Origin of the sequence: Tateyamaria omphalii (genome assembly GCF_001969365.1) — a bacterium.
Classification (GTDB): domain Bacteria; phylum Pseudomonadota; class Alphaproteobacteria; order Rhodobacterales; family Rhodobacteraceae; genus Tateyamaria; species Tateyamaria omphalii_A.
This window is the reverse complement of record NZ_CP019312.1, coordinates 227,877-283,350: the sequence shown is the minus strand read 5'-3', so window position 1 is coordinate 283,350 and position 55,474 is coordinate 227,877. Positions and strand designations below refer to the sequence as shown.

Annotated in this window: 59 protein-coding genes (1 of these 59 running past the window's edge); 36 read left to right on the top strand and 23 right to left on the bottom strand. The window is 62.9% G+C overall.

Annotation, left to right across the window (positions count from 1 at the left end):
* From BWR18_RS01350 to mdoH, 5 genes are all read left to right on the top strand, one after another.
* Positions 1-1,021: the 3' portion of a CaiB/BaiF CoA transferase family protein gene (locus BWR18_RS01350; protein ID WP_083957600.1), read on the top strand. The gene continues 197 nt to the left of window position 1, outside the view; 1,021 of the gene's 1,218 nt are visible here — the last part of the coding sequence; the start codon falls outside the window, past its left edge; the stop codon is at positions 1,019-1,021.
* A gap of 173 nt (positions 1,022-1,194) precedes the next feature.
* Positions 1,195-2,541, top strand: coding sequence for a tetratricopeptide repeat protein (locus BWR18_RS01345; RefSeq protein ID WP_076626364.1), 1,347 nt, complete (start codon positions 1,195-1,197; stop codon positions 2,539-2,541).
* 45 nt (positions 2,542-2,586) lie between these two features.
* A complete protein-coding gene (locus tag BWR18_RS01340; RefSeq protein ID WP_076626363.1) occupies positions 2,587-3,858 on the top strand; it encodes an OpgC family protein in 1,272 nt (423 codons plus the stop codon).
* A complete protein-coding gene (locus BWR18_RS01335) occupies positions 3,858-5,384 on the top strand; it encodes a glucan biosynthesis protein (RefSeq protein ID WP_076630043.1) in 1,527 nt (508 codons plus the stop codon). Before BWR18_RS01340 ends, BWR18_RS01335 begins: the two co-directional genes overlap by 1 nt.
* On the top strand, positions 5,381-7,228 hold the full coding sequence (gene mdoH, locus BWR18_RS01330; RefSeq protein ID WP_076626362.1) for a glucans biosynthesis glucosyltransferase MdoH: 1,848 nt from the start codon (positions 5,381-5,383) through the stop codon (positions 7,226-7,228). The genes BWR18_RS01335 and mdoH overlap by 4 nt, the downstream gene beginning before the upstream one ends.
* A 239-nt stretch (positions 7,229-7,467) precedes the next feature.
* Here the strand turns inward: mdoH and BWR18_RS01325 are convergent, their stop codons facing one another.
* The 4 genes from BWR18_RS01325 to BWR18_RS01310 form a co-directional block, all read right to left on the bottom strand.
* Complete coding sequence (locus BWR18_RS01325) at positions 7,468-7,929, bottom strand: rhodanese-like domain-containing protein (protein ID WP_076630042.1); 462 nt, start codon at positions 7,927-7,929, stop codon at positions 7,468-7,470.
* Positions 7,930-7,978: 49 nt separating this feature from the next.
* Complete coding sequence (locus tag BWR18_RS01320) at positions 7,979-8,503, bottom strand: YHS domain-containing (seleno)protein (RefSeq protein WP_076630041.1); 525 nt, start codon at positions 8,501-8,503, stop codon at positions 7,979-7,981.
* A 145-nt stretch (positions 8,504-8,648) separates the two neighbouring features.
* Complete coding sequence (locus BWR18_RS01315; RefSeq protein ID WP_083957599.1) at positions 8,649-9,434, bottom strand: SseB family protein; 786 nt, start codon at positions 9,432-9,434, stop codon at positions 8,649-8,651.
* Entirely contained in the window at positions 9,434-10,015 is a 582-nt protein-coding gene (locus BWR18_RS01310) for a uracil-DNA glycosylase family protein (RefSeq protein ID WP_076626360.1), read from the bottom strand. The genes BWR18_RS01315 and BWR18_RS01310 overlap by 1 nt, the downstream gene beginning before the upstream one ends.
* Before the next feature lie 97 nt (positions 10,016-10,112).
* Between BWR18_RS01310 and BWR18_RS01305 the strand changes: the two genes are divergently transcribed.
* The 7 genes from BWR18_RS01305 to BWR18_RS01275 all read left to right on the top strand — a co-directional run bounded on the left by BWR18_RS01305 (position 10,113) and on the right by BWR18_RS01275 (position 17,758).
* Positions 10,113-10,451 (top strand): ArsR/SmtB family transcription factor, encoded by a 339-nt coding sequence (locus BWR18_RS01305; protein WP_076626359.1) that lies wholly within the window; start codon positions 10,113-10,115, stop codon positions 10,449-10,451.
* Positions 10,444-11,475, top strand: a complete 1,032-nt coding sequence (locus tag BWR18_RS01300; protein WP_076626358.1) for a permease — start codon at positions 10,444-10,446, stop codon at positions 11,473-11,475. The genes BWR18_RS01305 and BWR18_RS01300 overlap by 8 nt, the downstream gene beginning before the upstream one ends.
* A 115-nt stretch (positions 11,476-11,590) precedes the next feature.
* On the top strand, positions 11,591-12,889 hold the full coding sequence (locus BWR18_RS01295) for a Na+/H+ antiporter NhaA (RefSeq protein ID WP_076626357.1): 1,299 nt from the start codon (positions 11,591-11,593) through the stop codon (positions 12,887-12,889).
* Between the two features lie 211 nt (positions 12,890-13,100).
* Positions 13,101-13,760: an ABC transporter ATP-binding protein gene (locus BWR18_RS01290; RefSeq protein WP_076626356.1), complete on the top strand. Its 660-nt coding sequence runs from the start codon at positions 13,101-13,103 to the stop codon at positions 13,758-13,760.
* The gene (locus tag BWR18_RS01285) at positions 13,738-15,420 is read left to right on the top strand and encodes a capsule biosynthesis protein (RefSeq protein WP_076626355.1); all 1,683 of its coding nucleotides are present in this window, start codon (positions 13,738-13,740) and stop codon (positions 15,418-15,420) included. The genes BWR18_RS01290 and BWR18_RS01285 overlap by 23 nt, the downstream gene beginning before the upstream one ends.
* Position 15,421: 1 nt before the next feature.
* Positions 15,422-16,255, top strand: a complete 834-nt coding sequence (kdsA, locus tag BWR18_RS01280; RefSeq protein ID WP_076626354.1) for a 3-deoxy-8-phosphooctulonate synthase — start codon at positions 15,422-15,424, stop codon at positions 16,253-16,255.
* A gap of 6 nt (positions 16,256-16,261) precedes the next feature.
* Positions 16,262-17,758, top strand: a complete 1,497-nt coding sequence (locus BWR18_RS01275; RefSeq protein ID WP_076626353.1) for a phosphomannomutase/phosphoglucomutase — start codon at positions 16,262-16,264, stop codon at positions 17,756-17,758.
* 361 nt (positions 17,759-18,119) lie between these two features.
* On the opposite strand, the gene BWR18_RS01270 is transcribed toward BWR18_RS01275, so the two are convergent.
* Positions 18,120-20,090 (bottom strand): AsmA family protein, encoded by a 1,971-nt coding sequence (locus tag BWR18_RS01270; RefSeq protein ID WP_076626352.1) that lies wholly within the window; start codon positions 20,088-20,090, stop codon positions 18,120-18,122.
* A gap of 114 nt (positions 20,091-20,204) precedes the next feature.
* Here BWR18_RS01270 and rimO point away from each other — a divergent pair, with 114 nt between their 5' ends.
* The 5 genes from rimO (at position 20,205) to trhA (ending at position 23,481) form a co-directional block, all read left to right on the top strand.
* Positions 20,205-21,578 (top strand): 30S ribosomal protein S12 methylthiotransferase RimO, encoded by a 1,374-nt coding sequence (gene rimO / locus BWR18_RS01265; protein ID WP_076626351.1) that lies wholly within the window; start codon positions 20,205-20,207, stop codon positions 21,576-21,578.
* Between the two features lie 176 nt (positions 21,579-21,754).
* A complete protein-coding gene (locus BWR18_RS01260; protein ID WP_157598611.1) occupies positions 21,755-21,946 on the top strand; it encodes a hypothetical protein in 192 nt (63 codons plus the stop codon).
* A gap of 73 nt (positions 21,947-22,019) precedes the next feature.
* Positions 22,020-22,367 carry a hypothetical protein gene (locus BWR18_RS01255; RefSeq protein WP_254684912.1) on the top strand — a complete coding sequence of 116 codons (348 nt, stop codon included), beginning with the start codon at positions 22,020-22,022 and terminating at the stop codon, positions 22,365-22,367.
* 51 nt (positions 22,368-22,418) lie between these two features.
* A complete protein-coding gene (locus BWR18_RS01250) occupies positions 22,419-22,802 on the top strand; it encodes a thiol-disulfide oxidoreductase DCC family protein (RefSeq protein WP_076626349.1) in 384 nt (127 codons plus the stop codon).
* 46 nt (positions 22,803-22,848) lie between these two features.
* Positions 22,849-23,481, top strand: coding sequence for a PAQR family membrane homeostasis protein TrhA (gene trhA, locus BWR18_RS01245; RefSeq protein WP_076626348.1), 633 nt, complete (start codon positions 22,849-22,851; stop codon positions 23,479-23,481).
* Here the strand turns inward: trhA and BWR18_RS01240 are convergent.
* On the bottom strand, positions 23,473-23,733 hold the full coding sequence (locus BWR18_RS01240) for a DUF6455 family protein (protein ID WP_076626347.1): 261 nt from the start codon (positions 23,731-23,733) through the stop codon (positions 23,473-23,475). The two genes, trhA and BWR18_RS01240, sit on opposite strands and share 9 nt — an antisense overlap.
* Before the next feature lie 73 nt (positions 23,734-23,806).
* Complete coding sequence (locus BWR18_RS01235) at positions 23,807-24,193, bottom strand: YigZ family protein (RefSeq protein WP_172839340.1); 387 nt, start codon at positions 24,191-24,193, stop codon at positions 23,807-23,809.
* A 57-nt stretch (positions 24,194-24,250) separates the two neighbouring features.
* On the opposite strand from BWR18_RS01235, the gene BWR18_RS01230 reads away from it, so the two are divergent.
* On the top strand, positions 24,251-24,529 hold the full coding sequence (locus BWR18_RS01230; protein WP_076626346.1) for a CBU_0592 family membrane protein: 279 nt from the start codon (positions 24,251-24,253) through the stop codon (positions 24,527-24,529).
* Here BWR18_RS01230 and BWR18_RS01225 read toward each other — a convergent pair.
* Complete coding sequence (locus tag BWR18_RS01225; RefSeq protein WP_254684911.1) at positions 24,526-25,251, bottom strand: M48 family metallopeptidase; 726 nt, start codon at positions 25,249-25,251, stop codon at positions 24,526-24,528. The genes BWR18_RS01230 and BWR18_RS01225 overlap by 4 nt on opposite strands.
* A 119-nt stretch (positions 25,252-25,370) precedes the next feature.
* On the opposite strand from BWR18_RS01225, the gene BWR18_RS01220 reads away from it, so the two are divergent.
* The 4 genes from BWR18_RS01220 (at position 25,371) to BWR18_RS01205 (ending at position 27,643) form a co-directional block, all read left to right on the top strand.
* A complete protein-coding gene (locus tag BWR18_RS01220; RefSeq protein ID WP_076626344.1) occupies positions 25,371-25,610 on the top strand; it encodes a hypothetical protein in 240 nt (79 codons plus the stop codon).
* A gap of 60 nt (positions 25,611-25,670) precedes the next feature.
* Complete coding sequence (locus BWR18_RS01215; protein WP_076626343.1) at positions 25,671-26,534, top strand: branched-chain amino acid aminotransferase; 864 nt, start codon at positions 25,671-25,673, stop codon at positions 26,532-26,534.
* Entirely contained in the window at positions 26,527-27,123 is a 597-nt protein-coding gene (locus BWR18_RS01210; RefSeq protein WP_076626342.1) for a 2-hydroxychromene-2-carboxylate isomerase, read from the top strand. Before BWR18_RS01215 ends, BWR18_RS01210 begins: the two co-directional genes overlap by 8 nt.
* Positions 27,124-27,187: 64 nt before the next feature.
* Positions 27,188-27,643: a universal stress protein gene (locus BWR18_RS01205; protein WP_076626341.1), complete on the top strand. Its 456-nt coding sequence runs from the start codon at positions 27,188-27,190 to the stop codon at positions 27,641-27,643.
* Here the strand turns inward: BWR18_RS01205 and BWR18_RS21515 are convergent.
* The gene (locus BWR18_RS21515; RefSeq protein ID WP_076626340.1) at positions 27,640-29,226 is read right to left on the bottom strand and encodes a Hint domain-containing protein; all 1,587 of its coding nucleotides are present in this window, start codon (positions 29,224-29,226) and stop codon (positions 27,640-27,642) included. The two genes, BWR18_RS01205 and BWR18_RS21515, sit on opposite strands and share 4 nt — an antisense overlap.
* 177 nt (positions 29,227-29,403) lie before the next feature.
* Here BWR18_RS21515 and BWR18_RS01195 point away from each other — a divergent pair, with 177 nt between their 5' ends.
* The 10 genes from BWR18_RS01195 to BWR18_RS01150 all read left to right on the top strand — a co-directional run bounded on the left by BWR18_RS01195 (position 29,404) and on the right by BWR18_RS01150 (position 38,176).
* Positions 29,404-29,967: a NifU family protein gene (locus tag BWR18_RS01195; RefSeq protein WP_076626339.1), complete on the top strand. Its 564-nt coding sequence runs from the start codon at positions 29,404-29,406 to the stop codon at positions 29,965-29,967.
* Positions 29,957-30,379 carry a GFA family protein gene (locus BWR18_RS01190; RefSeq protein ID WP_083957595.1) on the top strand — a complete coding sequence of 141 codons (423 nt, stop codon included), beginning with the start codon at positions 29,957-29,959 and terminating at the stop codon, positions 30,377-30,379. The genes BWR18_RS01195 and BWR18_RS01190 overlap by 11 nt, the downstream gene beginning before the upstream one ends.
* Complete coding sequence (gene tsaB / locus BWR18_RS01185) at positions 30,376-30,948, top strand: tRNA (adenosine(37)-N6)-threonylcarbamoyltransferase complex dimerization subunit type 1 TsaB (protein ID WP_076626338.1); 573 nt, start codon at positions 30,376-30,378, stop codon at positions 30,946-30,948. The genes BWR18_RS01190 and tsaB overlap by 4 nt, the downstream gene beginning before the upstream one ends.
* On the top strand, positions 30,945-31,391 hold the full coding sequence (gene rimI / locus BWR18_RS01180; RefSeq protein ID WP_076626337.1) for a ribosomal protein S18-alanine N-acetyltransferase: 447 nt from the start codon (positions 30,945-30,947) through the stop codon (positions 31,389-31,391). Before tsaB ends, rimI begins: the two co-directional genes overlap by 4 nt.
* Before the next feature lie 200 nt (positions 31,392-31,591).
* Complete coding sequence (locus BWR18_RS01175; RefSeq protein ID WP_076626336.1) at positions 31,592-32,587, top strand: BMP family lipoprotein; 996 nt, start codon at positions 31,592-31,594, stop codon at positions 32,585-32,587.
* Between the two features lie 74 nt (positions 32,588-32,661).
* Positions 32,662-34,257 carry an ABC transporter ATP-binding protein gene (locus tag BWR18_RS01170; protein ID WP_076626335.1) on the top strand — a complete coding sequence of 532 codons (1,596 nt, stop codon included), beginning with the start codon at positions 32,662-32,664 and terminating at the stop codon, positions 34,255-34,257.
* Between the two features lie 3 nt (positions 34,258-34,260).
* Positions 34,261-35,379: an ABC transporter permease gene (locus BWR18_RS01165; RefSeq protein ID WP_076626334.1), complete on the top strand. Its 1,119-nt coding sequence runs from the start codon at positions 34,261-34,263 to the stop codon at positions 35,377-35,379.
* Positions 35,380-35,384: 5 nt separating this feature from the next.
* Positions 35,385-36,359 carry an ABC transporter permease gene (locus BWR18_RS01160; RefSeq protein ID WP_076626333.1) on the top strand — a complete coding sequence of 325 codons (975 nt, stop codon included), beginning with the start codon at positions 35,385-35,387 and terminating at the stop codon, positions 36,357-36,359.
* 147 nt (positions 36,360-36,506) lie between these two features.
* Positions 36,507-37,424, top strand: coding sequence for a sulfite exporter TauE/SafE family protein (locus tag BWR18_RS01155; RefSeq protein ID WP_076626332.1), 918 nt, complete (start codon positions 36,507-36,509; stop codon positions 37,422-37,424).
* Positions 37,424-38,176, top strand: a complete 753-nt coding sequence (locus BWR18_RS01150) for a TIGR02186 family protein (protein ID WP_076626331.1) — start codon at positions 37,424-37,426, stop codon at positions 38,174-38,176. Before BWR18_RS01155 ends, BWR18_RS01150 begins: the two co-directional genes overlap by 1 nt.
* Positions 38,177-38,208: 32 nt before the next feature.
* Here BWR18_RS01150 and BWR18_RS01145 read toward each other — a convergent pair whose 3' ends face one another.
* The 6 genes from BWR18_RS01145 to BWR18_RS01120 all read right to left on the bottom strand — a co-directional run bounded on the left by BWR18_RS01145 (position 38,209) and on the right by BWR18_RS01120 (position 44,398).
* Positions 38,209-39,738: an ATP-dependent DNA helicase gene (locus tag BWR18_RS01145; RefSeq protein WP_076626330.1), complete on the bottom strand. Its 1,530-nt coding sequence runs from the start codon at positions 39,736-39,738 to the stop codon at positions 38,209-38,211.
* Between the two features lie 41 nt (positions 39,739-39,779).
* Positions 39,780-40,415: an acyl-homoserine-lactone synthase gene (locus BWR18_RS01140; RefSeq protein ID WP_076626329.1), complete on the bottom strand. Its 636-nt coding sequence runs from the start codon at positions 40,413-40,415 to the stop codon at positions 39,780-39,782.
* Between the two features lie 114 nt (positions 40,416-40,529).
* Complete coding sequence (locus tag BWR18_RS01135) at positions 40,530-41,261, bottom strand: helix-turn-helix transcriptional regulator (RefSeq protein ID WP_076626328.1); 732 nt, start codon at positions 41,259-41,261, stop codon at positions 40,530-40,532.
* On the bottom strand, positions 41,197-41,403 hold the full coding sequence (locus BWR18_RS01130) for a hypothetical protein (RefSeq protein WP_076626327.1): 207 nt from the start codon (positions 41,401-41,403) through the stop codon (positions 41,197-41,199). Before BWR18_RS01130 ends, BWR18_RS01135 begins: the two co-directional genes overlap by 65 nt.
* A 215-nt stretch (positions 41,404-41,618) precedes the next feature.
* Entirely contained in the window at positions 41,619-42,899 is a 1,281-nt protein-coding gene (ccrA, locus tag BWR18_RS01125) for a crotonyl-CoA carboxylase/reductase (protein WP_076626326.1), read from the bottom strand.
* Positions 42,900-43,009: 110 nt separating this feature from the next.
* On the bottom strand, positions 43,010-44,398 hold the full coding sequence (locus BWR18_RS01120) for a 1-acyl-sn-glycerol-3-phosphate acyltransferase (protein ID WP_076626325.1): 1,389 nt from the start codon (positions 44,396-44,398) through the stop codon (positions 43,010-43,012).
* A gap of 82 nt (positions 44,399-44,480) precedes the next feature.
* Between BWR18_RS01120 and BWR18_RS01115 the strand changes: the two genes are divergently transcribed.
* From BWR18_RS01115 to deoD, 4 genes are all read left to right on the top strand, one after another.
* Positions 44,481-44,876: a hypothetical protein gene (locus BWR18_RS01115; RefSeq protein WP_076626324.1), complete on the top strand. Its 396-nt coding sequence runs from the start codon at positions 44,481-44,483 to the stop codon at positions 44,874-44,876.
* 73 nt (positions 44,877-44,949) lie between these two features.
* Complete coding sequence (locus BWR18_RS01110) at positions 44,950-46,920, top strand: protein meaA (protein WP_076626323.1); 1,971 nt, start codon at positions 44,950-44,952, stop codon at positions 46,918-46,920.
* Positions 46,921-47,242: 322 nt separating this feature from the next.
* The gene (locus BWR18_RS01105; RefSeq protein WP_368073631.1) at positions 47,243-47,545 is read left to right on the top strand and encodes an H-NS histone family protein; all 303 of its coding nucleotides are present in this window, start codon (positions 47,243-47,245) and stop codon (positions 47,543-47,545) included.
* Positions 47,546-47,871: 326 nt separating this feature from the next.
* The gene (deoD, locus tag BWR18_RS01100; RefSeq protein ID WP_076626321.1) at positions 47,872-48,576 is read left to right on the top strand and encodes a purine-nucleoside phosphorylase; all 705 of its coding nucleotides are present in this window, start codon (positions 47,872-47,874) and stop codon (positions 48,574-48,576) included.
* 264 nt (positions 48,577-48,840) lie between these two features.
* Here deoD and BWR18_RS01095 read toward each other — a convergent pair whose 3' ends face one another.
* The 8 genes from BWR18_RS01095 to sdhA are packed head-to-tail and all read right to left on the bottom strand — an operon-like array spanning position 48,841 to position 55,461.
* A complete protein-coding gene (locus BWR18_RS01095) occupies positions 48,841-49,686 on the bottom strand; it encodes an urea carboxylase-associated family protein (protein ID WP_076626320.1) in 846 nt (281 codons plus the stop codon).
* A 38-nt stretch (positions 49,687-49,724) separates the two neighbouring features.
* Complete coding sequence (locus BWR18_RS01090; RefSeq protein ID WP_076626319.1) at positions 49,725-50,873, bottom strand: WD40/YVTN/BNR-like repeat-containing protein; 1,149 nt, start codon at positions 50,871-50,873, stop codon at positions 49,725-49,727.
* 52 nt (positions 50,874-50,925) lie between these two features.
* Positions 50,926-51,642, bottom strand: coding sequence for a hypothetical protein (locus BWR18_RS01085; protein ID WP_076626318.1), 717 nt, complete (start codon positions 51,640-51,642; stop codon positions 50,926-50,928).
* A gap of 60 nt (positions 51,643-51,702) precedes the next feature.
* Positions 51,703-52,482: a succinate dehydrogenase iron-sulfur subunit gene (locus BWR18_RS01080; protein ID WP_076626317.1), complete on the bottom strand. Its 780-nt coding sequence runs from the start codon at positions 52,480-52,482 to the stop codon at positions 51,703-51,705.
* Positions 52,483-52,495: 13 nt separating this feature from the next.
* Positions 52,496-52,654, bottom strand: coding sequence for a hypothetical protein (locus BWR18_RS21990; RefSeq protein ID WP_254684910.1), 159 nt, complete (start codon positions 52,652-52,654; stop codon positions 52,496-52,498).
* Positions 52,651-52,824 carry a hypothetical protein gene (locus BWR18_RS21985; RefSeq protein WP_254684909.1) on the bottom strand — a complete coding sequence of 58 codons (174 nt, stop codon included), beginning with the start codon at positions 52,822-52,824 and terminating at the stop codon, positions 52,651-52,653. The genes BWR18_RS21990 and BWR18_RS21985 overlap by 4 nt, the downstream gene beginning before the upstream one ends.
* On the bottom strand, positions 52,821-53,648 hold the full coding sequence (locus BWR18_RS01070; protein WP_076626316.1) for a hypothetical protein: 828 nt from the start codon (positions 53,646-53,648) through the stop codon (positions 52,821-52,823). Before BWR18_RS01070 ends, BWR18_RS21985 begins: the two co-directional genes overlap by 4 nt.
* Positions 53,649-53,655: 7 nt before the next feature.
* Entirely contained in the window at positions 53,656-55,461 is a 1,806-nt protein-coding gene (gene sdhA / locus BWR18_RS01065) for a succinate dehydrogenase flavoprotein subunit (protein ID WP_076626315.1), read from the bottom strand.
* Positions 55,462-55,474: the final 13 nt, after the last annotated feature.

Here is a 55,474-nt window from a genome sequence, read left to right as displayed (position 1 = left end):
CGCGACGGATCTGTCGGCGTATTTCATGGCCGCAAACCGCAATAAGCATTCCGTCGCCGTCGATCTATCGACCGAGGACGGGCAGAACATCATCCGCAAACTCGCCGCCCGCGCCGATGTGGTGATCGAAAACTACAAACCGGGTGGGCTCGTCAAATACGGCCTCGACCACGACACCATGCGCAAGGCGCATCCGGGGCTGGTCTATTGCTCCATTTCAGGGTTTGGGCAGACGGGGCCAAACCGGGATAAGCCCGGCTACGACCTGATGGCACAGGGCTATGGCGGGATCATGTCGCTCACGGGCGACCCCGATGGCACACCGACCAAGGTGGGCGTGGGCATCGCGGACGTGATGTGCGGGATGTACGCCACCATCGGCATACTGGCCGCGCTCCGCCACCGCGACCGAACCGGCGAAGGGCAGCATATCGACCTGAGCCTTGTCGACGCGCAAATGGCGTGGCTGATCAATGAAGGCTGCAATTACCTGGTTTCGGGCGACGTGCCCGAACGGCGCGGCAATGCGCATCCGAACATTGTACCATACGACGCCTTCGCCACATCGGACGGGCACGTATTGGTGGCCGTCGGCAATGACAGCCAGTTCGTGCGCTTCTGCGACGCCATCGGCGCGCCGGAATTGGGGGCCGACCCGCGGTATGCGACCAACCTGAAGCGGATCGAAAACCGCGTCACGCTCACTCAGTCCCTCACGCCCATTCTGGCGCGCATGACCAAGGACGAACTGCTTGGCAAAATGCACTCTGTAAAGGTGCCCGGCGGCCCGATCCACGACGTGGCAGAGGCACTGAATTCGGACCAGGCGCAGGCCCGCGGCACCGTCGTGGCCGTGAACCGAGAAGGTGTGGCAGACGGATACGTCCGGCTCTTGGCGAATCCGCTCAAATTTTCGGCAACGCCGGTCACATATCGCCGCGCGCCCCCCCGCTTTGGGCAGGATACGGACGCGGTTCTTGCAACATTAGACCTTCAAAACACGCAAGAAAATCCTGACTGACCTGAGGTCTTTGGCCAGTTTTCGCCTGCTTTTGCCGAATGTGCTGACATTTTGCTCACGGAACCCCCTACGGCGTTTCACGGTTACGTGTGTCCACCCCTCATGACATGTCAAAGGGCCCCAGATGTTCTACACCAAAAACACGAACGCATACGGTATAAGGTAGCGCCCACATGATGCACGATATTTGCCAAGCGCCGGTCAGCCTCGATGACCCAGCTCTCGTTAAGGAGTGGAACGGGATGATCCACGCTTTCCTGGCCCACGGCACTGCCACACCCACGCATCTGGGCGCCGTGTTGTCCGGTGCGCCGCACTTCGCCATGGGCTTCGCGGCCAAGGGGCTGTTCTCGATCATGATGGGGCGCAAGGAGTTGTGGGATGTCGCGCACCAGGCGGGCAAGGACGCTGTGGCGGCACTGGCCGTCGCTGGTGGCAACACCCGCGAACGGCTGTGGGTCCGCGCGCTTGGTGAATGGCTTGATGGTCGCCCCTCCGGCGCCATCGCCGCGATGGAGCGTGTCTTGGCCGAACACCCGACCGACACCCTGTCGGCCAAGGTCAGCCACGCCATTCGCTTCATCCTGGGCGACGGCGTCGGTATGCGCCGCTCGATCGAAAACGTGCTCGACGCGCACAAGGGCCATGCGCTCGAAGGATATGTGCACGGCTGTCACGCCTTCACGCTTGAGGAAACAGGCGACTACGCCGCGGCCGAAGCGGCGGGGCTCAAGGGTCTGCAACTGGCAACCGACGATGCCTGGGGCTTGCATGCTGTTGCCCATGTCTATGACATGACCGCCCGGCCAGATGCCGGGATCGCGTTGATCGAAAACAACCTTTCCGCCTGGGATCACTGCAACAACTTCCGCTACCACGTCTGGTGGCACAAGGCGCTCTTGCACCTTGACCGGGGTGAAAATGACATCGTGCTGGCGCTCTACGACCAGCAGATCCGCGCGGACAAGACCGACGACTACCGCGACATCGCCAACGCCACGTCGCTCCTGATGCGGCTTGAGCTTGAGGGCACGCAAGTCGCTGACCGCTGGGACGAACTCGCCGACTTTGCACAGCACCGCACCGACGATGGCTGCCTCGTCTTTGCCGACCTGCACTACCAACTGGCACTGGGCGCGGCAGGGCGCGACGATGCGCAGGCCGACATGACGGCCCGCTTCGCCATCGACGCCGCCCGGCAGGGCGAGATGCCTGCACGGGTTGCCGATCCGGGCAAGTCGGCGCTCGCAGGCCTTAACGCCTTTGCCGAAGGGCGCTACGACGCGGCCTTCCGCGATCTCGCGTCCGCCCGGCCAGGCATGCAGACCATTGGCGGCAGCCACGCACAGCGCGACGTGTTCGAACGCATGACCATCGACGCAGGCCTGCGCGCAGGTCTGTATGACGCGACCGAAACCCTGATCGAGGACCGGATCGCCCGGCGCGCCGGGGCCATCGACCGGTTTGCCGCCACACGGCTCGCCTCAATCCAGGACGCCCGGCGCATCCCTGCACAGTGATGCGCAGGGATGGTGCCAGTTTGTAAGGTAAAGTAGACAGCGGCCATGACGTTCGCCGACCCCGCAAATACCCCAGCAGCCGCGCCCGCAGCGGCCCCAACCGCCAACCCGGTGCGGGTGCGCGACATCCGCCTGGATTTCTTCCGCGGCATCGCGATGTTCATCATCCTGTTCGCCCACACGCCGGGCAACTTCCTGACGCGCTGGATCCCTGCGCGCTGGGGGTTCTCTGACGCGACAGAGATGTTCGTCTTCTGCTCGGGCATGGCCTCGGCTATCGCGTTCGGCGCCACGTTCGACAGGGCCGGCTTCGCCCTTGGCACCGCCCGCGTCGGCTACCGCATCTGGCAGGTCTACTGGGCGCATGTGGGCCTCTTCTTTGCCACGGCGGCGCTGCTTGTCTACGTCACGGACCTTGAGATCACGACGCGCAACTACTGGGGGCAGATGAACCTCTGGATGCTCTTTGTCGAAAGCGAGCATTGGGAGAACGCCAACATCCTGTTCAGCTTCATGACGCTGCAATGGGTGCCCAACCTGTTTGATATCCTGCCGATGTACATGGTGATCCTCGCGATGATGCCACTGGTCATCGCGCTGTCACGCGTACACCTCGGCCTCGTTGCCGCGTTCTGCATCGCGATGTGGATCCTCGGCCAGCGCCGGTTCATGGAGGCGGCGGGCCTGCCCTACCTGAACTTCACAGCAGAACCCTGGGTTGGCAACGACGATTGGCAACGCCGCTGGTTTCTCAACCCGTTTGCCTGGCAGCTTGTCTTTTTCACCGGCTTCGCCTTCATGCGCGGTTGGTTGCCGAAACCGCCCGTCAACGCACTGCTGATCGGCGTCGCAACAGTTATCGTACTGGCAAACATCCCCTTCTCTAGTGTCGGCGTGCGCGAAAACGGCGGCCTCGGGCTCGACTGGGCGAGCGAATGGCGCAGCGAGAACCGGCAATGGATCTCCAAATCCGACTTCGGAATACTGCGCTATATCCAGTTCCTCGCGCTTGCCTACCTGGCGTGGGTGCTTGCGGGCGACAAGGGCGACCGCCTGCGCGTCACGGCAACGCACGCCGTGGCGCGCATATGGGACAGGGTGCTCAAGCTCATTCTGAAAGTCGGCCAACAATCGCTTGCCGTTTTTGTCGTGTCGATCTTTGTGGCGCGTTTCAACGGGTTCGCCATGGATGTGCTGGGCCGCGAGACAGGAACTGTTCTCGCCATCAACGCGTTTGGCTGCGGAGTCCTGATCCTGACCGCATATCTGGCGGGCTGGTTCAAATCGACCCCGTGGAAACCAAAGGTGCCCCGCTGATGATCCGACGCGAATTCCTCGCATCCCTGGCTGCGCTGGCCGCAGCCCCGCATGCCACATGGGCACAGGGCGAGCCCGGCCTGCAATTGGGCGACGCGACCCCGTTCACGCCTGCGGACGTCATCGACCGGGCGCGCGACATGGCATCGCGCCCTTACGCGCCCCGCCCGCTCATCCCTGAGGCGTGGCGGAACCTGACCTATGACCAATATCGCAAGATCTGGTTCGACGGCCGCAACGCCTTGTGGGAAGGCACAGACGCCCCCCAGCGCATTGATGTGCTCGCACCCGGTCTCTACTATCCGCAATCCATTCGAACCTATGTGGTCGAAGGCGATCAGGCGCGCCCGATCAAGTTTGATTTCGACGTGTTCGACACGACCGACAAGTTTCCGGCCGATATGCCCGTCGATGACACGCTGGGATATTCCGGCCTGCGGCTGCGCGCTGAACTGCGCCAGCCCGGTATCTTTCAGGAATACGCCGTCTTTCAGGGCGCCAGTTATTTCCGCGGCATCGGCACGGACGACATCTACGGGCTGTCCGCGCGCGGACTTGCGCTCAAAACCGGCGATCCGATGGGCGAAGAATTTCCAGACTTCACTCATTTCTGGATCGAACAGCCCAGCACGGGTGCGGCGCAAATCATCGTCCACGCTCTGCTCGACAGCCCCTCCTGCACCGGCGCCTACCGGTTCGAGATCATGCCAGGCCAACCCCTTGTCATGGAGGTGCAGGCAGAGGTCTTTGCACGCCAGACGCTCACCCATTTGGGCATCGCGCCACTGACCTCCATGTTCATGTTCGACGATATGGACACGCAGCGCTTTGACGACTTTCGCCCCGCTGTCCACGACAATGACGGGCTGATGATCCACAACGGCGCAGGCGAGGTGATCTGGCGCCCCCTCGCCAACCCCCGCACGCTTCAGATCAGCGCCTTTGGTGACAATAATCCACGCGGTTTCGGCCTCATGCAGCGGGCACGAAAATTCAGCTATTTCAATGACCTAGAGGCACTCTATCACCGCCGCCCCGGCCTTTGGGTGACACCGGGCGAGGGCTGGGGGCGCGGCTCGGTCGCGCTGGTCGAAATCCCGACCGAGAGCGAGATTTTCGACAACATCGTCGCCTATTGGCGCCCCTCTGCTGACATCCAGGCGGGCGCATCGCATCGCATGACCTACCGTCTGGACTGGGGTTCTGATCCCGCGCCCACGGCGGCCATGCCGCTGCGGGTCCTGAACACCGCTGCCGGTGGTCGGCCGGAAGGCGGGCGCATTTTTACCATTGATTTCGAGGACGCCCCGCACGTGCCCAAGGACCTTTCGAGGATCGACCGACTTGTGCGGTCTACCGCTGGTGACGTCACCGAAGGCATAATTCAGCGCAACCCCGAGACTGGTGGCCCCCGTCTGGCCTTCACATTCACTCCGGGGGACGCCCCTTGGGCCGAATTCCGCGCACAATTGCGCCTGGACGGACAAGCGTTGAGTGAAGTCTGGCTATATAGGTGGACGACATGAATCACGCTGCCATGCCCCCCCAAGCGCCGCTGGAAATGCCGGCCCAGGATTTCGCGAACGCACCCGTTGGCGTCGATGCCGGAACCGAGCGGCAAGACCCGATCTGGCGGATGGCCGTCTTCCTTCCGGCGCTCGCCATCACGGGCGGCGTGCTCTGGGGCCTCTACGGGCTCTTCGCCATGTCCGGCATGACCGGGTTCGAATACGTGCTTCTGACCCTGATCGGCCTGACCTTCATCTGGGTCACCATCGCCGTCTCGACCGTGGGCGTCGGGCTGGCCGGTCGGCTTGACCCGGCGCGCAAACCCGCGACGGGCGATCCGCTCGACGTGGCCCTGCTGGTCCCGGTCTACAATGAAGCGCCGTGGGACGTGTTCGGCAACGCCGCCGCCATGCTGGCCGATCTGACGCGGCAAAAGGGCGGGCACCGCTACAGCCTGTTCATCCTCAGCGACACGACCGATAACGCGATCGCCGCGCAGGAATGGGCCGCCTTTCAGGCGCTGCAAGCCCGCGCGCCGCTCCCGGTCCATTACCGCCGCCGTGCCCAGAACACGGACAAGAAAGTTGGCAACCTGGTCGACTGGATCACCGGCTGGGGCGCCGCCTACGAGGCAATGCTGGTGCTGGATGCCGACAGCCTGATGACGGGCCGCGCCATCGACCGGCTCTCGACCGAGCTGGCCGCCGACCCCAAGGCAGGCCTGATCCAGAGCTTCCCGCAACTCATCGGCGCCAACACCCTCTTTGCCCGGATGCAGCAGTTCTCCAACATCGCCTATGGCTGGCTCCTGGCCGAAGGGCTCGCGCATTGGGCCCGGACCGAAGGCAACTACTGGGGGCACAACGCGATCATCCGCACCCACGCCTTCGCCTCCTCCGCCGGTCTGCCCTACCTGCGCGGGCTCGCCGGGCGCCGCGATCTGATCCTGTCCCACGACTTTGTCGAGGCATCGCTTCTGCGCCGCGCAGGCTGGCGGGTGCGCTTTTTGCCCCGCATTTCCGGCAGTTTCGAAGAAACACCCGGCACGCTCATCGACTACGTGATCCGCGACCGGCGCTGGTGCCGCGGCAACCTGCAACACCTGCGGCTTCTGACAACGCGTGGCCTCCACCCGGTCAGCCGGTTCCACCTGTTCCAGGGGGCCGCCGCGTACCTGATGTCACCCGCGTGGTTCGTCCTGCTCGTCTTCTGGGCGCTTCTGGGCCGCGACGCCGACACCAACGTGATTTCCTACTTCAACGAAGCGAACCCGCTCTTCCCCAACTGGCCTCCAGCCATGACGCATATCAACAGCGCCATCTTCCTGGTGGTAATGTACGCGATGCTGCTCACGCCCAAGATCACATCGGCCCTGATCATCGCCGCAAATGGCAAGGCGGTGCGGCTTTTCGGCGGACGGCGCGTCTTTGCAGGCGCTGTCCTGACCGAACTGGCCCTATCCGTCGCCTACGCCCCGATCATGATGATCCAGCAAACCAAGGCGGTGATCGGTGGCCTGATCGGGCGCGGCGGCTGGACGCCGCAAAGCCGAACGGCCCAAGCTTATCCGATGGTGACGCTGATCAAATTCCACTGGATCGAATCCATCATCGGCGGGCTCCTCTTCCTGGGGCTGGGCATGGGGCTGGTGTCATGGTGGCTGATCCCCATCGCCGTCAGCCTGGCCTTCGCAGTGCCGCTGTCGGGGCTCAGCGCCTACCCCCTGGCCCAGATCGGCCTTGCGGGCCTGCGCCTCGACAACCCTCTGACCCTGCGCGAACCTGCCATCGTGGTCAGCGCGCGCACCCAACGCGCCGAAATGCGCGCCCGGATCGAAGCGCCAAAGATCGCAGCAGAGTAAACTTGGGCTTTGTCTCGGAGCCAGCGTCGCTTGATCGACGTGGGACAGAACGATGGCGCATTGCCAAGAAAAATCGCCGAGGGGCCCCGCCTGCGGGGATACGGCTATTTTTCTTGGGAAGGTGTCAGCGCTCTGTCACGCCAAAGATCATGCGGGGCTGGATCAGAGACAAAGGTTTTGTCTTGGTGGAGCAGAAGCCAAAACAAATAATGTCGTGCGCCGCTAGGCGCTCATCAGGATCAAGCAGGTTCCGGCGCCCACGCAACAACAGGCAGACCACGCTTCAACCAGCCAGGCCCGGCACCTGACCCCAACATACCCTCCGGCACATCAAGGATCGCAGTAAAGCCTGCGCCGGTCAGGCGCCGCGTCAACCCGCGCGACCGCACCCCACGCGCGCAGATCAGCGCCACCCGCACGTCTGTGCGACCGGACGTGCGCTTCAGCAAGACGTCCGTGAAATCCGTTCGCCGCATGTCGATGGGAACAGCCCCCTCACCAACACCGGTGCGCTGCCACTCGTCCGGGCGACGAATGTCGATGAGGATCACGGCGCCACTGACAGCCGCCGCATGCGCGTCAGGCACGCTCAACGTCCCATCGACCCCGGCCACGGCCGACACGTTGTACCACCGCGAGGCAAACACAGCGCCCCCGATGATCGTGCCACCCGCCACAAGGCCAAAGCCCCGGCGCGTCATCCGCACCGGGGCCGCCGCCCGAAGATCTGGTTCAGGCAGTTTATTCATCTCACGACTTTGGCGCCGCGCTCGAGAATTTGGGGATCGTGCGGTCTGATGCCGGATCGTCTTCAATACCCACCCAGTTGCTTTCCGACAGGGTGATGTTGCCCGGAATGTCCTCTTCCCAAAAGCCCACGACGGTCTCGGTGATGTTCAGGTACAGCTTGTCATCGACGATGCGCCACAGATACGGGTTGGCTGGCACCTTGCCGCCCTTGGCTACGCCATAGGCGCAGTGCCCATCATATTGCGGCGCATAGCGGGCCGGGTCAGCCACGAACTTGTCCCGGTTTTCTGCACTGGAAAACGCAAAGGTCGCACCGTTGTAGTCGGCAGTGAAATCGGCATTTCCGGCCACGGGCGCCGTCTGTGTCTGGCCAACAGGTTTCATCTCAAGATCGAAATAGGCCACGACATCATAGCCCGACACGGCAAAGCCGGTCTCGTCAACATATTGGTCACCGGCAAAGGCGGCGGTGCCAAGGGTCAAGGCGCTTGCAGCCGCAGCAACGGCCATCGTGAAACGGTTCATCATGTGGGACATCCTCTGTCAAACGGGGCCCGCCGCATTCAATCACGGCGAATGATGCGATACTACGACCGATTGGTCCAGAATTCAGCCCGCCTCGCGCCGTTGTGAGCCGGCGCGGGAATACGTGATCAAACGGGCTTCGCCCTCAGCGCAAACGCGGCGGGCGGTCCGGGTCCATCCCTGGCGCAGCCGCTTCCGGCGAGCGCGCAGGCGCAGGCTGCGGCAGGTCAAAGCGCAAGCCCACCCGCGCCAATCGCGCCGTCACCGGATCGCGCGCATCGAAAAACCCGACATCCATCGCTCCCGCCTCGATCCCGGAAAATGTCAGCGCCTCCGACGCGGCGCGCGCCAGCGCATCCTCGGCCCCGGGCGCCGCGCCCACAAACCCCAGCAAGTGGCCCTTCGACCCCGCGTCATCCGTCGTGCCCACCAGATACGCCGCCTGCGCCAACCCGGTCGCCGTCGCCAGTTTCGTGTCCAGCGCCGTGATCAATGCATCGGGCAATCCCGCGGGCGCCGACACCTCCGCCAAACGCGCCTCCACCTCGTCCGGGCCATGCCCCAGTGTCTGCGCCAGCCACCGCACACCGTCGGCATCCAGCAAGAACGACGATGGCGCCACATCCAGGTTCAACCCCAGCCCAAGGCTCTGCTCCGCCAACAGCCCCGCAATTATACGCCCCGACAGCGCCGCATAGGGCGCTTCCGCCCCAACGAAGGCCGCCAATCGCTCTTCCCGGTCAAACACCAGCACCAAGGGACCGGCACCCGGATCAAACACCAGCGGTGTCACCTGCTCCCCCTCGGCTTCTGCCTCCAGCAGCAAGAACAGCTCCGCATCGCCCAACCGTTCGAAAAAGCGCAAACGCACCGCGTCATCCTCTTGGGCCGCCTGCATCGCCGCATGCGCCTGATCCAAAACCGTTTCCATCACGCCAACACCTCTTTGACCCGCGCGCGCAGCACGGGCAGCACCTCATCCTCGAACCACGGGTTCTTCTTCAGCCACGCGGTATTGCGCCAGGACGGATGAGGCAAGGGAAAGGCCCGAGGCGCAAAGTCGCGCCAGGCGGCCACGGTATCGCGCACCGACATCCGCGAGCCCAAATGCCAGGACTGCGCATATCTGCCGATCAGCAGGACAAGCGGCACATCGCCCACATGCGCCATCACCGCATCCCGCCAAGTGGCGGCACACACCTTCGGCGGCGGCCGATCCGATCCTTTGGCGTCATAGCCCGGAAAGCAGAACGCCATGGGCACGATGGCCAGCTTGTCGCGATCATAAAATGTCGCCTCGTCCATCCCCAACCAATGCCGCAGCCGATCCCCAGACGGATCGGTAAAGGGTCTTCCGCTCTCATGCACCCGCGCTCCGGGCGCTTGCCCGGCCACCAGAATGCGCGCGCCGGGCTTGAACCAGACGACAGGTCGCGGGCTGTGCCCCGTCTCGGTTGCCGCGAAACGGTCAGCACACAGGGTGCAGGCGCGGATGTCATCGGTCAAAGCCATGGCAAAGACCTAAGCCGCGCCAAACACTTAGGCAATCATTTCGACATTTTCCGAAATAATACTTGCCGCAGGCATATAATTCGACAATTCTAGAAATATGAAAATGGATTCGCCCACCTCCCTCGACCTCACCCGCGCCGCTGCCGCCTTTGCGGCACTGGGCTCCGAACAACGCCTGTCCGTCCTGCGCACACTTGTGCGGGCCGGGCCCGATGGGCTCAGCATCGGCACGCTGGGGGATCGCACCGGCGTCACCGGCTCCACGCTCACCCACCACGTCAAAATCCTCGCCAGCGCGGGCCTTGTCACACAAGCCCGCCAGGGTCGGTCCATCATCTGCGCCGCCGTCGCCTTTGACGAGGTGCAGGACCTGGCCGACTTCCTGCTCACCGAATGCTGCGCCGACAGCACAGATACGGATCACACCCATGGCTGACACGACCTCCCAAACCGCCACCCCGTCGCTCTGGTCGCGCATCGACCGGGTCTGGCTCGCCTCCGGGCTTATCCTGCTGCTGGTCGCCATCATCGACCTGCCCCGCGTGGATGACGTCGCAGGCTTTGCCTTCCGCGCGCTGCTGGGCACCCTGCCCTTCATCGCTTTTGCCGTCTTCGCCATCGCCTATCTCAAGGCCACGGGCGCTGAAAACCTGCTGGCCAAGGCGTTCCAGGGCAACCCAACCCGCATGATCATCATGGCGGCCCTCCTCGGCGGCCTGTCGCCCTTCTGCTCGTGCGAGGTGATCCCCTTCATCGCCGCACTCCTCGCCGTCGGCGCGCCACTGGCCGCAGTCATGGCCTTCTGGCTGGCCTCGCCACTGATGGACCCAGCCATGTTCGCGATCACCACAGGCGCCATCACACTCGACTTCGCCATCGCCAAAACCTTCGCTGCCGTGGCACTCGGCCTCTTTGGCGGCTTCGGAACACTCTTGCTGTCTCGCACCCCGATCTTCACAGACCCGTTGCGCGAAAAACCCGCCGTCGGCGGTTGCTGCGGGGTCAAGGCGCCATTCAGCGCCACACCCGTCTGGACATTCTGGGACGTCCCCGAGCGCACACAAATCTTCCGCAACGCAGGACTCGAAAACGGCATTTTCCTGCTGAAATGGCTCACGCTGGCCTACGTGATCGAGGGGCTGATGGTCCACTACATGCCCGCCGACTTCATCGCCAACATCCTGGGCGGCGGTGGGCTGGGCACCATCCTGCTGGGCGCCTTCGTGGGCATGCCCGCCTATCTCAACGGCTATGCCGCGGCCCCACTGATCGGCGATTTGCTGGATCAAGGCATGGCACCGGGGGCGGCCATGTCCTTCATGATCGCGGGCGGGGTCAGCTCGATCCCGGCGGCCCTCGCGGTCTGGGCACTGGTCAAACCGCGCATCTTTGCGGCCTATCTCAGCTTCGCACTCGTCGGGTCCGTGCTCACCGGGATCGCGTGGCAAATGATCGCCTAACCGCCACACTCAGCCCCTAATCCACATCATCTCACCCGGCGGCGCACCCGCCGGGTTGCCCCATTGCAGCCACTTGCGCTAAGCCCCGACGAACAATGACACGGGTGGAGCGCACATGTATCGCGTCTGGAGCTTTCTAACCAATTATTCCCTGCTGCTGATCATCGGCGCGCTCACCGCCCTTGTCTGGGCCAATATCGACCCGCATTCCTACCACCACTTCGTGGAATTTCCGGTTCTCTTCAACGACTGGATCGGCGTCGACTACGACTATTGGAAAAAGCTCTACGGCGAAGGCTACGACAAATACGATGCCGGGGGTGCTGCCAAAGTGCTGTCAGCCCACTACATCGTCAACGACATGGCCATGGCGCTCTTCTTCGGCATCGCGGCCAAGGAAGTGTGGGAAGCCGTCGTGCTCAAGAACGGCTCGCTGCGCGGGAAAAAGGCGGCAACGCCCTTGTTTGCAACGCTGGGCGGCATGGTTGGCCCCATCTCGGTCTATCTTGGCCTCGCGGTCCTATTGGGCTCCGACACCTATGACGCCGTCGCCAATGGCTGGGCCATCCCAACCGCGACGGACATCGCATTCAGCTACCTTGTTGGCCGGATCGTCTTTGGCGCAGGCCACCCTGCGGTCCGGTTCCTCTTGCTGCTGGCCATCGCGGATGACGCCGCGGGCCTGATCATCCTCGCCATCTTTTACCCCTCGGGCGAGCTGGCGCTGGAATGGCTGCTCCTGTCGGTCTTTGCCGCCGTCGCCGTGTTCTTTATCTTCAACTGGCTGCCGCGCCGCATGGACCAGCACAAACAGGACCGCCCAAACTCGACCTGGATGCGCAAGACGCTTGGCTTCTGGCCCTACGCGGTTGCGGGCTGCGTCAGCTGGTACGGCTTCATGGCATCGGGCCTGCACCCGTCGCTGGGCCTTCTGCCCATCGTGCCAGCCATCCCTCACGCCGACCGCGCCTTCGGCATCTTCTCGGAGGCGGAAAAATATCTCACCGACCTGCTGAACCAGATCGAACACGCCCTGAAATCCCCGGTCGAGGTGGTGCTGTTCTTCTTCGGCCTCCTGAACGCAGGGGTCGAATTCAGCTCCATTGGTGACGCCACCTGGCTGGTGCTGGCGGGTCTGCTGATCGGCAAGCCGGTGGGCATCCTGATCTTCGGTTGGCTGGCGGCCAAACCCCTTGGCCTCGGCATCCCGGAAGGGATGCGGATCATCGACCTGGTGGTCATCGGCTGCGTCGCCGCGATTGGCTTTACGGTATCCCTGTTCTTCGCCTCTGCCGCCTTTGATGCGGGGCCAGTGCAGGACGCCGCCAAGATGGGCGCGCTCTTCAGTTTCATCGCCGCGGCCATCTCGATTGCCGTGGGTCGGATCACCCGGGTCGAAAAACAGGACGCCTGACAGATCACACCCCCGTCACAACTGCGTGGCGGGGGGGGCAAACTGTTTATTCCGCAGCGACAGTCCCCTCAAAACCTATACATTTGACAGCACTTTGGACATAATGTGGACAAAGTCGGTGATTAGACCGTTAAGACGCCTCTGGTAATGGGGACACGGGTCGCCCACCTGATGGTGCGGAGACAGAGCAGACGCCGCGGAGCAACCAGGGATGCTGGAGTTCGAAAACGTATCCAAGTCCTTCTGGACGGGCACACAGCGCAAGGTGATCCTTGACCGTGTGTCTTTCCGGGTGGAATTGGGCAACTCGTTCGGCGTTCTGGCCCCCAACGGCACGGGCAAGACGACGCTCATCAACATGATGGCCGGGCTTGAAAAGCCGGATGAGGGTGAGATACGGCGCGGCTGCAACATCTCGTTTCCGCTGGGCTTCATGGGGGGCGTCCTGCCCAAGATCTCGGCGCTCGAAAACTCGCGCTACATCGCGCGCCTCTACGGGCTCGACCCCGACTATGTCGAAAGCTTCTGCCGCTGGCTCTGCAACTTGGGCGAATATTTCGACCAGCCGCTCGGCACCTATTCCTCGGGCATGCGGGCGCGCTTTTCCTTTGCGCTCATGCTTGCGCTAGATTTCGACATTTATCTGATTGACGAGGGCATGCCCTCCTCCACCGACGTGGAATTCAACCGAAAGGCCGGTGAAGTGCTGCAGGAACGGCTGCGCACCACCACCATCATCATCGTGTCGCACCAGGCCCAGACGCTCGAGAAGTTCGCGCGCTCTGCCGCGGTTCTGCTTGACGGCAAACTGCACATGTTCGACACGCTCGAAGAGGCGAAACGGCTCTATGACTACGAAACCGAAAGCTAGAAAATTCCGCATCAAGCGGACAGCGCCCATGCCCGGAACGGCCGCCGCAAACGCGGCACGCACCGAGGCGACCGAAGCGCCAGAGCAACCGGCCCCGGACCCGCAGGCCGATCCGAAACCAACGCCCCCCGCCGCCAAAAGCGGAGAGGTCGCCTCGACCCAGCAGGTTCAAAGCGAAAACACCATCGACGCCATCCGGCAGGAGGGTCTGACAGGCCGTCAGCTGCGCATGGCACGCCGCGTCGCGCAGAAACACGGGCTGGCGCCGACCTCCGACTTCGACGCCGTGCGCCTTTTGCGCGCCAAGGGGATCGACCCGTTCCAACGCTCCAACATGCTCGAACTCGTGGTGCCGCAAGCGGGTGCCGAGCCGCACGAAGGCGGCGCCCCCGACGCCTTTGCCAACCTTCCCGCAACCACAGGCGGCGCAGGCTCGGGGCGCGCGCAACTGCCGCAAACAGTGCAAGTGGCCCGGCAACAGCTCCCCTCGACCGAGCTTAGCCCCGCGGAACGACGCACCCAGGAAATCCAGAACATCCAGCGCGACATCGCGCGCCGCCGCCGCACGAAAATGGGCCTCCTACTGGTACGGCTCGCCTTCTTCGTGATCCTGCCCACCTTCCTCGCCGGTTACTATTTCTACGCCATCGCAACACCGATGTACGCCACCAAATCCGAGTTTCTGATCATCCAGAACGAGGGATCGGGCGGCGCAGGCCCCTTGGGCGGCCTCCTGCCCACACAATTCGCGACCAACGCGGACAGCATCGCGGTGCAAGGCTTCCTGCAATCCAAGGACGCCATGCTGCGCCTCGACCGCGACGTGGGCTTCAAATCGCACTTCACCCAAGGCTGGATCGACCCGATCCAACGCCTCAGCGAGGATCCAACCAACGAAGAAGCCTACAAGACCTACCGCAAAAACGTGAAAATCGGCTACGACCCGACGGAGGGCATGATCCGGATGGAGGTCGCGGCCGCCAATCCGCAGGTCTCGGCCGAATTCTCGAACCAGTTGATCGACTATGCCGAACAGCGGGTGAACAACCTCTCGGCGCAAAAGCGCGACGACCAGATGCGCGACGCCCGCAGCGGCTTTGAACGGGCCGAAGCGGAACGCCGCGCGGCCCAGGAAAACCTGGTCCGCCTCCAGATCGAAGGCTCCACCCTCGACCCCGAAGGCGTGATCGCCAGCCTGCGCACCCAGATCGGCCAGCTTGAAACCCAGATCATCGAGAAAGAGATCGAACTGGCCAGCCTGCTCAACAACGCACGCCCCAACCAAAGCCGGGTGGACGGTGCGCGCGGCACGCTCGACATCCTCAAGGTCCAGCTCGCCGCCCTCAACAACAAGATGACGGATGTCAGCCAGGGCGAAAACTCGCTCGCCGAACTGGCCGCCCGCATCCAGATCGCCCAGGCCGACCTCGCCTCACGCGACATGATGCTGCAATCGGCCCTGCAACAGATGGAACAGGCCCGGGTCGAGGCGTCGCGCCAGGTCCGCTACCTCACCGTCGCGGTCGAGCCCATCGCACCCGAAGAACCGACCTATCCACGCGCCTTCGAAAACACGATCTTGGCATTCCTGGTCTTTGCAGGCATCTACCTGATGATCTCGCTCACCGCGTCGATCCTCAGAGAACAGGTAACAAGCTGACATGAAACACGTTGCCATCGCCGACCTCACAATCGGCAATGACCGGCCCCTGACCGTGATCGCGGGGCCCTGCGCCCTCGAAAGCGTCGATCTGGGCCAGGAGGTCGCGGGCCGGATGAAGGAAATCTGCCAAGCGGCAGGCGCCCAATACGTGTTCAAGGCCAGCTACGACAAAGCCAACCGCACCTCGCTCAGCGGCGGGCGCGGCCTGGGCCTCGACGAAGGGCTCAAGGCGCTGCAATCGGTCAAGGATGCCATCGGCGTCCCCGTGCTGACGGATGTCCACACCGAAGCGCAATGCGCCCCCGTGGCGCAAGTGGCCGACATCCTGCAAATCCCCGCCTTCCTGTGCCGCCAGACCGACATGCTGCTGGCCGCAGGCGAAACCGGCGCCGTCGTGAACATCAAAAAGGGTCAGTTCCTCGCCCCGTGGGAAATGGGCAATATCGTCACGAAGGTCGAAAGCACCGGCAACACCCGCATCCTCCTGACCGAACGGGGCACGTCCTTTGGCTACAACACGCTGGTGGCCGACATGCGGTCGCTGCCGCAAATGGCGCAAACCGGCTACCCGGTGGTGATGGACGCCACCCACTCGGTCCAGCAACCTGGGGGCAAGGGCGGCTCGTCCGGCGGGCAACGCGAATTCGCACCCGTCATGGCACGGGCCGCTGTGGCCATCGGCGTCGGCGCGGTGTTTATCGAAACGCATCCCGACCCCGACACCGCCCCATCGGACGGGCCGAACATGATCTACCTCGACCAGATGCCCGCCCTTATCGACACGCTCATGCAGTTCGACGCGCTGGCCAAGGCGCGGCCCGTGTCCGTCTGACCGCACATGGTCAAACCGCTGACGACCGTCACACCAAACACCTGGGCCTTCCTGCGCGATCCAATGATCGCACCCACAGGATTTCGGGAATACGACGCGCGCTGGAAATACCCCGATCAAATCAACCTACCCGGCATCACGGCCCTCGGCCTCGGGCTTGGCACACAGATGCACCGGCGCGGGATCAGGCCGGACATCGTGGTCGGCAACGACTACCGCGACTACGCGCTACCCGTCAAAAACGCCCTGATCCTCGGGCTGATGCAGGCGGGCATCCGCGTGCACGACATCGGCCCGGCCCTGTCACCCATGGCGTATTTCGCGCAGTTCCACCTAGATATCCCTGCCGTCGCCATGGTCACCGCCTCCCACAATCCCAACGGCTGGACGGGGGTGAAAATGGGCTTCGAACGCCCCCTCACCCATGGCCCTGACGACATGGCAGAGTTGCGCGACATCGTCCTAGGCGGTGCCGGTGAGCCGCGCACACGCGGCGGTTATGCCTTTGTAGACGGCGTGCGCGAGGCCTATCTCGACGACCTCGCGCACGACTTCAAAATGACGCGCAAGCTCACGGTGGTCTGCGCCACCGGCAACGGGACGGCGGCGGCCTTTGCCCCCGACCTGCTGCGCCGCATCGGGGTGACGGTGGTCGAACGGCACGCCACGCTCGACTACAGCTTTCCGCACTACAACCCGAACCCAGAAGCCATGAAGATGCTGCACGACATGGCACACAGCGTCACAGCCTCCGGCGCCGACTTCGCCCTTGGCTTTGACGGCGATGGCGACCGCTGCGGGGTCGTGGATGACGAAGGCCATGAAATCTTTGCAGACAAGGTCGGCGTCATCATGGCGCGCGACCTGTCCAAGCTATATCCCAACGCCACCTTCGTGGCCGATGTCAAATCCACCGGCCTTTTCGCATCAGATCCCGAATTGCAGGCCAACGGCGCCGTGTCGGATTACTGGAAAACCGGCCACAGCCATATGAAACGCCGGGTGAAAGAAATCGGCGCGCTTGCCGGTTTCGAAAAATCCGGCCACTATTTTTTGGCTGAGCCTATTGGACGCGGCTATGATTGCGGAATGCGGGTCGCGGTTGAGCTTTGCAAGCTCATGGACAGAAACCCGGACCTTGCGATGTCGGACCTGCACAATGCACTGCCCAAGACGTGGTCGACCCCCACATTGTCGCCCTACGCCGCAGATACCCAGAAATACGCCATCCTCGATCGCATCATCGCCAGGTTCCAGGCGATGAGCGCACGCAAAACGCCCATAGCAGGCCGTAAAATCAAGGATATCGTGACCGTCAATGGCGCACGCGTGATCCTCGACAACGGCGCATGGGGCCTGGTGCGCGCGTCCTCGAACACGCCCAACCTCGTCGTGGTCTGCGAAAGCCCCGAAAGCGAGGATGAACTGCGCGCGATCTTCCGCGAATTCGACGCCGTGATCCGGACAGAACCAGATGTTGGGGACTACGACCAAACATTCTGAGACCAGGCGGCCTGACCGTCTGAGCCGCTAACCGCGCAACCGGATCAAGCAACCGACCACGCCCAAGCTGGTGTTCTGAATGCCGTTGGCCAGTGCTGAAATCGCGGCTGATTTGGGTGAGGCCAACCCGCATTTCGGGCACGTTCGGCGCTTTGACGCGGCGCACCCGGGGTCAATGCGCGTCACATGCGCAGGGGGTGCGATCACAACGCCGCCCGCCTTCGCGGTCAGTTTATCGGAAATCTGGTTAAATTTGGCCTAAGGCACCGGGCGCAGGTCTAAACCACTGATTTCGAATGAAACACAGAAACCCACTAAAAAACCGTAACGCCGGCGAACAGCTTGTCCCCGCGGGAACAGATCAGTCAAACAGCCCTCGAAGCCCCTTTTTGACCTCATCTTCCAGCTTCTGCCTGGCCGCATCGCCAAGGCTCTGACCCTCGTCGGTGACCCCAAGTTCCTCGGCCACTTTCTCGCGCACCTGCTGCTCGGCCTTGGCCTTCAACGCTTCCTTCTCGGCCTCCAGCTTTTCGTCCAGCCGCAGGTCAATCGCCGCATCTAGATCGGGCAGGATCTTCGGGTCCGCCCACGGCCCGCGGATGCGCACCGGGATCGCCAGGTCCGGCCCGTCCTCTCCTTTCAAAGCCGTCGGCGTGAACAGGTAGTCGATGTCTTGCTGACCCAGCCCGATCCGCCCATTTCCCCGCGCCTCGAAACTGCGCAGCACCACCAGCAGGTCGTCGTTAAAGAGGTTCCCGCCGTCCATCCGGTAGCTCGCGCTCATCGCGTCAAAGACGGTCGTCCGTCCATTCCCCCGCCCGAATTTCAAAAGGCCGTCCAGGTCGATCCCTTCAATGGTGCCCTGCGCCACGTTGAAGGATCCACCGCCCGACAGCGACCGCATGATCGCATCCACGGTCTGCCCGACGCCCAGAAAATTCAGGTCCATATTGGCCTGCCCCGTCAGCATCTCCAGATCCGCCGCATCCCGCAGGAACGGCTGCAGCGCCAGCCCGCGCATGTTCATTTTGCCCCCCACACTCAGGCCCGAGCGGTTGTTGACCACGAACTCTCCCACCAGCGTCCCGCCATAGGCCGCGACCTCGCGCAGTTCGAACACCATCCGGCTTCGGTCATTTCGCAGAAGCGTGCGGGTCTGGCCCAGCTTGAATTGCCCAAGGTCGATGGAGGACGCGGTCAACGCGATCTCTCCGTTAAAGGCCGCCAGACCGCTGGCATCAATCGGATCCTTCGGCCAGCCGCTGCCCGCCGGCGCAGGCGCCCCGCCACCAGCAGCCTCGCCGGATGGTGCTGAACCGGTCGCACCCCGTAAATCCAGCGCGCCCGCGTTGAACTGGGCATTCACAACAGGCGTGCCGTTCAAGCTGATATCAGCCGCCCCGCTGAGTGCGTTGCCCCCAAGGTCAGCCTGCAACTCGCGCAGCGACAAGCGCCGGTCGGCGGTGAGCGTGAGTTGCGTCGTCATCTCCACCGCCTGCCCCAACTTCGGCGGCAGCCCCAGCGCGGGCAAGCCCAACGCGGACATGAAGGCATCCGTGTTCGGCAGGTCGAGCCCAAGCGCGCCCGCGACATCGCCCGCCGTGCTGGCCCGGCCATCGAGCGTCACGCGCCCGCCGCCCGCCTCGACCGCGGCGTTCAGTGGCTGCACCTGCCCCGCGATGAAGCCCGCGAACCCGGCGATGGTGGCGTCCACCTGCACCTCTGTCCCCGCGGGGCGCAAGATGGCGGCGATGGTGGCGGGGCCCAGGCGCTCTGGCCAGTCGAGGGTGAGATCGACGCCGGAATAGGACACGAGGTCCGCCCCTTCTGCATCATAGATGAGCGTCGCATCCGTCACCTCGATCTTCTGGATCGACAAGGCTTGGGGTGTGCTGGCGGAGTTGGTCGGCGCAGGCGTTTCCGCCTCGATCTGGGCCGCGCCGGAGGCATCCGTAAAGACCCAGCTCGCCCGCCCGTCGGTGCGGCTTTCAAGCCGAATGGTGGGCCGGGTCGCCTCGACATTGGTGATACGGATCTCGCGGTCGCGGATGTAGGCCATCAAATCGACGCCGATGGCTGCGTTCTCTGCCGTGAGCATCGGGCCCTGTTCGGACCAGTCAGCATTGCTGACCTCAAGCCCGTCGGCGCGCACGCCCAGCACGGGCCAAAGCGTCATCGACACGCCGGTGATCGTCACGTCGCGGCCCGTGGCCTTGCGGATCTGGTCGGCGGCGATGGCGCCGATGCGGTCGGCGGGCAGGAGGAAGACCGAGCCCACCGCCACGATCAGAAGGACGAGGACAAACCCGATCATGCGGATGATCCATTTCATTGCGACTGCTCCCGTTCTGATGACGTGTTGAGATCAGCCTAACGCAGCGTGCGGTCCCATCCCAACCCTTTTCCCGCCTTTTCGTGGGGCCGGACTTCACATATGAGGCAAGGCATGAGCCAGAACCCACCTGATCTTCGCCCCGACCTTGCCCCCAAAGCCACGCTGGACGGCACGCGCCGTCCCGGCCAGCCGACCATCGGGATGGTGTCGCTGGGTTGTCCCAAGGCGCTGGTGGACAGTGAACGCATCCTGACGCGCCTTAGGGCCGAGGGCTATGGCGTGTCGCCCGACTACAGCGGTGCGGACGCGGTGATCGTGAACACCTGCGGGTTTCTCGACAGTGCCAAGGCGGAGAGCCTTGAGGCGATTGGCGAGGCGCTGGACGAGAACGGACGCGTGATCGTGACGGGCTGTCTGGGGGCGGAGCCGGACTACATCACCGGCGCACATCCGAAGGTGCTGGCCGTGACCGGGCCGCATCAATACGAGCAGGTGCTGGATGCGGTGCACGCGGCGGTGCCGCCCGACCCTGACCCATTTGTCGATCTGCTGCCCGCGCGCAGCGTCAGCCTGACGCCCCGGCACTTCAGTTACCTCAAGATTTCAGAGGGCTGTAATCACAAGTGCAAGTTCTGCATCATCCCCGACATGCGTGGACGGCTGCAATCCCGCCCCGCCCATGCGGTCGTGCGTGAGGCCGAAAGGCTGGTTGAGGCCGGGGTGAAGGAACTGCTCGTGATTTCGCAGGATACCTCGGCCTATGGCGTGGACATCAAACATGCCGAAGAGCGCGGGCACCGGGCGCATATCACCGACCTGGCGCGTGATCTTGGGTCTTTGGGCGCTTGGACAAGGCTGCACTATGTCTATCCTTATCCACATGTGCGGGAGCTTATTCCCTTGATCGCAGAGGAATTGGTCTTGCCATATCTCGACATTCCTTTCCAACATGCCCACACCGACACGTTGCGCCGGATGGCGCGACCCGCCGCCGCCGAGCGGACGCTGGACCGGATCGCGGAATGGCGGTCGATCTGTCCCGAGATCACTTTGCGCTCGACCTTTATCGTTGGATATCCGGGCGAAACGGAGGAGGAGTTCCAGACCCTGCTGGATTGGATGGATGAGGCGCAACTGGATCGAGTGGGCTGCTTTCAATACGAGAATGTGGAGGGTGCGCGGTCGAATGCCCTGCCGGATCATGTGGCAACAGAGGTCAAGCAGGAGCGTTGGGACCGGTTCATGGAGAAGGCGCAGGCCATTTCGGCGGCGAAGCTGGCGGCCAAGGTTGGCCAACGGATGGATGTAATCGTGGACGAGGTGGACGCCGAGGCCGCGACCTGCCGGACCAAAGCCGACGCCCCCGAGATTGATGGTAATCTCTTCGTTGACGAAGGGTTTGAGGATTTGCGCCCCGGCGATATCGTCACCGTCGAGGTGGACGAAGCTGGCGAATATGATCTGTGGGGTCGTTTGGTCAATTAGATCAGTGGCTTACCCGTCGCAATCTTGAAAGCGCAACCGCGTTTTTTGTGCAGGTGCAGTATGTATTGCGCGAAAATGCGCACCTCGGTACGGCGCGTTAACCAAAGTTTCCTGTGCAGCCGTCATGTCTGGACCCGATGGATGCGCTACGGCGCTGGAGGACGGAGGACCGGACGATGACCGCATTGCTGAAACTGATCGGAGCCGCCCATCTGGAGGTGGGCAAGGCCAAAGGCACCGGCTTGGGCGCTGTCCTGTTGTTTCTGCTGGGGGCCGGGCTGTTGGCTGTGATGGCGATGGGACTGTTGCAGGGGTCGGTCGACCCCCTCAAACCCCTGATTGCATTGGTGGACTCATCTCTGAACTGATGGGCCGGGCTGGTAGGGCTTGAAAATGTGTTAACGATGTTCTATTTTTGTTCTAAATGGTAGGAGAACAATCATGTCCATCCATCCCACCCTTCCCGGCCTGTTCGAGCCGGTGCAGACCGCCCTGCCCCTCGACGCGCAGCCCGCGACCGAGAAACAGATCGCTTATGCATGGACGCTTGCGGCAAAATCCGGGCGTGCGCTGCCGACGTCGCTGTTTGCCGACAAGGCCGGCCTGTCCGCGTGGATTGATGCAGCCAAGCCAAGGGCGTCCGACGGCCGTTTTGCAGCGTATCCCAGCGCCAAGCAGGTGCAGTTTGCCGAACGCATCGCGCGGCTGAAGCGGCGGCAAATCCCAGCGGAATGTTTCAAGGACAAGGTGATGATGTCGCGGTGGATTGATGGGAACAAACCGCGCTGAGTGCGGCGGTTTGTCTGTGGGGGCGCGTGTTTTGTGCCCTATTTTTGATGTATGACTGATAACACCAGAGTGCTTTACAACGCGGACTGCCCGGTCTGCAATTTCGAGATCAGCCACTATGCCAAGTATAGCGGTGATCTGGCCCTGCCCATTCGGTTCGAGGATTTGAACCAGGCCGAGATGGCCGATTGGGACATGGACCGGGATGCGGCGGCACGGCGGCTTTATGTCCTGAAGGACGGGCAGATGTATTCGGGAATTCCCGCGTTCATCGTGCTGTGGCAGGACATGCCCCGCTATCGCTGGTTGGCGCGGCTGGTCGCATTTCCCGGCGTGCATTGGGTGGCCTGCAAGACCTATGATCATGTGCTGGCGCCGCTCATCTATCGCTGGCACCTCCGCCGTCAAAGGGCCGCGACGTCAACCACTTCGTGAGGATTTGTGCATAGACGGGACGGGTCCGTTTGGTCAGGATGTGCCCATGCCTTATCCGTATTCCGTTCGTGAAACTGTGGCCGATGCGTCGGTGCATGCGCTGGGTCTGAGCGCTGGTGTGACCGGCGCTGCGATGCTGATCGTGCATGTGGCGCAGACGCAAGGCGCCGTGCAGATTGCCGCGACCAGCGTTTATGCAGGGTTTGCGGTGTTCGCGCTGCTGGCTTCTGCCCTTTATCATCTGCTCCCGTGGGAGGCGTCGCGCCCGGTGTTTCACCGGATTGATCACGCGGCCATTTACCTCAAGATTGCAGGAACTTACACACCTCTGGTCGTATTGATCGGATCAGCCTTTGCCTATGTGGTGCTGGCGGCGGTTTGGCTGGTGGCGTTGATTGGCGCGGTGGCGAAGCTGAGCTTTTGGGCCACGGATGCGCGGGGATCGCTGGCGCTGTACCTGGCGATGGGCTGGGCGAGCGTGCTGTTGATCTGGCCAATGTGGCAGGCGTTGCCCGGAGCGTCCACCGCCTTGATCGTGGCGGGCGGGGGCCTCTATTCACTGGGCACGGTGTTTTACGCGGCCAAGGCGCTGCGGTTTCAGAATGCGATTTGGCACAGCTTTGTGCTGGCCGCTTCGGCCTGTTTCTTCGGCGCGGTGGCGGTGGGCGTGTCAGTCTGAGGTCTTGGCCAATTCGGCGAAGGCATCGGCGTTGCGGCAATAGCTTGGGGTGTCCGAAACGGTGCCCTGCTGCGCTTGGAGCCATTGCGCGCAGGTGTCGGGCTTGGTGCAGCCGACGCAATTCAGAACGAGGTCCGAGATATCGACGGGGGTGAGATGGGCGCGCATTGCGGCCTCTTGCAGGTCGACGCCGCGGGCGGCAGCCATACGGTCGACAAGATCGGCGTGGGTCTTGAGGCGGGCGTCGGTCATTTGGGTCGTCCTCTCTGGTGATAAGGATGGCCCGACTGTGACCGGTGGGGGCGGTCCCCGACATTGATCCAGGTCAAATCTGGTCGAGATAGGCGCGTACGCAGCTTTGGACGTGGCGAAAGCGGTCGCCGCCCAGGTGTTTGCCGCCGTACCAGCGGGTGACGATGACCAGATGATCGCGCAGCCCTTCGCGGTCGAGCATGCGCAGGATGACCATGCCTGCACCCGCCTCGCCGTCGTCGCCCTTGATCGCGCCGCCATTCGTCAGCAGCGCGCCCCAGCTGTTGTGGGTCGCCTTGGCGTAAGCGCGGTCGCGTTTGAGGGTCTTGAGGGCCGCGTCGATGTCGGCGCGTGAGGTCACGGCACAGCCCGACACGGCGTATTTCGAGCCGCGGTCGGTCAGGATATGGCCCAGCTGCTTCAAGGTCGGGATTCCCGGACCCGACAGACGGGGCCGCATGTGCTAGTCCTTTCGCATTGATTAAAGACGAACGATTTCACACCGAGGTATTTTTCCATGACGATTTCGCTGTTGCCGCCCCTCGCGGTCTATGAGGTGATCGGCATATTGGGCTTTGCGCTTTATGTGACGAATTACAGCCTGTTGACCACCCGCTGCCTGAGCAGCGATTGCCTGGCCTATTTCACGATCAACCTCGTGGCGGCCAGTTGCGTCCTGATGGGGCTGATGGCGAGCTTCAATCTCGCATCGGCGATGCTGCAGATCTTTTGGGTGGCCATGTCGCTGGTGGGCATTCTGGTGCGGCTGCGCGCGCGGCACCAGACGCCTGTCTAAAGCCCGGCCGCCGTCCTGCGCACGATCTCGAGCCGTTGCGCGTTGGGCGGGTGCGTGCCGAGGAACCGGTCGCCCGGATCGGGGATGCGGTTGAAGAATTGCGAGCCGCGCACGGGGTCGTATCCGGCGCGCGCTGTGAGGACCGTGCCGAGCGCGTCGGCCTCAAGCTCGAAATCTTTGGAATAGGTCCGCGCGCCCACCTGCGCACCGATCCGCTGGGCCGCTTCGGCATCTCCGCCTGTCAGCGTCGCCAGTCCGCCAAAGATCACGGCGCCTGCGGCTGCATTCTCGCGCTGGCGGGCGATATGGCCCCGCACATGGTGTGCAGCTTCGTGGCCCATGACAAAGGCCAATTCGTCCACGTTGCGGGCGTCGTCGATCAGGGCCTGCGTGAACACGATGATCGGGCGGCCATTGTCATCCAGTGTCTGAAACGCATTGGACGGCGCACCGGCCCGGTCATCGACGAGTATCCTGAAATCGCAATTCACATTGCGGGTCCGCGCCTGACATTCACGTTCGGCCACCGGTTCAACCCGTTGCACGACCTGGGCAAAGGCGCGTGCGGATTGCTGCCGCGTGCGCAACTCATCCGGCACGTTGGCGGGCGTTACCGTCGCGGTGGGCGCAGACGTATTCGTCGGGGCCGAGGTCACGACCACGTCGTCACATGCGGCCACAAAGGCCAAAGCCGTCAGGGCGACCATAAGGCGAGAGATCAAACCGATGTCCTTTCGTTCCAAGACGCCACAGACTGTATCATGCGGCGGGGCGGCTTCCAGCCCTCTTCACGCAGCCGTGTGCTCTATGCAATGGTTTGCGCATGGAATAGGTTTCCAACATGTTTACGATCGAGCACGAATTTGACGCCTCTGTGATCACGCTGGTCGATGATGGCCCGGCGCCGTTGCAGGAAGATGTGGTGATCAACGCCTTTGCCGAGGTGATCACCGTCGAGCAATACGATCCGCGCAGCGACAGCGTGGTCAAGATCACCCTGTCCCCGGATCAGGCTCGCGACCTGGCGGCGGCGCTTGACCTGCCGGAGGGGGTTTATCAGTTGCGCAAAGAGCCGAGGTGAAAGGGTCTGGACCCTTAACCTGTCTCTGCTAGCCTGCAGCGCAGTCAGGGGAGGACCGAGATGGCAACCGGAACAAATGTGCGCACTTACTATGACGGTGCGTGGCATGATGCCGATGTGGCAGTCATGCGGGCGGCAGACCATGGCAGTTGGCTGGGCACCACCGTCTTTGACGGCGCGCGCTATGTGAACGGGTTGGCGCCGGACCTTGAGGCGCATTGCGCCCGCGTGAACCGGTCGGCCGAGGCGTTGATGATCACACCGACCGTCAGCACGGACGATATGGTCGCCACGGTCCGCGAGGGGCTGGAGGCCTATGGCCCGGACAGCGCCGTCTATATCCGGCCGATGTACTGGGCGCTGGACGGGGGCGACTTGGGCATTGTGCCCAAAGAAGGATCCACCGGTTTTGCCATCAGCCTCGAAGAGATCCCGATGGCGCCGGAAAGCGCGTCGACCACGCTGGCGCGCACGCGGTTTCGCCGTCCGGTGATGGAAGACAACGTGGTGAACGCCAAGGCCGGGTGCCTTTACCCCAACAACGCCCGGATGCTGGCCGAAGTGCGGGCGCGCGGGTTTGGTAATGCGCTGGTGGCCGATGCGATGGGCAATGTGGCCGAAACTGCCACCGCCAATGTGTTCATGGTCAAGGATGGCGTGGCCTTTACCCCGATCCCGAACGGTACTTTTCTGGCGGGCATCACCCGTGCGCGGCACATGGAGAACATGCGCGCCGACGGGATCGAGGTCGTGGAAAAGGTGCTGTCCTTTGCCGATTTCGAGGATGCGGACGAGGTGTTCATGTCGGGCAACATGATGAAGGTCACGCCCGTGTCGGCGTTCGAGGATACGTCGTATCAGGTTGGGCCGATCACCCGCCGGGTGCGTGAGATGTATTGGGATTGGGCGGCAAGCAATGGTTAAGCCTGTTGAATTTTGGTTCGAATTTGCCAGCACCTACAGCTATTTAAGCGCTGCGCGGGTGGAAGATGCCTGCGCCGAGGCGGGTGTGCCGCTGGTCTGGCGGTCGTTTCTGTTGGGGCCGGTCTTTGGCGCGCAGGGCATGAACGATTCACCGTTCAACATGTACCCGGTCAAGGGGGCCTATATGTGGACGGACATGGAACGGTGTTGTGCCGATCTGGGCCTGTCCTTTGTCAAACCGTCCTCCTTTCCCCGTGGCAGCCTGCTGGCGGCGCGGATTGCGGCGGCGCATGGCGATGCCCCTTGGGTGGGTGCCTTTGTGCGGGCTGTTTATCATGCGAATTTTGCGGATGACCGGGATATTGCGGATGATGCCGTGGTGGCCGCCATTGTTGACGAGATTGGGCAGGACAGTGCGGCTGTCATTGCGGCAGCCACGACGCCGGAAGGCAAGGCGGTGCTGCGCGGGGCCACGGAAGAGGCGTTGGAGCGGGGCCTGTTTGGTGCGCCCAGTTTTATCGTCGACGGAGCCATGTTTTGGGGCAATGACCGGTTGGAGCAGGCCTTGGCCCATGCCCGTGCGGCCTGAGATGGCCGGGATTGCGCCGGGCCGGACCTTGGGCCATTGTGCCGGGACTTAGGCGGAGGACCCGATGCGCAAATTTCTGGTGGTGCTGGATGACAGCCGAGAGTGCCTGAACGCGATGCGCTTTGCCGCGATGCGAGCGAGCCATACGGGCGGTGGCGTCGCCATCCTGTCGGTGATCCCGCCCGATGAGTTCAACCACTGGATCGGTGTGGGCAACGTGATGCGCGAGGAGTCGCGCGAGCGGATCCACGCCCATTTCGAGGTTTTTGCCAAGTGGATGCGCGACAAGCAGGGGATCGACCCCGAACTGGTCATTCGCGAGGGTCAGCCGGTGGACGAGATCATGGCGCAGGTCCATGAAGACGCCGAGATCGGTGTGCTGGTGCTGGGTGCGGGCACCGACAAGAAGGGCCCGGGCCCGCTGGTCACGCAGTTGAGCCGGAATGCGGGCGCTTTGCCCATTCCGATGACGATCGTGCCGGGCGATCTGAGCAAGGAAAAGCTGGAAGCCATCACCTAGCACGCGATGCGCAGGTCCCGCAGGTCCGGCGGCAGCCGTCCGAAGCGGGCGACCGGGTGTGCGGTGGGGCCGTAGGCTTTGTCGACGGTCGTTTCACGCAGGCCGGGCATCAGGCGGATCAGGTCGCGCGTTGCCTTTGGGCCGATGGACAGGAGGCCCCAGGGGCCGGGGTAGAAGCTTTCGCAGGCGACCCCCTCGGCGAGGATCAGGTCGTGGCTGTCCAGAAGCAGGTGATAGTAGGTGACGCTGCGCACCCCGTGCGCGATCCGAACGGTGCCCCCGTTCAGGCGCGCAAGATGTCCGGCCCGGACCAGCTGTGTGGTGCCAGCCGCGGTTTGGAGCGCGAGCGCGTGTTGTGCTGACAGGCGCAGCGGTGCGCTGTTGCCGAATGTGCCCGGCGCGATGTGGACGGGCCGCAGCATCGGGTTTGCTGCCAGGTCATGCCGGTCCACCGACCGCGTGCCGATCCAGCGGATGGGGCGCAAGCCGTTGTCCCGCGTCTGGACCCGGTCGCCGGGTTTGAGCGCCTCGACCGGGACCGGGCCATGCGCCGTGGCGATCCGCGTGCCTGCGGTGAAACAGGGGATGCCCGCCGCATTCAGTTGCTGCGCGGATGACATCTGCGCGGGCGACACGCCCTGCAACACAATCGTTTCGCCTTCGGGGAAGGTCAGTTTGGCGTTGCCGTTGCCGTCATCGGTGACCACCACATCGAAGGCGGTGACCGGACGCCCATCCAGCGTGCGCAGTTCGGAGACATCGAGCTGATCGTTGTAGGAGCCGTCACCATCAGTGTCGCTGATGTCAAAGTCGGTGACAGTCGTTGCGCCATCCTGCGACTGGACAAAGGTGTCGTCACCCGCGCCGCCCGTGACGGTGTCACTGCCAGTACCGCCGTCGATCCGGTCGTCGCCGGCACCGCCGTCGATGCGGTCATTCCCGGAGCCGCCATCAATGGTATCGTTGCCAGAGCCGCCTGACACCGTGTCGTTGCCCGCACCGCCATTGAGGGAGTCATTGCCTGCCCCTCCGTCGATGTAATCATCGCCACCGTCGCCATCCACGTGATCATCATCGTCGCCCGAAAAGGCGTAATCATCATAAGCGCCGCCATCAAAGCTGTTGGCATCATCGGGATCGTAGGTTGGATAGTGCAACTCGTCATAACGCGGCTGGTTGGCCGTCACGACATCATTGGGGCCGGAATAGTCGTAGGAAACACCAGGTACAATTTCGCCATCGGCGACCCAGCCGGAATGGGTGCCATTGCTTTCGACCTTGTACAGCGTGACCGTGTTGCCTTCGCCGTCGGTCAGCGTCCAGCTTTCTTCGAGGTAGACGTTCCCCTCGGCGACCAGATTGCCCTGGGCATCGTACTTATGGGCGTATTGATCGTTGTCCCCGATCTCATCCCCTTGGCCGCCGTCATCGCCATCGAACTTGACGCCGTTGTCATACTCCTCAATCTCCCAGCGATAGGCATCTTCGCTGGCGTCAAAATTCGGGTCGAGCATGACCTTGCCGTCTGACGTGACGAAAAACGCGTTCTGGGCGTAACCGCCCACGGTATAAAAGGAACTCATGCTGCTGCTCTTTTTGTTTGCCTCTGGCAGCGGTGTAGGCGCAGGGCCCCAATGATCGGTTAAACGGACAATTTTAGGGGTCTGGCTGTTTGCCGTCGAATAGATTAGAATCGTTCCAAACCTTGACACTCGGGCGGACGGTCCGCATATCCGAGTGGACCGCTCAGGAGTTGCCACATGTTCATCCAGACCGAATCCACACCCAACCCCGCCACGCTCAAGTTCCTGCCGGGTCAGACCGTGCTGGAGATGGGCACTGCTGATTTCCCCACATCAGAGGCCGCCGACAAGTCGCCGCTGGCCCAGCGCGTGTTCGCGGTCGAAGGGGTGACGGGCGTGTTTTTCGGCACCGATTTCGTGACCGTGACCAAGGCCGATGCGGTCGACTGGGATCACATCAAGCCCGCCCTTCTGGGTGCAATCATGGAGCATTTCCAGTCCGGCCAGCCGGTCATGAATGACGGCCACGCCCCAGCCTCCGGCCATGCCGAGCATGATGGCGAAGATGCCGCCGTGGTCGGTCAGATCAAGGAACTGCTCGACAGCCGGGTCCGCCCTGCCGTTGCGCAGGATGGCGGCGACATCACCTTTCACGGCTTTGACCGCGGCGTTGTCTACCTGCACATGCAGGGCGCATGCGCGGGCTGCCCGTCCTCGACCCTGACGCTGAAGATGGGGATCGAGAACCTGCTGCGCCACTACATTCCCGAAGTGACCGAGGTGCGCCCGGTTGCCGTCTGACGCGCTGACGGCGCGATGCTATTGCGGCGCGTCCCGACTGACGCTGGATAAGCCACCCCACACGGTGGCTTATTGTCATTGTGAGGATTGCAGGCGCTGGACCGGCGCGCCGGTCGCTGCCTTCGCCGCCTTTGATCGTTCGGATGTGATTGAACAGCTGCCCACGGCCTTTCGGGGCGCGCTGGGGGTGGAACGCTGGACATGTCCGACATGCCACGCGCCGCTGGCCGCGGCCTTCGACTATATCCCGGACCAGATATATGTGCCCGTCGGGATCATGGATCAGGCAGACACGCTGATCCCCGAATTGCACAGTCACGCGGGCAACGCGCTGCCATGGCTGCATATCGACGATGATTTGCCGCGCGCCGATGCGTCTGCGCGGGACGCGTTGAAAACGGTGGCAGAATGACGGCGCCGCTGATCCTTGGCTTTGACACATCCGCGGCGCATTGTGCGGCAGCACTTGTCCGTGGCGACACTGCGTTGGCGTCGGTTGGCGAGGACATGGCGCGCGGGCAGGCAGAGCGGTTGATGGGTTTGCTGGAGGAGGTGCTGTCGGACAACAGCGTGACGTGGGCCGATCTGGATGCGCTGGCCGTGGGGACCGGGCCCGGCAACTTCACCGGCATTCGTATTGGCGTGTCAGCCGCGCGCGGGCTGGCCTTGGGCCTGAATTGCCCCGCCTACGGCGTGACCGGGTTTGAAGCGCGCGCGCTTTTGGCACCTGCCGGGACCACCGTTGCCATCCCGGCCCCGCGCGACATGGCGTATTTCATGGATGGGCCCGGTCCAAGCCTCGTGCCAGCCTGTGACGTGGCCCATCCGGCGCCGCTCCCATCGCCTGCTGATTTGGCCGCAGCCATTGCGCACCGGGCCGCCGCACGCTGGCCGGAAACACCCCCGGCACCGGCCCCGTTTTACGTGCGTGCGCCCGATGCGGCCCCGGCGCGGGATGCGCCACCGCCGATCCTGGCATGACGCCGGACGCACTTGCGGCGCTGCACGCTGCCGCGTTTACCCAGGAACGGCCCTGGACAGCGGCGGAGTTCAGCGATTTGCTCGCGAATCCCCTGACCCATCTTGAGACGGCGGCCAATGGCTTTGCCCTGTGGCGCGGGATCGCCGAAGAGGCAGAGCTGCTGACCATTGCCGTGCATCCGGCGGCTCAGGCGCGCGGGATTGGCGCAAGATTGATGGCCGCGTGGATGCGAAGCGCGGCCGAAAACTGCACTGAGGCCTTTCTCGAAGTCGCCGCCGACAATGCCGCTGCGATCCACCTTTATGCCCGCTATGGCTTTGAAACTGCGGCGAAACGCACCGGATACTATCGCCGTCCAGACACCCGCGCCGACGCGTTGATCATGCGCGCGCGGCTCCCCTTCTCTGTTTCGGAAAAATCCACGGGCGCACGCCTCCCATAGGGCAGCAGAGGGACAGACAGCGCCCCTGCCCAGCCAAGCAGCATTGCGCAAGGTCAGCCCCGTTCACACTTGGCCAATTGGTCAAAAAGCGGTTGACGCTTCCCCGCCCCTGCGGCCTAATTCCCCATGATCTTTTGATCCCGGGCGTTCGGTGGTCCGCTGCCACCGCCCCAACCATGATAAACTGGGAGACCTGATATATGACCATGATGCAGAAATTCCTTGGCGCGACTGCGGCCCTGGCCCTGTCGGCAGGGGCTGCGCTGGCCGAACCTGCGCTGATCTTCGATCTGGGCGGCAAGTTCGACAAATCCTTCAACGAGGCCGCATTCAACGGTGCGAAACGCTGGGCGGACGAGACCGGCAACAGCTTCCGCGAGATCGAGCTGCAATCCGAAGCGCAGCGCGAGCAGGCCCTGCGCCGCTTTGCCGAATCCGGTGCCAACCCCATCGTTATGGCCGGCTTTGCATTCGCTGACGCATTGGGTCAGGTTGCGGCCGACTACCCCGACACCGCCTTTACCATCATCGACATGGTCGTGGACGCCCCCAACGTGCGTTCGGTCGTCTTCAACGAGCATGAAGGGTCGTATCTGGTGGGCATGATGGCCGCCAAGGCATCGGAGTCCGGCACCGTCGGATTCATCGGCGGCATGGACATCCCGCTGATCCGCAAGTTTGCCTGCGGGTACGCTCAGGGCGTGATGGCCGTGAACCCCGACGCCACCGTCATTGCCAACATGACCGGCACGACGCCTGCCGCCTGGAACGACCCGGTGAAAGGCTCAGAACTGACCAAGGCGCAGATTTCCCAGGGCGCTGACGTCGTCTATGCCGCCGCTGGGGGCACCGGTGTGGGTGTGCTGCAGACCGCCGCGGACGAAGACATCCTGTCCATCGGCGTCGACAGCAACCAGAACTACCTGCACTCGGGCAAGGTTTTGACCTCGATGATGAAGCGCGTGGACAACGCCGTCTATCAGGCCTTCACCGACGGGCCGGGCATGGAAACCGGGTTCAATGTCATGGGTCTGGCGAATGGCGGCGTGGGTTATGCGCTGGATGAGCACAACGAAGCACTGGTGTCTGCCGAAATGAAAACCGCCGTGGACGAAGCATCGGCTGCCATCGCCTCAGGCGACTTGGCCGTGCACGACTACATGTCGGACGACAGCTGCCCCGCGCTGAGCTTCTAAGCCGCGCTTTTGACTTTGGGGCCGTGCCACATGCCCGTGGCGCGGCCCCTTTTCCAACCGAAGGCCCGCCGCAAATGACCGCCCCCGCCATCGAACTCAAAGGCATTTCCAAAGCCTTCGGCCCCGTGCAGGCCAACAAGGACATCTCGATCCGGGTCATGCCCGGCACGATCCACGGGATCATCGGGGAGAATGGCGCGGGCAAGTCGACGCTGATGTCGATCCTCTATGGCTTTTACAAAGCCGACGCAGGCGAGATTTTCATTTCGGGGAACAAGACCGAGATCCCCGACAGCCAGGCCGCCATTTCCGCGGGCATCGGCATGGTGTTTCAGCATTTCAAGCTGGTCGAGAACTTTACCGTGCTGGAAAACATCATTCTGGGCGCAGAAGACGGTGGGCTGCTCCGGCCCTCGCTATCCAAGGCGCGCAAGACCCTGCTGGATTTGGAAAAAGAGTACGACCTGAAGGTCAATCCCGACGCCGTCATCGAAGAGATCGGCGTGGGCATGCAGCAGCGGGTCGAGATCCTGAAGGCGCTGTACCGGCAGGCCAATATCCTGATCCTTGACGAGCCTACGGGTGTGCTGACGCCAGCCGAGGCCGACCAGTTGTTCCGCATCCTTGGGCGGCTGAAGGAAGAGGGAAAGACGATCATCCTGATCACGCACAAGCTGCGCGAGATCATGGACATCACCGACACCGTCAGCGTCATGCGGCGGGGCGAGATGACGGCCACCGTCAAGACGGCAGAGACGAGCCCCGAAGAGCTGGCGGAACTGATGGTGGGCCGCAAGGTGCTGCTGCGCGTGGACAAGACGCCCGCCGCACCCAGTGAAGTTGTGTTGGATGTGAAAAACCTGAAAGTGGTAGATGATCAAGGCGTTACACGCCTGAAGGGCATCGACTTGCAGGTCCGCGCGGGCGAAATCCTGGGCATCGCTGGGGTCGCGGGCAACGGGCAGTCAGAACTCCTCGAGGTGCTGGGGGGATATGCGGATGCCACGGGCAGCGTCACACTGAATGGTACACAGATTGACTTGACCGGCAAGAACTCCGACGGGCGGTCGCGCCGGGACAGGGGCATCGCCCACGTGCCCGAAGACCGGCAGCGCGAGGGCCTTATCATGGACTTTGCCGCCTGGGAAAACACCGCATTTGGCTATCACCGCGACGGCGCCTATACCTCGGGCCTGCTGTCGAACAACGCGGCCATCAAGGCGGACACCGCCGACAAGATGGAACGCTTTGACGTGCGCCCGCCGCACCCGCACCTCGCGGCCAAGAACTTTTCCGGCGGCAACCAGCAAAAGATCGTCCTTGCGCGCGAGATCGAGCGGAACCCGGACCTGCTGCTGATCGGACAACCCACGCGCGGCGTGGACATTGGCGCCATCGAGTTCATCCATCAGCAAATCGTGGCGCTGCGCGATCAGGGCAAGGCCATCCTGCTGGTGTCGGTCGAGTTGGAGGAAATCCTCGGCCTGGCCGACCGTGTCGCCGTCATGTTCGACGGTCAGATCATGGGCGAACGCCAAACGGCCCAGACCGATGAAAAGGAACTGGGGCTGCTGATGGCGGGCATCACTGACACCGACAAACCGCATGACTTCGCCGAAATCGAAGCCAACCTCGCCCATGCCCACGGCGATGCGACGAAGGAGGCCTGAGATATGGATGTGATGCCCAAATGGGCCGAGGTGATCCTTGTCCCGCTGATTTCCCTGATCCTGGCCGCGATCCTGTCGGCGCTTGTCATCCTTGCCATCGGCGAGGACCCCGTGGCCGCCGTGAACCTGATGGTCACGGGCGCGCTGGGGTCAACTTATGGCTGGGGCTATACCCTCTATTACGCGACGAACTTCATGTTCACCGGGCTGGCCGTATCGGTCGCCTTTCACGCCGGGCTGTTCAATATCGGCGGTGAGGGGCAGGCCATGCTGGGCGGGCTTGGCGTGGCGTTGGTGTTGCTGTTCATTCCGTGGCCGCACTGGACCGTGGCCTTGCTGGCCGCGACGCTGGGGGCTGCGGTGTTCGGTGCGCTTTGGGCGGCGATCCCCGCCTATCTACAGGCCAAGCGGGGCAGCCATATCGTGATCACGACGATCATGTTCAATTTTATCGCCGCCGCTGTTCTGAACTACATGCTGGTGAACCAATTGCGCCCCCAAGGGGCAATGGACCCGGCCACCGCCCGCTTTGCCGAGACGGTGCATCTGCCGAACCTGCACCAGTTGCTGGCGCCGATCGGCATCAATTTCTCCAAGGCGGCGCCCGCGAACGTGTCGCTGGTCATCGCGATCATTGCGTGTGTCCTTGTTTGGCTGCTCATTTGGCGCACGCCTTTGGGGCTGGAAATCCGATCCTACGGCAAATCGGGCCGGGCCGCGAAGTATGCGGGCATCGGGGCGGTGCGCATCACGTTGGTGGCCATGCTGATCTCGGGCGCGTTGGCGGGCATGATGGCGATCAACAACGTGATGGGCGAGGCGGAACGGCTGGTTCTGAACGCGGTCGAAGGGGCCGGGTTTATCGGCATCGCGGTGGCGCTGATGGGGCGCAGCCATCCGTTTGGCGTGTTTCTGGCCGCGATCCTGTTTGGCTTTCTCTACCAGGGCGGGGCGGAACTGGCGCTGTGGACGTCGATCCCGCGCGAGTTGATCGTGGTGATCCAGGCGCTGGTGATCCTGTTCACAGGTGCGCTCGACAACATGGTGCGTATGCCGCTTGAGAAAGTGTTTCTGGCGGCGCGTACGGCACGCACGTCCAAATCGGTTGAGCCGGCGGAGTAAGCACGATGAATTTCCTCGCCCTTTTCGACCTTTCGGTTTTGGACTCAACCGTGCGTTTGGCGACGCCTTTGTTGCTGGCCTGTCTGGCGGGCCTGTTTTCGGAACGGGCTGGGATCTTTGACATCGGGCTTGAGGGCAAGATGCTGTTTGCCGCCTTCTTCTCCGCGGCAGTGGCGGCGATGACCGGGTCGGTTTGGATGGGCTTGTTGGCGGGCATCGCGGCGTCGATGGCGCTGTCAGGGATTCACGGGCTCGCGTCTATCACGTTCCGGGGCAATCAGTTGATATCGGGAGTGGCCATCAACTTCCTCGCCGCTGGTCTGACCGTTCTGATCGCGCAGGATTGGTTCCAGCAAGGTGGTCGCACGCCGTCCCTGATCGGGGGCGGGCGGTTCGAGCCGATCACCCTGCCCTTTGCCGAGGCCTTACGCGGTGTGCCGTTTGTCGGTCCGATCTATGCCGAGCTGATCTCGGGCCACTCCATCCTTGTCTACGTTGCGCTGCTGGCGGTGCCCGGAACGTGGTGGCTGTTGTTCCGCACGCGCTTTGGTCTGCGTCTGCGCGCCGTGGGTGAGAACCCGGCGGCGGTCGATACGGCGGGTGTGTCTGTCGTGGGCCTGCGGTTTGTGGCCGTGGGCATTTGCGGCATGTTGTGTGGGATTGCCGGGGCGTATCTGGCGACGGGTCTGCAGGCGGGGTTCGTCAAGGATATGACCGCGGGGCGCGGGTTTATTGCGCTGGCGGCGCTGATCTTTGCCAAGTGGCGGCCCTGGCACGCGCTATGGGCGACGCTGCTGTTTGGCTATCTGCAAGCCATCGCATTGCGGCCCGACATCATCGAGGGCGCCTTGGGTTTCCGGGTGCAGGTCCAGCTTTTGGATGCGCTGCCCTATATCCTGACGGTGGTGATCCTGGCCGGGTTCGTGGGCAAGGCCATTCCGCCCCGTGCGGGGGGCGAACCCTATGTGAAGGAACGCTAGAGCAGCGAGATTTGCCCACACCATCGTAAGGTGCAGGTCCCTCGTGCGCCCCGCGATAGGTCCAGATTCTTCACAAAATTAGCCCCAGATTGCTGCGCGGCGGCGAGACGTCTTGATTTCCCATCCGCCCCCGTCCTAACAGTGTTCATGCAAATCTACCTGCCCATCGCCGAGGTATCGGTCAACGCATTCCTGCTTTTGGGACTGGGCGGTATGGTGGGCGTGCTTTCGGGTATGTTTGGCGTGGGCGGCGGGTTTCTGATGACCCCGCTGTTGTTCTTTATCGGCATCCCGCCCGCTGTGGCCGTGGCGACCGAGGCGAACCAGATCGTCGCCTCGTCCTTCTCGGGCGTGCTGGCGCATCTCAGGCGCAAGACGGTGGACCTGAGGATGGGGACCGTGCTGCTGATTGGCGGCCTCATAGGCGCAGCACTGGGCGTGCTGCTGTTCAACTACCTCAAGTCGCTGGGCCAGGTCGATCTGCTGGTGCGCCTGTGCTACGTCGTCTTCCTTGGCGTGATCGGCGCGCTGATGTTCGTCGAAAGCCTGAACGCGATCCGCAAGACGGCCAAGGGCACGGCGATGCCCACCCGCAAGAAACACGGGTTGATCCACAAGCTGCCGTTCAAGATGCGGTTTCGGGTGTCGGGCCTCTATATCTCGGTCATTCCGCCGCTGCTGGTTGGGCTTTTGGTTGGTGTCCTTGCGGCCATCATGGGTGTGGGCGGCGGATTTATCATGGTGCCTGCTATGATCTATCTGCTGGGCATGCCGACCAAGGTGGTTGTGGGCACGTCGCTGTTCCAGATCATTTTTGTTACCGCCTTCACCACGATGTTGCATGCCACCACCAACTATACGGTGGATGTGGTGCTGGCGGTGCTGCTGCTGGTGGGCGGCGTGATTGGCGCGCAGATTGGCACACGCATCGGGGTGCGGATGAAGGCGGAGCAATTGCGCATCCTGCTGGCCATCATGGTGCTGGCCGTCTGTGGCAAGCTGGCCTTTGATCTGCTGGTGATGCCGTCCGAGCTGTACTCCATCGGCGCGTCGGAGGGGCATTGATGCTGCGCTGGCTGCTTATCGCGCTGCTCTTTGCTGTTCCCGCATGGGCCGAAGAGGTCGTGCTGGGTCTGAGCCAGGACGAAGTGGCCATCACCACCAGCTTTGACGGCTCGGAAATCCTGATCTTTGGCGCGGTGAAACGCGAAACGGCGATCCCGGAGGGCGAGTTGGGGGTCATCGTGACCATCGCCGGGCCGCCGGAGCCCATCACCGTCCGGCGCAAGGAGCGTCGCTTTGGGATTTGGGTCAATACGGATGCCGTGGAAATCGACGGCGCGCCCAGCTTTTACGCCGTCGCGACCAGCGCGCCGCTCGACGATGTGCTGGGCATTCGCGACAACCTGCAGCACAAGGTATCCGTCCCCAGCATGTTGCGCGGGGTCGACACGCCGAACACGGTGCTGGACGCCAGCGCCTATGTCGCCGCCCTGATCCGCATCAACACCTCTGTCGGCGCGTATCAGTTGCTTGAGGGTACAGTGATTGTGGATGAGGACACGCTGTTCCGCACCCGCATCAGCTTGCCTGCGGCGCTGACCGAAGGGGCATATGAGACACGGATCTTTCTGACGCGGGATGCGCAGGTCGTAGCGAGCTACGAGACGGCCATCGACGTGCGCAAGGTAGGTTTGGAGCGGTGGTTGTTCAGCTTGAGCCGCGAGAACCCGTTCTGGTACGGGATCATGTCACTGGCCATCGCCATTGCCGCAGGTTGGCTCGCCTCTGCCGCGTTTTCACTGCTGCGGAACTGACGTCCGGTGCGCACTGAATGCGCACCCTACACCTACACAGGGTCTTCGGGGGCCAGAGTAAGCGTTGCGGCGGGCACGCTGCGTAGATCGTCCACGCGCAGGGGTCCTGTTGGTTTCGACAACCGGTTGCGCACCACCCAGATCAGCCGATCCTGCGCGCGCGTGATGGCGACATAAGCGAGGCGTTTCCACAGCGGTTGCCCCGCCTCGGTCCGGTTCATTTTTGCCGCAACATAGAGGTCGGGGGCAAAGACCTGCACCGTATTCCACTGGCTGCCTTGCGCCTTGTGGATCGTTACCGCAGCACCGTGGAGAAATGTCGCGCCCATACGCGCCGCGTAGGGGATAAACGGCTCTTCCTCATCGGGTTTTTCTATCTTCACGATGGAGGCGGCAGAGACCTGCGGGTCCTCGGCTCCGATCACATGCAGCCGTGAGAAACCGGGCTTGCGCCCCTCGCCCAGATAGACAACTTGCGCGCCCTTGATCAGCCCGCGCGCTTCAAGATCGAGCCGCTTCTTGCGGTGTTTCAAGGGTAATTCCAGCCCGTCGCAGATCAGCGGTTCGCCTTCGATCAGCCGGTCATCTGGTGCTTCGTAGACGGCGCGGAAGGCGTTGATCAGCCGGATGCGCGTGGCGTTGCGCCAGACAAGGACGGGGCTGCGGGCCATCAGGTCCACCTCCACCCGTTGGCCCCAGACAACCCGCTCGTCCTTGGTCGCCGCCTCCTCAACCATCTTTTCGAAGCGGTAGAAGTCGACCTGCGGGTCGGCGAGCGCGTGGGCAAGGTCCAGGATCGGGTTGTCCGCCGCCTGCCGGTGGATGCGGCCGAGGTTCATCACCCGCTTTTCCGGCAGCTTGTCAAATACCATGGTGCCGGACTGGTTCACCGGGGCAAGCTGTGCCGGGTCGCCGAATAGGAGGAGCGTCGGGAAGATGTCCTTCAGGTCCTCGAACTGCTTGTCGTCGAGCATGGAGGCTTCGTCGATGAAACCGATGTCGAGCGGTTCCTCGCGCCGTTTCCAGCCGGTGATGAAGTCGCTGCCGCGCAGACCGGCGGCGGCCAGTGCGCCGGGGATCGACTTGTTGGTCTGGTAGAAGGCGTGGGCGCGGTCGAGCGCCTCGTCCGTCAGCCCCTCGACCTCGGGCCGGTCGCCATTGCCGGCCAGCCATTCCGCGATGCGTTCGTATTCGGGGTCATAGACGGGCGTGTAGAGGATGCGGTGGATCGTCGTGGCAGGCACGCCGCGAAAGCGCAAAACGCTGGCCGCCTTGTTTGTGGGTGCCAGGATGGCCAGCGTGCGGCGGTCTTTGCGTCTGCGGGATTCGTAGTCGCCCGACACGACCTCGACCCCTGCCGCTTCGAGCGCCTTGTAGAGTTCCGAGAGCAGGAGCGTCTTGCCCGACCCGGCTTTGCCCGTGATTGCCATGACGCTTGTGGCCGAGGATTTCGGCGGCATCAACAGCGCGTCATCCAGGTCAATCCCTGCGCCCCGCAGCATCTCGGTCACGGTGTCAAAGGCGGACGCCTGGTCGTCGGAAAGGGCAAGGGCGGTGGACATGCCGCGACCCTATATCCGGGGCGCGGCAGGTGCCAGCGGGATCAGGCCGTGCGGGCGAGTTCCCGGCGCGATGCGGTGCCAAAGGCAAGGTCGAACCACTGGCGCGAGCGTTCCATCGGGACGCCTGCGCGGTCGCCCACGGCTGCGGCGGCGGCCTCGTCGAAATGCCACAGGCCAACGCTGATGCGGTCGCGCCCCGTGCCTGCGCTGCCCAGCACGTCGGGCGATGAGCCGATCATGCGGTAGATGCGGACCATGCGCGCGTCGAACACACCCACGAAATGCTCGATCCCGAAGTTCTGCATGATCTCGCCCCCGCCCAGCATCAGGGCCGCCGCCACGTGGCTGCCTGCGCCGCGGGTCAGGCAAAAGCGGGTGCATTCCCAGATGACGGGGCTGGTGATCGGGCCTGAGATCAGGTCACCAAAATGCTCGTTCACCATGGTGCGGCCTGTCGTGGGCAAGAAGCGCATGGAGCCGCCGTGGGAGCCATCAGGTTCTTCCCAGATGACATAGAGCGGGTTCAGGTCGTCGTATTCGTCACGCTCATATCCGTCCTTGTCCACATGCACGTCCCAGCCGAGGCGGGTCTTGAACTGGTCCGCGCGGTCGCGGAACATGGTGCGGGCAAGTTTGGGGTGATCGCATAGATCGGAGGCGTAAACGTAGCGCAGCATCGGGGGTTCTCCTTGTCAGACCGGGGCAGGTATGACCAAAAGACTACCGATACGTGCGTTAACGTCTGTACATACACCCGAGCGTAGAGTTGTGCGCGTGAGCAACGGGCGATGTTACACCACGATCAAACCCCTGCTCATGGCCCGGGCAACGGCATGTGTCGTGTTCATCGCGCCCAGCTTGAACCGGGCGCTTTCGATGTAGACGCGCAGCGTGTGTTCCGAGATCGACAACGTGTCGGCGACCTGCGCGCGGCTGTATCCCATGGCCAGAAAGGTCATCGCATCAACCTCGCGCGGGCTGAGGGCCTGGGACTGTTCGGGCGCCCGGTCTGGTTCGAATTCAAGCGCCTTTTCGTTGAACGTGTGCGCGATCAGGATCAGGTCGCGGCGGTGCGCGTCCGTCCATGCGGCCCACGTGTCGTCGTCGCATGAGTGGCTGACCGTAAAGAGCGCGAACTGTCCGTTCGGTCCCCGGATCGGAACGGAAAACCCCTGGTTCCCGACCCCGTGAGCGATGGCTTCGGCCTGGAACGCGCGGGCGGGTTTGCTGCTCCAATCGAGCCGCTTCCAGTCGACCGGGTGAAACCGTTGAAAACACCCCAGGATAACCGGATCCACCCGCAGATAATTCTGCTCAAGATACCGGTCCCGCCAGACATCCGAATATGTGCCGCAACCGTATTGATCCCCGGCGGAATCGACCCAGTGATACACCACGTGATCGACGCCATAATGGTCGCGTATTTCTTCGGATGCCGACTGGAGGGCGGCGAGCCCGTCAGCTTGTTCCAAATCCTCCAAAATAGGTTCCAACGGCTGCCTCGCCGTCGTGACGCTGACCATCTTTGGTTTCCTTCATGGCGGCGATCTCGGCCATCGCGACGATTGCGGTGTCGTCCAACTGCTCGGCTAGGGCGGGCATGTCGTTGGCGCGGGCAAAGGTCTTCAGGTCCGTAAGAACGTCCAGTATCCAGTCACTTCTCATGGTCAGACTCACTCTCGAGTGGTTAATGAATAGTTAACACAACTATAGCATGTGTTAACTCCGCCTGAAAATTCACGTATTTCTACTCCCCAGAAATAGTGAGGCGGTAATTTGTAAGCCATTGATCCCGTTGCGGCTGGTTCAGAACACGAAAATGCCCGCGAAACCCAGAGGTGATTCGCGGGCATTTATACTCTGCTAAAGCGTGTGAGACGTTAACGGCGCGCGTCCAGCGCATCCTCAAGCGTGCGCAGGCCCGTCTTGGGCGCCTGCACCAGCACCGACATGTTGCCGGGCTTGTGTTCGTTGCGCAGCATTTTCATGTGCGCCTCGCGCAGGTCATCCCAGGCAAACACTTCGGACATGCAGGGATCAAGGCGACGCTCGACCATCAGGTTGTTGGCGGCGGCAGCCTGCTTGAGATGGGCAAAATGGCTGCCCTGCAGACGCTTCTGGTGCATCCACATGTAGCGGACGTCAAAGGTACAGTTGAAGCCGGTGGTGCCCGCGCAGATCACGACCATGCCGCCCTTTTTGCAGACCAGCGACGACACCGGGAATGTGCTTTCGCCCGGGTGCTCGAACACCATGTCCACGTTGACGCCCTTGCCGGTGATGTCCCAGATCGCCTTGCCGAACTTGCGCGCCTCTTTCAGCCATGTGCCGTATTCGGGCGTGTTGACCGTCGGCAGTTGACCCCAGCAGTTGAAGTCCTTGCGGTTGATGACGCCCTTTGCACCCAGGTCCATCACGAAGTCACGCTTGGTCTCGTCCGAGATGACGCCGATGGCGTTGGCACCCGCCGTGTTGATCAACTGGATCGCGTAGGAGCCCAGACCGCCCGACGCCCCCCAGACCAGAACGTTCTGTCCGGGCTTCAGGTCATGTGGCTCGTGACCGAAGAGCATACGGTACGCCGTGGCCAGCGTCAGCGTGTAGCAGGCGCTTTCTTCCCATGTCAGGTGCTTGGGGCGCGGCATGAGCTGTTGCGCCTGCACATTGGTGAACTGTGCAAAGGAGCCGTCAGGTGTCTCATACCCCCAGATGCGTTGGCTGTCCGAATACATCGGATCGCCGCCGTTGCAGTGCTCATCATCGCCGTCGTCCTGGTTGCAGTGGATCACCACCTCGTCGCCAACCTTCCAGCGTTTCACCTTGTCACCCACGGCCCACACAATGCCCGACGCGTCGGAACCTGCGATGTGGAATGGCTGGCCATGCCCGTCGAAGGGCGAGATCGGCTGACCAAGCGACGCCCAGACGCCGTTGTAGTTCACACCGGCGGCCATGACGAGCACCAGCACCTCGTGGCTGTCGAGCGTGGGTACATCGACCACTTCCAGCTGCATGGCCGTGTCCGGTTCACCATGACGTTCGCGGCGGATCGCCCATGCGTACATCTGTTTCGGGACATACCCCATGGGCGGGATTTCACCCATCTCGTAGAGGTCTTTTTCAGGTGCGTCGTAGGACGCGATGCTGGTGTCGAGTGCCATATCAGCCTCCGGGTTGAGAATTCTGTGCCGCAGCGCAGAATCGACTGCGTTCCGGTTCAATATGGCCCGCCACGCAATAAAGCAACCCATGCTTTGGCGATTTTGTAATTTTATGACTTTGCGCGCGCAGCATCGCCGATGGTGACGCTGTCGGGATATAGATCGCCGATGGAATTCGCGTAAAAGCGGAACAGCGCCGTTTCGTTCTGTTCCATGGTCCATCCGTCCGGGGACCGGCGCAGCATTCCGCGCTGCTCCATATCCGTGAGGGCCCGAGTGATCCGGGTGTTCAGATCTGCGTCGATCAAGGCGGGCCTTGTGCCGCGGGTCGAGGGCACAGCGGCCTTCACCTCGTGCATCATGTCATGTTCCGCGATTGGATCGGGGGACATCAGGAACAACCGGCACAGCAGCGGCACAAAGGGGACGGGCATCACGTCCTGGATACGGTCGCGCAATGTCTGGGCCAGATCGTCCAGTTCGACATCATCGCCAAGGGCCGCCAACGACACGGGCGGGCCGAACACAACCGACGCCGTGCCGAACTTGCGATAGCGGCGGGTCACCCATTGCCACAGCAGGCGCAGGATGGCGGCCATGACCACCGTGATGCTGACACCGAACCGCCGGTCGCCGCGCTTGTCGGCCGCGATCAGCACGCGGTCCTCGAGCACGCGGTCGTAATTGATGGCGACGGGGACAAAGACGACGTCGCGCTTGTGCGGTTCGGACCCGTCCACCACGTAGGACAGGAGCCCCTTTTTCAGCGGCATGAGGCGGCCGTTCACACTCAGCCCGCCTTCGGGGAAGATGGCCTGCGTCACCCCACCCTGGGTCGCCATGCGAACATAGCGCGCCAGAACCGCGCGGTAGAGCGCGCCGCGGGATTTGCGCCGGATGAAATAGGCGCCCATCGACTTGATCAGGCGGGACAGCGGCCAGACCCGCGCCCACTCCCCCACGGCATAGCTGAGGGCGGAGGCCTGCGCGGCGAGGTACGTGACAAGGACATAGTCCATGTTGCTGCGGTGGTTCATGACGAACACGACGGTGGCCTCGGAATCCGCGCTTTGAATCTGCTGATCGTTGTTGAGCCCGGTGCGCACATCATAGAGTGCGGTGGCCAGCCACCGTGCGACGCGGGCGCCGAAGCTGAAATAGGCGAAGGCGGAGAAGCTGGGCACGATTTCACGCGCATAGCGTCGCGCCTTTTCGAAGGCCACGTTTTCCGGGACATCGTTTTCATTGGCATGTGCGATAATGGCCTCGGACACTTCGGGGTCGTAGATCAGGCGCTGGATCATGTCGTGCCGCCGCGCCAGCTTGAACGGCTCGATGGGCCGGGTCAGGCGTTCGTTCAGTTGTGCCACCGCCCGTTCCAGCCTGCGCCGAAAGAACCAGCGGACGGAGGGGAACAGGAAGTGCGAGGCAAAGGTCACAGCCGCGAACAGCACGATCAGCACAAAGAGCCAAAGGGGGAGTTCAACGGTTGTCATCATCGCGCGAACCCTTGCAGGGCAATGGGACAGGGGCAAGGGAAATGGGCTGGTCTTTCCCTGCTGCGGCACCGAAAGTGGCGGCATGTATGAGGGGGATTCATTCCATACCCTGACCCTGTGGGGTCAGATTGGCCTTGTTGGCGTGTCGCTTGTCTTTGCCCTGCTTGCGCTTGGTCTGACGTGGGTTCTGGTGCAGTTGCGCCCGCTGATCATCCGCATCCCGGTTTGGCTGGTCGCGTTCATCACCTTTGTCTGGGCCTCGCCCCAAGGGTATTACATGTACTACCGCATGATCTTTGACGGGTTGCCCGCGCAATCGGTGATCCAGGCGCCGCCCCCGCCCGAAGACGTGCTCGCGCTGCTGACCTTCACCGGGCCAATGACCCTGTCGGCCCATAGCATCGGCGTTTTGGGATGGTTGATGTGTGTCGTCGCAGTCTGGCCGCAGCGCCGGAAATGCCGCAACGCAGCGGATTGACTGCGCCACATAATTACCTATACCTCCCATCAGACGAAATTTTGTTACCCGCCCGATTCACAGGAGATTGCCCATGTCGCAGCCTGCACAGAAAGACCGCCCCTGGTTGATCCGCACCTATGCGGGCCATTCGACCGCTGCCGCATCAAATGCGCTGTACCGGTCGAACCTGGCCAAGGGTCAGACGGGCCTGTCCGTTGCGTTCGACCTGCCCACGCAGACCGGGTATGACAGCGATCACATTCTGGCACGCGGTGAAGTCGGAAAGGTCGGCGTGCCCGTCGCGCATCTGGGCGATATGCGCACGCTTTTCTCAGATATTCCTTTAGAACAGATGAACACGTCGATGACGATCAATGCGACGGCCCCCTGGCTTTTGTCGCTGTACATCGCAGTGGCCGAGGAACAGGGCGCGGATGTGTCCAAGTTGCAGGGCACTGTTCAGAACGACCTGATCAAGGAATACCTGAGCCGGGGCACCTATATCTGCCCGCCGAAACCGTCGCTGAAGATGATCGCGGACGTGGCCGAATATTGCTATACGACCGTGCCGAAATGGAACCCGATGAACGTGTGTTCCTACCATCTGCAGGAAGCGGGCGCGACGCCGGAGCAGGAATTGGCATTTGCATTGGCGACGGCCACAGCCGTTCTGGACGAATTGAAACCGCGCATTGATCCTGCGGATTTTCCGGCCGTCGTGGGACGTATTTCCTTTTTCGTGAATGCGGGCATTCGATTTGTCACCGAAATGTGCAAGATGCGCGCCTTTGTCGATCTGTGGGACGAGATTTGCGAGACGCGCTATGGCGTGAGCGATCCGAAATTCCGCCGCTTCCGCTATGGCGTGCAGGTCAATTCGCTGGGCCTGACGGAACAGCAGCCCGAAAACAACGTCTACCGTATTCTCATTGAAATGCTGGCTGTGACGCTGTCCAAGAAAGCGCGCGCGCGGGCCGTGCAATTGCCCGCGTGGAACGAGGCGCTTGGCCTGCCGCGTCCATGGGATCAGCAATGGTCTATGCGGATGCAGCAGATCATGGCGTTTGAAACCGACCTTCTGGAATATGACGATTTGTTCGACGGAAATCCGGCGGTCGACGCCAAGGTCGAGGACCTCAAAGCCGGTGCGCGGCACGAGTTGGAAAACCTGGACGCCATGGGTGGGGCCATTGCGGCCATTGATTATATGAAGGCGCAATTGGTGCAATCCAATGCCGAGCGCCTGAACCGGATTGAAAAGGGCGAAACGGTCGTGGTCGGCGTGAACAAATATCAGGCAGGCGAAGCGTCGCCCCTGATGACCGGCGATGGTGGCATCATGGTGGTCGATCCCGCCGTGGAGCAGGAACAGATTGATCGGTTGAATGCCTGGCGGGCCGACCGTGATGCGGCTGCCGTTGCGTCTGCGCTGGCCGATCTGCGTGCGGCGGCGGAGGCTGGCGAGAACGTCATGCCAGCGTCGATCGTATGTGCCAGGGCGGGTGTGACGACCGGCGAATGGGCCGCACAGATGCGTGCGGTGCATGGCGAGTATCGCGGGCCCACGGGTGTATCGTCGGGCCGGTCGAACATGACCGAGGGCCTGGATGATTTGCGCGATGCGGTGGACGCCGTCAGCGACCGGCTGGGCCGCCGTTTGAAATTCCTTGTGGGCAAACCGGGGCTTGACGGCCATTCGAATGGCGCCGAGCAAATTGCCGTGCGCGCGCGCGACTGCGGGATGGAGATCGCCTATGAGGGCATCCGCCTGACACCCGAAGAGATCGTGGCCGCCGCGCGCGAGGACGAAGCGCATGTGGTTGGCCTGTCGATCCTGTCGGGCAGCCACATCCCCCTGGTCGAGGATCTGATGCAGCGCATGCAGGCCGAAGGTTTGAGCCACGTGCCGGTGATCGTGGGCGGTATCATTCCCGATGATGACGCGGACAGGCTGCGGGCCATGGGCGTCGCTCGCGTCTATACGCCCAAGGATTTTGAGTTGAACACCATCATGATGGATATCGTCACGCTCGCCGATCCGCAGGCTGTCGCCGCGGAATAGGCACGCGTACCGACAGCATTCTGCAATCGAACGGAGCCGTCCATTGGGCGGCTCTTTTTTTGCGCGACCCGGGCCTGCCACTGCCCTTGTGTTTTGGACACGGGAATCCCAGTTTAGACAGAACATGCAACCACAGAGGGAACTTGATAAAAATCAATTTCGCCTTCCACCGACGGTCGAAAGAAACGCGCATAACGAGCAGATTACCGCCGCTGACACAAAAAACGTACACGCAGCCTATTGATAGTTGGCGGGTTTTTCAGAATAGGGCTGTTACTTACACAAAGACTGGGAAAAACAAATGGCAATAAAACTCGACAAAATGAGCCGAAAAGAGCTGGAAGCGTTGCGTGCTGATGTCGACGAGGCGATTGTGCAAAAGCGAAAGTCGGAAAAGCAAGACGCCCTTGCTGCGGCACAAAAGGCAGCGGCAGAGTTTGGCTTTTCACTCGACGAACTGACCGGCAAAAAGGGTGGCCGCGGTGGTGCAAAAGCATCCAGCGCAGAACCCAAATACATGAACCCGGAAAACCCGACGCAAACCTGGACCGGCAAAGGCCGGCAACCGAATTGGTTCAAAGCAGCGGTTGAGGCGGGTGCCGCGCCGGAAAGCCTGGAAATCTAGGCAGGGTCGCGCACCCTCGTGAATCGTGCCCCCAAGTTTTGAGGGGCGCGATTCAATTGCAGCATACGGACACGTCCGGCGGTTTCATGCCGTATCGTTAAGTCCGCATTGGTGCCGCATAGACGTTCCTTTCGTCACTAGGTGTTTCGTAGTGAACGCGGCGCTTTGAGGCTGTCGTGCGCGCGATCTTTTGGTCAGGCACGCATCATGTCACGGTTGTTTTGACGTCCATTCCGGTTTTCGTTTCGCGATTTGGCCGACATGCTGTTCTCCTTTTCCTGAAAAAGCGTTAAGCGGGCGTCCTGTTTCAGAATAAGGAGTTGACCATGACCGTTCACATCGGTGCCGCCGAGGGCCAGATTGCCGAGACCGTTTTGATGCCGGGCGATCCTTATCGCGCCAAATGGGCGGCGGAGACGTTTCTGGACGGGGCCGAACTGGTCAACGAGGTCCGGGGCATGCTTGGGTTTACCGGTACGTGGAAGGGCAACCGGGTCACCATTCAGGGATCGGGCATGGGCATGCCGTCCCTGTCGATCTATGCCAATGAGCTGATCTCGACCTATGGGGCGCAGACGCTGATCCGGATCGGATCCTGCGGCGGGATGCAGGCGCATGTGGGTATTCGCGATGTGATCATCGCGATGACGGCCACGACGATCACGTCGCCGTCGTCCAGTTTTTTCAAGGAAATCAACTATGCGCCCTGTGCAGATTACGGGCTGCTGGCCGCGGCGGTGAAGGCGGCGGAGGCCAAGGGGACCACGACGCATGTCGGTGGGATCTACTCTTCGGACGTGTTCTATGCCGAACGGGCGGATCTGGATGAGCAGATGGTGCGGCACGGTATTCTGGGGGTCGAGATGGAGGCGGCGGAGCTGTACACGCTGGCGGCACGGCACGGGCGCCGGGCGCTGGCGGTGCTGACGGTGAGCGATCATCTGCAAACCGGTGAGGCGTTGCCATCCGAGGACCGCGAGCGCACGTTCGGGGATATGGTGGAGATTGCGCTGGAGGCGGCGTTTTCCTGAGTTTTTCTGTTTAAAATCAATGCCTTAAAGTAATACATTGGCGTGCACACTGCGTGCACTGTCCGTACACAACCTGTGCACCGCCCGTGCACCGAACCCGTGCGGTACGTTTACCCTTTATTGATCTTCCCGTTGATCTTCAGGGCTGCCGAAGGGTGCCTGTATCGGATTGACAAACCGTTAGACCATCGTCGCCGCGTCTTGCGATGGCGGGAGCCTCCGGCGGGGGGTTCTGAAACAGGGAGGGTGGATCGTGGCGCTGCATCACCGCCCGTGGCTGCGGTCGTAGCCGTTGGGTGGTGGGCTTTGCCAGCCGTCCAGCGTGCCGGGGGCCGGGGCGAAGACCTCGATCTTCAGCGGATGGCACGGCGCCACGTCCGAGCTGTGTTCCGACCCGCAATCGCCGCCCGGGCAGGCACTGAGTGCGCCGAGAAGGTCGATCTCTGCCAGAAAGTCGATGTAATCGCCGGGGCGGACGGGTGAGGCTTTCATGAAGTATTGGCCGGTGTCGCGGGTGAAGCCGGTGCACATGAACACGTTGAGGACATCGTGCACATGCCCTTCGGCCTCGGCCAGCGGCAGGCCCGCATGATCTGCGAGCGCGCGGGTCAGGTTCGAGTGGCAGCAGTGGTGGTAGTGCCCGCCCTGCAAAAGGTTGCCCGTGTAGGGGTCGCACCGCGTCCCGATCACGTCATGCACGCCACCGCCGAAATCGTCGATGCCGTACCAGCCGAGCGTGTCGTGGATGATGGTCGCCATCGGGCGCAGGGTGGGAAAGCTGCTCCACAGCCTGTCGCCGGTGTTCACGTGTGTCCCATGCAGCGCGCGGGTCTTGCCGGAGTAGAACCGTTCGCTGAGATCATTGGCATTCCAGAGATTGAGGTCGCCGACCTGCGGTCCCTCAATGGAGGAGATGCGGAAGATGTGGCCTGCGGGCACCTCGAACGTCGCCGCCTCGCGCGGGGGCGCGATCACTTCGGACAGCTTGGTCATGCCATCGCGGGCGGCGGCATAGGTGGCCATGTCCGGCTGTGGCAGGGTGTCTGTCGGATAGCAGATCACCGGCGGCAGGGCGCGGTGGGCGGCGGCGTGGTCGGGTGCATCGGTCATGCCCTGCACCGTAGCTGGCGCGCGGGCGGGTGCAAGCCTCAGCCGCGGTCCATGACTTCGACCGACAGGATGGTGGGCAGGTGGCGGGCAATCTCGTCCCATGTTTCGCCCGCGTCACGCGAGGCAAAGACCGACCCGGAGTTCGTGCCAAAGTAAACGCCCGCCTCTGGCCTTTGGTCGGTCGCCATGGCCTGCCGAAGCACGGTGAAGAAACATGTGTTTTGCGGCAGTCCGCTGCGTTTGTCGGACCAGCTGTGCCCGCCATCGTCAGACCGCCAGACGGCGGCGCTGGCATCGGGCGGATAGCGCCCCGCGCTGTCGCCATTCAGGGGGAGCGTCCAGATCATGTTCGGGTCATGCGGGTTGACCGCAATGGGAAAACCGAAGGTTGAAGGCAGGCCATCGGTGATGTCGTCCCAACTGCGCCCGTCATCCGAGGACCGCCAGACGCCGTGGTGGTTCTGCTGGTACAGCACGTCGCTGCTGGCGCGGACCATGTTGTGGACGCAATGCCCCGTCTCTCCGTCACGGGGGGCGGCGGGGTGCATGTGGTGGGCGCAGCTTTCGGCGTTGGAGAGGCGATTGCGCCGGTCCCAGGTTATGCCGCCATCTTCGGTGGCGAAGACACCGGCGGCAGAAATGCCGACCCATGCCTTGGCAGGGTCATTCGGGTCGCGGACGATCGTGTGCAGGACCAGCCCTGCCCCGCCCGGGTTCCAGGTGTCGCGGGTGTCGTGATCGCTGAGCGCGTCGTTGCGCGTCCAGCTTTCGCCGCCATCGGTGCTGTCATAGAGCCTGCCGGGGTTGCCGCCGGCCATCAGGCGACCGTGCGCCAGGGACAGCGACCAGATTGCCGTCACATCGCCGTCGAAGGCCGTGTCGGTGGGTTCCCAGTCGAAGAAGGCCGCCATGTCGGGATCGTTTGCGGCCCAATCGTCCATCTCGCCCTTGGACAGCTTGGCGAGCGTCCATGTCGCGCCCATATCGGTCGAGCGCCAGATCCCTGCGCCGTTGAAGGCATTGCCACCCCCGGCCCAGAGGGTGTCGGTGGCCGGATCACCGATTGCGTGGTTGATGGGCCAGCCATTGCAATGCGGGCCGGTCAGCCGCCATGTGTCGCGGGCACTGTTGCCATGGAGCAGAAACGCCCCCTTGGTGCTGCCGATCAAGATGGTGATGTCTGGCATATTCACGCTCCACCTGCGTGGGGAGCGTAGCACAATAGGCGCGATTTGTCGCCTAGCTGCGGGTCCGGTCGTGCCGCCGCCGCCATTCGCGGGCGTACACGGATTCCTCTGTATGTTTGCGATTGAGCGTTGCGGCGCGTGTTGCGGCCTCGTCTTCGGTCTCGGCCCGGATGGTCGCGGCGCGCATCTGGGCGCGGCGTTCGAAGGGGATGACCTGCACCATGGGCGACCCGGCGGGCAGGCGAATGTCCGGGCTGCGTCCGGTCCAGAAGAACGGCACGTTTACTGGCACGTCCAGCGCGTCGCAGTCCACCGTTCCGGCAAAGGCCGTGAACGGCAATTCGAAGTGGTTGACCGGGTGCAGGAAGGTCGCGGACCAGCCCGGCGACAGCTTGACCCGCCACGGGTTCATCAGCTTGAGCGGCATGGTGTTTTCAAAGGGCGGGTTCGGTGCGCCGATCTGCCCGGGGTGGTGCATGTCGATGGGAGTGAACGCGGCATCCGCATCCCAGTGGAACTGGATGGCCCCGGTGGCGGGATCCGGCGTGGTCCAGATATCGTAGGGCGTGGGGATGATCCAGCCTTGCGCCATGACATCAGCAACCGGCAGGCAGGCGCGCACGGTCAGGCCGGGCAGCCCGTGGGCGTCTTTCATCCCCATGTCGCGGTCGAGATTGCGGAACCAGTCCGGCAGGAACCGCGCGGCGGGTGCGGGTTCGGGGATCTTGCCCGCCAGGTCCGGCGGGCAGAGAAATTCTATGTCGGCCACTTTCCCCTCCTGGTCGCGTCACGGCACTGTGCCGCTGCGGCCGGAGGGGTGCAAGCGCGATCAGACGGTGCGTTCGACCATCATCTTCTTGATGTTGGCGATGGCTTCGGCCGGGTTCAGGCCCTTGGGGCAGGTCTTGGCGCAGTTCATGATCGTGTGGCAGCGGTAGAGCTTGAACGGATCTTCGAGATCGTCCAGACGCTCGCCCGTTGCCTCATCCCGGCTGTCGATGATCCAGCGGTAGGCGTGCAGGAGTGCTGCTGGCCCGAGGTAGCGGTCGCCGTTCCACCAGTAGCTGGGGCAGGAGGTCGAGCAGGAGGCGCACATGACGCATTCATACAAGCCATCGAGCTTCTTGCGGTCTTCGATGCTTTGCCTCCACTCTTTCGCGGGGCGGTTCGTTTTGGTTTCCAGCCACGGCATGATGCTGGCGTGCTGGGCGTAGAAGTGCGTGAGGTCGGGGATCAGGTCCTTGACCACCGGCATGTGCGGCAGGGGATAGATTTTCACGTCGCCCTTCACCTCGTCCATGCCGTAGATGCAGGCGAGCGTGTTGATGCCGTCGATGTTCATGGCACAGGAGCCACAGATGCCTTCGCGGCAGGAGCGGCGGAAGGTGAGCGTCGGGTCGATCTTGTTCTTGATGTAGATCAGCGCGTCCAGCATCATCGGGCCGCAATCGTCGAGGTCGACGAAATAGGTGTCGACCGACGGGTTTTTGCCGTCATCCGGGTTCCAGCGGTAGATGCTGAACTTGCGCAGGTTGGTGGCGCCTTCGGGTTTGGGCCACGTCTTGCCCGTGGTCATGCGGGAGTTCTTGGGAAGCGTCAGTTGGACCATTGCGGTTCTCCTTTCACGCGGTCAGGACGGAGAGGCCCGCCCCGACGATGCACTGTTGTGTGGCTGGCCGCTCGAGCACGGAACGCACGAGGGCAGCGGTTGTTTCGGAGACGCCGATGACGGCGTCCTTGGCAAATTCGCCGATCTCGCGGGCCGAGGCATTGTCGATCACGCAGTCGGTGAAGGGGTCACGGCCTGTTGTGGCACCGATGGAAAGCGGGTGACGAGGGTTTCGGCCACCGCCGCCTTGGCGCTGCGGCGCGCGACGTTGTCCACCGCTTGCGTGGTTTCGGCGCAGGCGGTGAGCGTGAGCGCGGCGATGAGGGCGGTGGCGCGGATCATGGCAGCACCACCTGTGCGCTGGCCGTGCGGCGCAATTGTTCGAGCCGCTTTGCATCGCCGGGGAAGTGATGCGCGAGTTTCGTCATAAAGCTGTCGTCCCGCGCGGCAGTCCAGAGCAGCATCCGGTATTCGTGATCCTCGGCCATCTGGGCGCTGCGTTGGTCGGTTTGCAGGTCGGACGCTTCGGTTGCGTCCTGAAACGATGACCCGCCCCCAAAACGCTGCACGCCACCCAGTGACAGGTCACAACCGGGCAGGTCAAGCCGGGCGAGCGCTTCTTTGCGGTAGCGTTCATCGGCGGTCCAATTGTCATAGCACAGCGGCACGACATCATCGTGCTGCATCCGGTCCAGCATGTCGGAATAGGTGCTGAGGGCGCGGCCCATGATCCGGTTCCGGTCAAGCGGGCCGAAGCCCACGTTGCCCTGAATCTTGCGCAGCAGGGAGGCCGTCCAGTGCAGGAAGCTGCGGTAGATGATCACCAGCGTCTCAGCCGCCGCGAAGAGCCGTTTGGGGGCCGCGGGCGGCACACGGTCTTCGTAGGAGATCGCGGTGAAAGGCTTGGCTCCGGCGCGGTCGATCCGCTTCCACTTGCCGCCCTGCCCCGTCTCTGTCCCGCTTTCGAACAACGACAGGCTGCTGCAGGTCAGGACCGGATCGCCCCCGTGGCGGCAGTCGTTTAGGAACAGGCCATTGCCGCCGGGCGCGTTGCGCATGATCCAGTTGATCAGCGCGTGGTTGCCCGACCGCCGCATGCCGTAGATGCGCAGCACACGTCCGGGGACGAGCCCTGCATCATCCGTGCTGTGCACTGCCTGATCCATGCGGGCTTTAGTACACCCGCGCTTTCGGCGCGATTTTCTTGAGGTCGATCCCGCCGTCATTGTGGCTGGTGAGCGGTTGCAGGTGCACGCCGCGGAAGCCAAGCGACGCCTCGTTGCCCTTGAACCAGACGAGGGAGTGCTTGCGCCAGGTCTCATCATCGCGGTTGGGGTAGTCCTCGTGCGCGTGGGCACCACGGCTTTCCTTGCGCGCGGCGGCTGCCGTGATCGTGGCAACCGCGTTGGGCATGAGGTTGGTCAGCTCCAGCGTCTCCATCAGGTCGGAGTTCCAGACGAGCGATGTATCGGTCACCTGCAAATCGCTTTGCTTGGCGGCGACGTCCTTCATCTTTTCCTCGCCCTCGGCCAGTGTCTTGTCGGTGCGGAAGACGGCGGCGTCCTGCTGCATGGTGCGCTGCATTTCCAGACGCAGCTCGGCCGTTGGCACGTGGCCCTTGGCATAGCGCAGACCGTCGAAGCGGCTGAACGCGGCCTCGATCGAGCGTTTGCTGGGTGTGGGTACGGGCGCTGCCGCGTCCACCACATCCTTGGCCCGGATGGCCGCCGCGCGGCCAAACACCACGAGGTCGATGAGCGAGTTGGACCCCAAACGGTTGGCCCCGTGGACCGACGCGCAGCCCGCTTCGCCCACGGCCATCAGGCCGGGCGAGACGTTGTCGGGGTTGTCCTTGGTCGGGGCCAGCACCTCGCCCCAGTAGTTCGTGGGGATACCGCCCATGTTGTAGTGCACCGTGGGCAGGACCGGGATCGGTTCCTTGGTCAGGTCGACGCCTGCGAAGATACGCGCGCTTTCCGAGATGCCCGGCAGCCGTTCGGCCAGCGTTTCGGGCGGCAGGTGGTTGAGGTGCAGGTGAATGTGATCACCATCGGCGCCCACGCCGCGCCCTTCGCGGATTTCCATGGTCATGCAGCGGCTGACCACGTCGCGGCTGGCGAGGTCCTTGTAGGTCGGCGCGTAGCGTTCCATGAACCGCTCGCCCTCGGAATTGGTGAGGTAGCCGCCTTCGCCCCGCGCCCCTTCGGTGATCAGGCAGCCCGAGCCGTAGATGCCGGTGGGGTGGAATTGCACGAATTCCATGTCCTGCAAGGGCAGACCGGCCCGCGCCGTCATGCCGCCACCGTCGCCGGTGCAGGTGTGGGCGGATGTGGCCGAGAAATAGGCGCGGCCATAGCCGCCGGTCGCCAGCACGACCATCTTGGCCGCAAAGAGGTGCATGGTGCCGTCATCCAGCTTCCAGCACAGCACGCCCTGACACACGCCGTCATCGGACATGATCAGGTCGATGGCGAAGTATTCGATGTAGAATTCCGCGTTGTTCTTGAGCGACTGGCCATAGAGCGTATGCAGGATCGCGTGGCCGGTCCGGTCGGCGGCGGCACAGGTACGCTGCACGGGGGGACCTTCACCAAATTCGGTGGTGTGGCCGCCGAAGGGGCGTTGGTAGATCTTGCCCTCTTCGGTGCGCGAGAAGGGGACGCCGTAGTGTTCAAGTTCATAGACCGCCTTGGGCGCTTCGCGTGCGAGGTATTCCATCGCGTCCGTGTCGCCGAGCCAGTCGGAGCCCTTGACCGTGTCGTACATGTGCCACTGCCAGTTGTCGGGGCCCATGTTGGACAGCGATGCGGCGATGCCGCCCTGTGCCGCGACGGTGTGCGAGCGGGTCGGGAACACCTTGGTCACGCAGGCGGTGCGCAGCCCCTGTTCCGCCATGCCCAGCGTGGCGCGCAGTCCCGCGCCCCCGGCACCGACGACCACGACGTCATATTCATGCGTCTCGTAATCATATGCAGCCATTTCGGCCTCCTGT

Bases quoted from the DNA above. Each gene is read 5' to 3' on its own strand.
- BWR18_RS01345 (WP_076626364.1), top strand. From the start codon at position 1,195: ATGATGCACGATATTTGCCAAGCGCCGGTCAGCCTCGATGACCCAGCT.
- BWR18_RS01340 (WP_076626363.1), top strand. From the start codon at position 2,587: ATGACGTTCGCCGACCCCGCAAATACCCCAGCAGCCGCGCCCGCAGCG.
- BWR18_RS01335 (WP_076630043.1), top strand. From the start codon at position 3,858: ATGATCCGACGCGAATTCCTCGCATCCCTGGCTGCGCTGGCCGCAGCC.
- mdoH (WP_076626362.1), top strand. From the start codon at position 5,381: ATGAATCACGCTGCCATGCCCCCCCAAGCGCCGCTGGAAATGCCGGCC.
- BWR18_RS01325 (WP_076630042.1), bottom strand. From the start codon at position 7,929: ATGACGCGCCGGGGCTTTGGCCTTGTGGCGGGTGGCACGATCATCGGG.
- BWR18_RS01320 (WP_076630041.1), bottom strand. From the start codon at position 8,503: ATGAACCGTTTCACGATGGCCGTTGCTGCGGCTGCAAGCGCCTTGACC.
- BWR18_RS01315 (WP_083957599.1), bottom strand. From the start codon at position 9,434: ATGGAAACGGTTTTGGATCAGGCGCATGCGGCGATGCAGGCGGCCCAA.
- BWR18_RS01310 (WP_076626360.1), bottom strand. From the start codon at position 10,015: ATGGCTTTGACCGATGACATCCGCGCCTGCACCCTGTGTGCTGACCGT.
- BWR18_RS01305 (WP_076626359.1), top strand. From the start codon at position 10,113: ATGAAAATGGATTCGCCCACCTCCCTCGACCTCACCCGCGCCGCTGCC.
- BWR18_RS01300 (WP_076626358.1), top strand. From the start codon at position 10,444: ATGGCTGACACGACCTCCCAAACCGCCACCCCGTCGCTCTGGTCGCGC.
- BWR18_RS01295 (WP_076626357.1), top strand. From the start codon at position 11,591: ATGTATCGCGTCTGGAGCTTTCTAACCAATTATTCCCTGCTGCTGATC.
- BWR18_RS01290 (WP_076626356.1), top strand. From the start codon at position 13,101: ATGCTGGAGTTCGAAAACGTATCCAAGTCCTTCTGGACGGGCACACAG.
- BWR18_RS01285 (WP_076626355.1), top strand. From the start codon at position 13,738: ATGACTACGAAACCGAAAGCTAGAAAATTCCGCATCAAGCGGACAGCG.
- kdsA (WP_076626354.1), top strand. From the start codon at position 15,422: ATGAAACACGTTGCCATCGCCGACCTCACAATCGGCAATGACCGGCCC.
- BWR18_RS01275 (WP_076626353.1), top strand. From the start codon at position 16,262: ATGGTCAAACCGCTGACGACCGTCACACCAAACACCTGGGCCTTCCTG.
- BWR18_RS01270 (WP_076626352.1), bottom strand. From the start codon at position 20,090: ATGAAATGGATCATCCGCATGATCGGGTTTGTCCTCGTCCTTCTGATC.
- rimO (WP_076626351.1), top strand. From the start codon at position 20,205: ATGAGCCAGAACCCACCTGATCTTCGCCCCGACCTTGCCCCCAAAGCC.
- BWR18_RS01260 (WP_157598611.1), top strand. From the start codon at position 21,755: ATGACCGCATTGCTGAAACTGATCGGAGCCGCCCATCTGGAGGTGGGC.
- BWR18_RS01255 (WP_254684912.1), top strand. From the start codon at position 22,020: ATGTCCATCCATCCCACCCTTCCCGGCCTGTTCGAGCCGGTGCAGACC.
- BWR18_RS01250 (WP_076626349.1), top strand. From the start codon at position 22,419: ATGACTGATAACACCAGAGTGCTTTACAACGCGGACTGCCCGGTCTGC.
- trhA (WP_076626348.1), top strand. From the start codon at position 22,849: ATGCCTTATCCGTATTCCGTTCGTGAAACTGTGGCCGATGCGTCGGTG.
- BWR18_RS01240 (WP_076626347.1), bottom strand. From the start codon at position 23,733: ATGACCGACGCCCGCCTCAAGACCCACGCCGATCTTGTCGACCGTATG.
- BWR18_RS01235 (WP_172839340.1), bottom strand. From the start codon at position 24,193: ATGCGGCCCCGTCTGTCGGGTCCGGGAATCCCGACCTTGAAGCAGCTG.
- BWR18_RS01230 (WP_076626346.1), top strand. From the start codon at position 24,251: ATGACGATTTCGCTGTTGCCGCCCCTCGCGGTCTATGAGGTGATCGGC.
- BWR18_RS01220 (WP_076626344.1), top strand. From the start codon at position 25,371: ATGTTTACGATCGAGCACGAATTTGACGCCTCTGTGATCACGCTGGTC.
- BWR18_RS01215 (WP_076626343.1), top strand. From the start codon at position 25,671: ATGGCAACCGGAACAAATGTGCGCACTTACTATGACGGTGCGTGGCAT.
- BWR18_RS01210 (WP_076626342.1), top strand. From the start codon at position 26,527: ATGGTTAAGCCTGTTGAATTTTGGTTCGAATTTGCCAGCACCTACAGC.
- BWR18_RS01205 (WP_076626341.1), top strand. From the start codon at position 27,188: ATGCGCAAATTTCTGGTGGTGCTGGATGACAGCCGAGAGTGCCTGAAC.
- BWR18_RS21515 (WP_076626340.1), bottom strand. From the start codon at position 29,226: ATGAGTTCCTTTTATACCGTGGGCGGTTACGCCCAGAACGCGTTTTTC.
- BWR18_RS01195 (WP_076626339.1), top strand. From the start codon at position 29,404: ATGTTCATCCAGACCGAATCCACACCCAACCCCGCCACGCTCAAGTTC.
- tsaB (WP_076626338.1), top strand. From the start codon at position 30,376: ATGACGGCGCCGCTGATCCTTGGCTTTGACACATCCGCGGCGCATTGT.
- rimI (WP_076626337.1), top strand. From the start codon at position 30,945: ATGACGCCGGACGCACTTGCGGCGCTGCACGCTGCCGCGTTTACCCAG.
- BWR18_RS01175 (WP_076626336.1), top strand. From the start codon at position 31,592: ATGACCATGATGCAGAAATTCCTTGGCGCGACTGCGGCCCTGGCCCTG.
- BWR18_RS01170 (WP_076626335.1), top strand. From the start codon at position 32,662: ATGACCGCCCCCGCCATCGAACTCAAAGGCATTTCCAAAGCCTTCGGC.
- BWR18_RS01165 (WP_076626334.1), top strand. From the start codon at position 34,261: ATGGATGTGATGCCCAAATGGGCCGAGGTGATCCTTGTCCCGCTGATT.
- BWR18_RS01160 (WP_076626333.1), top strand. From the start codon at position 35,385: ATGAATTTCCTCGCCCTTTTCGACCTTTCGGTTTTGGACTCAACCGTG.
- BWR18_RS01155 (WP_076626332.1), top strand. From the start codon at position 36,507: ATGCAAATCTACCTGCCCATCGCCGAGGTATCGGTCAACGCATTCCTG.
- BWR18_RS01150 (WP_076626331.1), top strand. From the start codon at position 37,424: ATGCTGCGCTGGCTGCTTATCGCGCTGCTCTTTGCTGTTCCCGCATGG.
- BWR18_RS01145 (WP_076626330.1), bottom strand. From the start codon at position 39,738: ATGTCCACCGCCCTTGCCCTTTCCGACGACCAGGCGTCCGCCTTTGAC.
- BWR18_RS01140 (WP_076626329.1), bottom strand. From the start codon at position 40,415: ATGCTGCGCTACGTTTACGCCTCCGATCTATGCGATCACCCCAAACTT.
- BWR18_RS01135 (WP_076626328.1), bottom strand. From the start codon at position 41,261: ATGGTCAGCGTCACGACGGCGAGGCAGCCGTTGGAACCTATTTTGGAG.
- BWR18_RS01130 (WP_076626327.1), bottom strand. From the start codon at position 41,403: ATGAGAAGTGACTGGATACTGGACGTTCTTACGGACCTGAAGACCTTT.
- ccrA (WP_076626326.1), bottom strand. From the start codon at position 42,899: ATGGCACTCGACACCAGCATCGCGTCCTACGACGCACCTGAAAAAGAC.
- BWR18_RS01120 (WP_076626325.1), bottom strand. From the start codon at position 44,398: ATGATGACAACCGTTGAACTCCCCCTTTGGCTCTTTGTGCTGATCGTG.
- BWR18_RS01115 (WP_076626324.1), top strand. From the start codon at position 44,481: ATGTATGAGGGGGATTCATTCCATACCCTGACCCTGTGGGGTCAGATT.
- BWR18_RS01110 (WP_076626323.1), top strand. From the start codon at position 44,950: ATGTCGCAGCCTGCACAGAAAGACCGCCCCTGGTTGATCCGCACCTAT.
- BWR18_RS01105 (WP_368073631.1), top strand. From the start codon at position 47,243: ATGAGCCGAAAAGAGCTGGAAGCGTTGCGTGCTGATGTCGACGAGGCG.
- deoD (WP_076626321.1), top strand. From the start codon at position 47,872: ATGACCGTTCACATCGGTGCCGCCGAGGGCCAGATTGCCGAGACCGTT.
- BWR18_RS01095 (WP_076626320.1), bottom strand. From the start codon at position 49,686: ATGACCGATGCACCCGACCACGCCGCCGCCCACCGCGCCCTGCCGCCG.
- BWR18_RS01090 (WP_076626319.1), bottom strand. From the start codon at position 50,873: ATGCCAGACATCACCATCTTGATCGGCAGCACCAAGGGGGCGTTTCTG.
- BWR18_RS01080 (WP_076626317.1), bottom strand. From the start codon at position 52,482: ATGGTCCAACTGACGCTTCCCAAGAACTCCCGCATGACCACGGGCAAG.
- BWR18_RS21985 (WP_254684909.1), bottom strand. From the start codon at position 52,824: ATGATCCGCGCCACCGCCCTCATCGCCGCGCTCACGCTCACCGCCTGC.
- BWR18_RS01070 (WP_076626316.1), bottom strand. From the start codon at position 53,648: ATGGATCAGGCAGTGCACAGCACGGATGATGCAGGGCTCGTCCCCGGA.
- sdhA (WP_076626315.1), bottom strand. From the start codon at position 55,461: ATGGCTGCATATGATTACGAGACGCATGAATATGACGTCGTGGTCGTC.